The organism is Undibacterium sp. GW821-FHT11B02, from assembly GCF_058808955.1.
Map to the genome: position 1 here is coordinate 57,672 of NZ_JBXASD010000015.1, position 57,085 is coordinate 114,756.

The following is a 57,085-nucleotide window of genomic DNA, read 5'->3' on the forward strand; positions in this document are numbered from 1 at the left end:
AACAGGGCCAGATAAGTCCGGCCCCAGCCATGACGGTTACCGCCCAGCGGAATATACAGATAATCCCGCAACCAACTGGACAAGGAAATATGCCAGCGTCGCCAAAAGTCGGAAAAGCTGGTGGCGGTATAGGGATAATTGAAATTTTCCGGGAAATAAAACCCCATGCTTTTTGCCAGGCCGATGGCACATAGCGAGTAACCACAGAAATCAAAATAAATCTGCCCAGAGAAACTGAAGATCGCGCACCAGGTTTCCAGAACGCCATATTGTTCAGGATGCGCATAGACTTCATTCACCAGCGGTGCAAACAGCGTGTCCGCCAATACCAGCTTGCAAAACAGGCCCAGCAAGAACAGGCAAAAGCCCCAGCCGACCTGCTGCTGGTCCGGCAGTACCGGCTTTTCCAGCTGCGGCATAAGGATATTTGCCTTGAGGATGGGGCCTGCCACCAGATGCGGGAAGAAACTGACAAACAGGGCATAGTCCTTAAGACTATAACGCGAGGTCAGTACCCCGCGATACACATCAACCGTGTAAGACAGCGAGGCAAAGGTGTAAAACGATATCCCTATGGGCAGGATAATGGAATGGTCGGCATGCACAAATTGCCCCCCAAAGGCTGCAGATAGATCTGCATACATATCCAGCAAAAAATTACCGTATTTGAAATAACTGAGCATGCCCAGATTACTGATAAGGCTGATCAGCAACAACAGACGACGCCGCACTGTTGAGCTAGAAGCGGCAATCCGATTGGCCAGCAACCAGTCCACCAGCGTGGACAGCATCAACAGTATCACGTATGGCGGATTCCAGGCGGCATAAAAGACATAGCTTGCCACCAGCAACAGGCTCTTCCTGGCTGCCCATCCGGGCAATAGCCAGAACAGGCCATACACCGGGATAAAAAACAACAGGAAGGTAAATGAGTTGAACAACATCAGGGGCAGGAGTAGTCGGGGGATTTATTCTTAAGCTGGACAGTATAAATTACTGCTGCGCAAGTACCCACGAATACTTTAAGGGCTTCACACACATCTGGCAGAAACTGCACAAAATTTATGCAACTGACAGCAGTCCGCACACGTTATTCAAATTTATTCTATAGTAGTTAAGTAAACAAATCAGGACTTACGCAAAATTGTCCCAGCAAGGGTCGGTGACGAAGCCAGTACTTTAGTACGGCAAGGAGCAGCTACCCAGCTGGGACGGTTTTGCGTAAGTCCTACAAACAATAACAGGTCTGCCCTCCTGCAGCACCTGTCAACCCTTAACTGATGGAGATCTGCACAATGACTTCGTTGAATATCAACAGCAAAGATCATCAGCTCGATGCTGACCCTTCTACCCCCGTATTATGGGCACTGCGCGATTCCCTTGGTCTGACTGGCACCAAGTTCGGCTGCGGCGCGGCCTTGTGTGGTGCCTGTACTGTGCATTTGAATGGCCAGGCCATACGTTCCTGCGTTACTCCCATATCTGCTGTTTCCGGTCAAAAAATCACCACCATCGAAGCCATGAGCCAGGACAAGGTCGGCAAGGCTGTGCAGGCGGCCTGGGTGAAACACGACGTGGCCCAATGCGGTTACTGCCAAAGTGGCCAGATCATGAGTGCAACCGCCTTGCTTAAAACCAACAAAAAACCGTCGGATGCCGATATCGATGCCGCCATGGCAGGCAATATCTGTCGTTGCGGTACTTATGTACGGATACGCGCTGCGATTCACGACGCCGCATCCACTTTGGCTTAATTCAGGAGAACACTATGCATTTTGATTCCCGTTTGGCCGAGATGCCTAAACATTTGCAATCCCTGATGCAACAGGCGTCTGCAGAAGACAAACCGGAGGCAACCGGCTTCAGCAGGCGCAGTTTCCTCAAAATGGCCACTGCCAGCGGCTTTGCCCTGGGTTGCTACCCCATGCTGGCTACCGCACAAGATACCGCAGCAAAAGCCCCGGCAGGCTTGAAACCTACCGAACAGCCCGGTGCGTTCGTGCAGATAGCCAAAGATGGCACCGTCACCGTCACCATCAATCGACTGGAATTTGGTCAGGGTGTGCAGACCGCCCTGCCTCTGATACTGGCAGAAGAACTGGATGCCGACTGGTCGAAAGTCAAATACGCAAATGGCAATAATCACCCCGCCTATGTCGATCCGGCATTTGGCATGCATTTGACGGGCGGCTCAAATTCCATCGCCCATTCCTACACCCAGTACCGTGAACTGGGTGCACGTACCCGTGCCATGCTGGTGCAAGCTGCAGCAACGCAATGGAATGTCGATACATCGGCCCTGCGTACAGAAAACGGTTTCGTTATTGGGCCAGGTGGCAAGAAACTGGGCTATGGCGAACTGGCTGAAGCAGCAATGAAATTGCCGGTACCAGAAAAAGTCACGCTGAAAGACCCTAAAAGCTTCCGTCTGATAGGCAAACCCACAGGTCGCCTGGACGCCAAAGCAAAATCTACCGGCACCCAGGACTTCGGCATTGATACCCACTTGCCCGGCATGCTGACTGCCGTTGTCGCCCGCCCACCAGTATTTGGTGCCAAGCTCAAGTCTGTCGATGACACGGCAGCCAAGGCCATCAAGGGCGTCAAAGCCGTGTTGCGTGTGCCGGTTGATCGTGGTGGTGAAGGCGTTGCCATCATCGCCACCGGTTACTGGCCAGCCAAGCAAGGGCGTGATGCCCTGAAGCTGGAATGGGATCTGGCCAGCGTGGAAAAAGTCGATAGCGTGAAACAACTGGCCAGCTACAAGGAAATGGCCAAACAGCAAGGCGCATTGAAGTACAACGACGATGTATCCAAAATCGCGACCGCCCCCCATAAACTGAATGCAGAATTCAGCTTCCCTTACCTGGCTCATACGCCGATGGAGCCCTTGAACTGCACAGTCGCAATAAAAGGCGACAAGGCAGAATTGTGGATGGGAACACAAATGCCCGGTCTTGACGGTTTTGCTGCATCAACCGCTTTGGGCCTGAAGCCAGAGAATATTGCTGTACATACCCAGATGGCAGGTGGCGGCTTTGGCCGTCGCGCCATTCCTACCAGTGATTATGTGGTGGAAGCCTGTGTCGTTGCCAAAGCAGCTGTGGCTGCTGGGCTGGATGCGCCAGTACGCACACTGTGGAGCCGTGAAGACGATGTCAAGGGTGGCTACTACCGCCCCATGCATGTACACAGGGCAGATATCGGCTTTGATGCGCAGGGTAATATACTGGGCTGGGACCATGTCATCGTTGGCCAGTCCATCGTCAGTGGTACCCCGTTTGAAGGCATGATGGTCAAGAATGGCGTCGATGCGACCGCTGTGGAAGGTATGAAAGAGCCGTATGAAATACCGATGCGCCTGTCCGTCCATCACCCGAAAATCAACGTCCCTGTCTTGTGGTGGCGCAGTGTGGGCTCTACCCATACCGCCTTTGTGATGGAAACCCTGCTCGATGAAATTGCCGAAACCACCAAGCAAGACCCGGTTGCCTATCGCCTGAAGCTGATGGGTGACAAACATCCACGTCATAAGGCGGCCCTGCAACTGGCGGTGGAAAAATCCGGCTATGGCAAGAAAAAACTGCCTGCCGGCCATGCCTATGGGGTTGCCGTGCATGAAGCCTTCTCTTCCATCGTTGCCTATGTGGTGGAAGCATCCATGAAAAATGGTCAGCCGAAACTGCACAAGGTCACGGCTGGTGTGCATTGCAACCTGGCTGTGAATCCCAAAACAGTGGAAGCGCAGGTACAGGGGGCGGCACTGATGGGCTTGTCGATGTGCCTGCCAGGTGCGGCCATCACGCTCAAGGATGGTGTGGTCGAACAAAGTAACTTCAGTGATTTTGTGGTGCCACGCATTACTGACATGCCACAAGTCGCAGTGTACATTGTACCTAGTGCGGATGCCCCTACCGGTATGGGTGAACCCGGCTTGCCGGCACTGGCACCGGCATTTGCCAATGCCATAGCCAGAGCGGGTGGCAAGCGCTGGCGTGAATTGCCGTTCAAGGCAGCTTGATCCAGTAGCGAAAAGCGGTACCTGATCTATAGGTACCGCTTTTTTTATTTCCCCATCCTGCAATGACTTTAACAACTAGCGGTTATTCCGGCACACCATTGGCGAAGAAACTGGGTATCCAGGCGGGTAGCCAGGTCTATGTCAAACACGCGCCTGATAATTACATGGATTTGCTGGCAGACTTGCCGTCCGATGTCCGCTTTGAAAAAAAGCTGAGCGAGGCAACCGATATCGTTCACCTGTTTACCAACCAGAGAGCGGTGCTGATCAAAGAGTTGGCCGTCTATAAATCACGGCTGCGCAGTGATGCTGCAATCTGGGTATCCTGGCCGAAAAAATCATCCAAAGTAGCCACCGACATTACCGAAGGCACGATAAGAGAAGTGGCCCTTCCGCTTGGTTACGTCGACATCAAGGTCTGCGCCGTCAGTGATATATGGTCAGGTTTGAAATTGGTGGTACGCAAAGAGTTGAGGCTGGATTGGCCAGCCTCATAGTGTCGTCATATTGCTTCCTGCTTAATTCGACTCCTTGATCAAACGTGCAGAATTTTTCTGTATTGGCCGCGCATTCATCGGATACAGACGGCTGAATATCATCAACTGGTCGGGTGAGATTTCTATCGGCTCTTTCATGACCAGCCACAATACCCCTTCGCTGCAAGGCGGTGTCGTCAATGAGCCCATATAAGTGTAGTAATCACGCTTGACCGGCAGGATGTCGTTCATATCCATGGTGGTCAAAGCCTGCACCGGTTCATTTTTTTCCAGAGGCAGATTGTTCCATACATGCTGCACCAGGCTGTGCGCCTTGCCGCGCTCTATCAGCACGGCCACGACAGCCAGTTTGCCATCAGCATCTTTATGGACCAGATGAGCCACCATTTCAAAGCTCTTGCCATTGACGCGTTCTTCGGAAGGCTTGTGGAAATGGAATTGCACCAGTTCGTAATTATGTCCCAACACATTGATATAGTTACCAGCCCCTATATTCACCTGTATGGTATGGCCATTGTCGAGCACAGAAAAACGACTGGGTTTGTAATCAAAGGCAATAGGATCAAGATCGACCTTGATGCCATCGCGGATATCGATCGGTGACTGTCTTTCGCCTATATCACATTTGGCATTGGCAGGATTCAACTTGCCCCAGTTAAGGGGGCCACCTTCACCCTGATAACTCCAGTGTATTTCAGCATGGCTGGTCGCCATATTGTCGGCAGAAGCAGCGCCATTGGTGGCATTCGTGGCATTCGCGCCATGTTCATTCTTGACTTTGGTGGTTTCCGGTCTGCGCACTGGTGGCGCATAAGGAGCCCGCGCAACAGCTCTGGGGGCAGCGCGACCGGCATCATCTTTTTCTTTGCGGATCACGCTCAGACGTTCGGCAATGCGTGCCGCCAGTTCATCAGCGGCCAGGGCTTCCTTGGCACGGACTGCTGCTTCCTTGGCAGATTCCTTGTTTTCCTTGGTGCTGGTTTTGCGTTCTTCCTTGGCTGACGCCGACGCAGAACTGGAAGCAGATGCTGACGCCTCTTCTTTTGCGGATGCCGGTTTGATCGGCTTGGATGGCGGGTCGTTCGCATGAACGGCCGCAGCCATCAGCATGGTAGCAAGCAGGGCAAGATAGCGGCGCATAATTGGAATAGGTAACGGGAATAAAAACAGGCAGATACCCTTGTTACGGCAATTCTCTTTGCAAACTTGAATTCCTGCTGGCAATTTGTGGTTTTTGTGTCGTCAGGCTGCCGCTGCCACACCTTCAACGATGAACAAACGGCCTATGGAATTAGCCTGGCGAATTGCCTTGGCCTTGCCATATTCAACCGAGTCATACCAGAGCTGAGCCTGAGCCAGGGACGGAAATTCGACAAGCACGGTGCGCCAGCCTTCATGGTGCTGATCGTCTCCGCCTTCTTTTTGCAGACGGGTACCGCCACGTACCAAAAACTTGCCGCCGTATTGGTCTACGCTGGCGGTAGACAGTACCCTATACTCGGCATAAGGTTCAGGGTTGGTAACCTGAATTTCGGCGACGACATATGCTTTACTCATACAACTCCTGATAAAAAATAGTAAAAATTTATTAAAGCGACAGGATACGGGCTTTAGCTGCCGTATATTCAGATTTCAGCCGTGCCACGACTTCCGCCACGGTCAGGACATCATTCATCAGCCCCACCCCTTGGCCAGCACCCCAGATATCACGCCAGGCCTTGGCCTTGCTGCCTCCACCAGAACCAAAATTCATCTGGCTCTTGTCAGCCACTGGCAAATTATCCGGGTCCAGGCCGGCAGCAATGATGGATTTCTTGAGGTAATTGCCATGGACACCGGTGAACAGGTTGGTGTAAACAATGTCTGCCGCTGCCGAATCAAGGATAGCCTGACGATAGGCTTCATCCACATTCGATTCAACAGTAGCCAGCCAGCGCGAGCCTATATAGGCAAAATCGGCTCCCATGGCCTGTGCTGCCAATACGGCATCACCAGTCGCAATCGAACCGGACAAGGCAATTGGGCCATCAAAGAATTGCCTGACTTCGCCTACCAGAGCAAACGGTGACAAACCACCGGCATGACCACCGGCACCGGCTGCCACCAGGATCAAGCCATCGACCCCGGCTTCCAGCGCTTTTTGTGCATGCCGTATCGAAATCACATCATGCATGACGATGCCGCCATAACTATGGATGGCATCCAGCATTTCTGGTGGTGGAGCACGCAGTGAAGAAATGATGATGGGAATCTGATGCTTGACGCAGACTTCGACATCATGTGCCAGCCTGTCATTCGATTGATGGACAATCTGGTTGACGGCGATAGGGCCGATCAGGGCATCTGGGTGGGCTTCCTGATGCGCTGCCAGCTCGGCCTGTAATTCTGTCAACCAGACATCCAGCATCTCTGCTGGCCTGGCGTTCAGGGCCGGGAAAGAACCAACAATGCCAGCCTTGCATTGCGCCGCCACCAGTTTAGGGCTACTGGCAATGAACAGGGGTGAGCCGATGACGGGCAAGGTCAGGTGTTGCAAAACTGCAGGTAATTTTGACACTGAGCGTGACGCTGAATGCAATACTGGTGAGTCGAGAGCCATAGTCGGTATCCTCTAACGGTAAGCATATACAGCTAGTTTGCTGCACATATCCAGTATGATTTTACCGTGCTAATAAAATTCCTGTGGAGACACCATGACTTACCAATGTTTTGACTTCGGTATCAGCAATAAAATCGCCCACCTGCGTCTGAACCGACCAACCACGCTGAATACCATGCACCCGGTATTTTTTCGTGAACTGACAGAGATTTTGCAAAACCTGCAAAGTCAGGCAAACGCCCGCGTGCTCATCATTTCTTCTACTGGCAAGCATTTCACCGCTGGCATGGCACTGGATGTATTCGCCGGTGGCGGCATCACACTGGATGATGCCAGCGCCGTTGGCCGTGCCAATATCGCCCTGGCGCTGAAAGACATGCATCACGCCTTCAACCTGATCGAATCGTTGCGCATGCCCGTCATTGCTGCCATCCATGGCGGTTGCATAGGTGGCGGTGTTGACATGATCTGCGCCAGCGATATACGCCTGGCCAGCAGCGATGCCTTTTTCTGCATACAGGAAATCAATATAGGTATGACTGCCGACCTCGGCACCCTGCAACGCCTGCCCAAACTGATCCCCGAAGGCATAGTTCACGAAATGGCCTACACTGGCCGCCGCCTGCCCGCGCAACGCGCCCTGGCAGTTGGCCTGCTCAATGAAGTATTTGAAAGTCAGGAAAAAATGCTGGAAGCCGCCCAGCAAATGGCCACCGAAATCGCAGAAAAACCTCCCGTCGCCATCTGGGGCAGCAAACAGGCCATCCACTACGCCCGCGACCACAGCACCCATGACGCCCTGCAACAAATGGGTTGGCTGCAATCCGGTATCTGGCAAAGCAGCAACCTGATGGAAGCTTTCATGGCGAAACAACAGGGAAGGCCGACAGAGTATGCGGACCTGGCACCGGTTAGTTCGTTTTCTGAGGCTGCTTATCATTTGAAGTGAATGGCAGTTTCATCAGAATTGATTCATCGCCTATGTTGGGCTGATGAAGCGTAGCCCAACCTACGTCACTGCTTATAATTTGAAATAGGTGTAACTGTGGTTTGATCAAACACGAAGCAGGCAATGTGGCTATAAGTCGTATTGATGTTGCTTTTGACGTTGGGGTTGCTTGTGACTTTTGCAGTTCCCATGTGTCGACGCCTTTGATGCAATGTAGCCGCCGGTCTACCACCGGCCTGCACGCGTCAATCGACGTAATGTTGGTATTGAAATCAGAGATGAGTAAATCAGCTATCGATATGCGACAGACGCCGCTAGAGCGCCCACCCGGTGAGATAACGTCAACAAATATTGAAAGGACAGGACCAAAGCTTAAGAAAGAACTACGTTGATCGCAGGCCCAGTGTTGGGCTGGTGAAGCGTAGCCCAACCTACATCACTGCCATTTGATTAAAATTGGCGATCAATTGAGGGCGAAAGACCATGAGCATACGCATAGTCCAGCTAGGCACAGAGCGCGCAGCCGATGAAGGCTTGCGCATAGGCACGGTAAGACGGCCACCGCGCGGTGTTCCCAAGGCTGAATTTGCCAGCCGTAATTATTACGATGTCTGGTTCCCGAACCTGTCACCGAGTGCGGATTTGATGGCCAAGGGCAAAACGGTCAACACAGCTGCAGAATGGACCAGCTTCACCCGCAGCTTCAAGGCAGAAATGAATGAAGCCGATGCCAGCAAGGTACTTGACTTGCTGGTGGCAATGTCAAAGACGACGAATTTTTCTGTCGGTTGTTATTGTGAAGATGAAAGCCGCTGCCATCGCTCAATACTCAGGCAATTATTGGTCGAGCGTGGTGCAGATATTCTGTAGTCAGTTGCAGGGCGTGTTTCCCTAACGGGTGCTGATCAGCATATCGCCTTCGAGGCGGGCAGCGCCAGCCGTGACCAATTCGTTTGCCATTTGCGGTATCAACAAATCTGTTTCCAGACCCAATAATCTGGCAGAAGAAGTTACCAGTCTTGTACTGCCCAATTGGGATACTGTGGCGCTCAGGCTAAGCCGCTGGGACTCCAGCAAGAGAAAAGCCAACAAGACTTTGGCCGCATTGCGGGCATTGCGCCGGGGATCGGCACTTAGATAATCCAGGCGTGATTCTGCCCGTTCCAGCGCGGCATCCACATTACTGAAGGCAGCACCATGGCCGGGGATGACGATGCGCGGATGCAATTCACGTATGACTTGCAGTATGGCAGCCTGTTCGGCAAAACCTGATTCCCCCTCAAGCTCAGGAAAGATCACGCCAAAACCGTTTTCCCACAGGGCATCAGCAGAGATTAGTATGCCTTCCTGCGGGCAATACAGAATCATGGAATGGGGATCATGTCCGGGCGCAGCCAACACTTGCCAGTCCATGCCGCCAAGTTGCAGGCTGTCGCCATGCTGTATGGCTGCATCGAAACCGAAACGTTCACATTGCTGACCAGTGGCGGCATAACTAAGGGCGGCTTCATCCCATATTGCTACGGCTGCTGTCTCCGCGATGGGTATCAGGGTGCGGCAGCCATAGTGGCGCTGCAGCAGGGCATTGCCACCACAATGATCAGAATGCAAATGGGTATTCACCAGCAAATCCAGCTTGCGCTCACCCAGGGCTTGCTGCACCAACGCCAGGGTCTGTGGCGCATGGGTCAGGTAGCCACTGTCCACCAAAGCAGTTTGCTGCGCATCAACGAACAGGATGTTGTTCGAGGATAACCAGCCGCGTTCAAAGACTTGTATACTGGCAGGCAAATGAATCATGTTTTCTCCGTTGCCTTGCGTTGCAAGCCATACGGCATATTGCGCGCTGCCAGCATGTCGGGCGAATTGAAGAAGCCATCTCCATTCAAGTAGGCTTGCAGCATGTCGGTGCTGTCCATTCCCCAGAAACAGCGACCATCCACCACTGTTGTTGGCACACCGAAGACATTGGCTGCAATGGCCTTTTCACCATTGAATCTGAGCATCTGTTTTATCTCGGGAGCATCCAGCCTGTCTGGCGTTACCTTTAATTCTTCCAGCAGTGCTTGCCAGTGCCCAGTCTGGGTAGGAAGATGTCCATCCCGCCAAACAAAGCGAAACAGGCGGTGCACGACGGGGGCAGTACAGCCAAGAACCAGGCACAGGCGCAATAAGGGCAGAGGGTTGAAAGGATGTTCGGGCAACATGCGCAGGCTGATGCCATGTTTGTGGGCAAGCCAGACGCAATGTTCGAAAGTCCATTGCCGTTTGGGTGGAATTTCTGCTGGCCCCTTGTTGTCCCAGTGATTGAGCAGGCTGGCAAACAGGACCGGGTGGTAGTGCAGGTTTTCTGTCATCTGCGCGCGTACCAGCAGCTCGTGCTGCAGGTACGCGAAGGGCGATATAAAATCAAAATACCAGTCCAGCTGTTTCATGACGTCTCCTTTGCCTGCTGACTCAACCCCAAATACAGGAACTGCCAGGGTCCGCAGGATTTATTGTCAGGGCAACATTCTTTGCTGTATCAAATCCCAGATTTCCAGTTTTTTATGGTTATCTGCCTTGCTCCAGCAAATGATTTCATCAATGTTGCGGTAGCAGCCGCTACAGAGAGCAGTCTTTTCATCCATGCGGCATATATTTACACACGGCGAAGGCACAGTGGCACCAGGCTTCATGACAAACTGGGCCGGATCAAATTCATACAGGATATTCATGCACGCAAGGCCACGTCTGCAACAGGCGCACCTGTCATGTTTTTCAATTGTTCCGGTGTGAGCCTGAACACGGCATGTGGATGACCGGCAGCCGCCCAGACATTGGGGTATTGCAGCAAATCCTGATCAATCAGCATCACGGTTTTTTCCAGATGGCCGATGGGGCAAACTCCACCGATGGCATAACCTATTTTTTCTTTGACAAAACGGGCATCGGCTTTGCCCAAGGGGCCAACCAGAGCCGCTACCTTATTTTCATCCACACGATTGATGCCGCTGGCCACGACCATGACGGCAGCATTATCCTGCAGACGACGGAAAACAATGGATTTGGCAATCTCGGCAACTTCACAACCCAGCCCGGCAGCAGCCTCGGCGGAAGTTTTGCCGGTTTCCGGCAACATGACTATGGTTTGGTCGTGGCCCAGGCTTTCCAGCAGGCGGGCGACACGCAAGGCAGTTTCTGGCAATTCGGGATGCTTGGACATGACGCTGCAAAAAAGAAGTCAAAAACGGTTTATATCACAAGCCTTGAACCCGTGCTGTCAGTCAGGTGACAAAGCCATGGGCAGGTATGCCACTGCATCAGACATACCATGCAGAAAGCAGATCTATATACTCAAGCGGCACATCAAAATATTTCATGCCAGCGCGGTATTCGCTGCCACTGAGCAGAGAATAGATACAGGTTGCCTTACACACCACCTGGGTGCGCTGAGACGCATCACGCAGGCTGGGGACTTCCATCATCATCTGGTAAGTTTGCTTTTCCTTCAACAGGACACTGCACTGCATCTGCATACCATGGACAGAAAAATTGACAATTTTGGCCGGAACAATTTTACCGGGGACCACCTGGATGGCACCGCGCCAAGTTACATTGGAGCGCGGATTGCTGCGAATTTCACTCATACAAGTACGTAAAAGAAATGCAAAGACATATAGTCCGAAAAGTTAACGTCAAGAAACATGTATTGTACCGATTTCTATCGGCCTCCACCAAGACTGATCAGAACTATTTGCTGCTCTCCAGCCATTTGATAACACCCTCAGCGGCATATTTACCGCTGGCCATGCATGCCGTTAGTAAATAGCCACCCGTGGGCGCTTCCCAATCCAGCATTTCTCCGGCAAAAAACAAGCCTGGAACTTGCCGCGTCATCAGCCCTGCATCCAGTTCTTCAAAGCACACACCACCGGCACTGCTGATTGCTTCATCAATGGGACGTGCCGCCTTGAGTCGCAACGGTAAACACTTTATAGCCTGCGCCAATACATGAATCTGTGCAAAATCAGATTTTTGCAAGCACTCATGCAAAAGGCTCGTTTTTAATGCATCCAGTTTCAAGCGGCTTTTCATATGGCTGGACAGGGAACGTGAACCACGCGGGTGCTGCAATTCAGTAATCACTTTTTGCAATGGCGTATCCGGCAACAGATCCAGCTCAAGCACGGCTGTTCCAGTACCAGATATCTGCTCACGCAAGGCGGTTGACAGGGCATAAATCAGGCTGCCTTCAACACCTCCTGCCGTAATGACAAACTGGCCTTTGCGCATGGGCAAGCCACTCCCCTGCACCTTGGCGGCAACGGTCAGCAAGGGGTGGCCAGCAAAGTGCTCCTGGAAAAAAGCAGTCCAGCCGACGTCGAAACCGCAATTGGCTGGCACTAAATCGGCTATTGCAATACCACGTTGACGTAGCGTATCTACCCAAGCGCCATCGGAACCAAGGCGGGCCCAGCTGCCACCGCCCAGGGCCAGGATCACGGCGCGTGCTGGCCTGCTGACCTCGCCGTCCGGGGTGGAAAATGCCCATGTCTGTTCGTCACGCCATCCCAGCCAGCGATGACGCATGTGAAAACGCACGCCTTGCAGGCGCAATCTATGCAACCAGGCACGCAGCAGTGGCGCTGCCTTCATATCCATCGGGAAAACCCGGCCAGAGCTGCCGACATAGGTTTCTATGCCCAGGTCAGCAGCCCAGTTTCGTAGCGCAGCGGCATCAAACTGTTTAATAATGGGTTGCAGGACATCTTCACGCGCGCCATAACGTGTCATGAAAGAGACAGAATTTTCCGAGTGGGTCAAATTCATTCCGCCCTTGCCTGCCATTAAAAACTTGCGCCCTACCGAGGGCATGGCATCATACAGACTGACGGCCAGCCCCTGACTGGCCAGGGTTTCTGCAGCCATCAAGCCAGCAGGCCCGCCACCAATAACGATCACCTCTTCCGTGTTGTCATTTTGTGAATTATTTGAGTGCTTTTGCATAAGTTTGCGTCATAATATGATTTCGTGTCATTTGTACCAGTTCCTGCGCATGGTCTGATGACGTGAATGCGGGATTGTCGCATTGATCGCTAGTTCCTGAAGTACCTGTCTGATATGACTGCCGTGCCACCCATGCACCCATACCTGTCTATGGTTAATCTGGATCGTACTACGCTTGATCTTGTCGTTGTTTGCATCAGTGTGATTTCCATGCTGGTCATGCTGGCTGTCTGGCGTATCAATCGCGGCATACCAGGCACCGGAGTCTGGGCGCTTGCAGCGTCGGTCACTGCGCCCGCCTTCCTGGTGATGCGGCTCATTGGCATCACTGATGTCCCCAAAGCGCTGATTATTGCCATTAATAATTCCCTGGCACTCACCACCATCCTGCTGATGCTGGAAGGCACCTTGCGCTTTCGCGGTTACGCATCGCTCCAGCGCTGGCGTCTGGGCCTGGTGCTGATCCCGTTATTCATCCTGCTGGCATTCATCAACCGGGACGACATGATACGCCGTTACCTGTTCCATGACGCCATTGCCGCGACATTAATGCTGGCAAATGCCTTCATACTCATCAGAAAAACTCGCGACCTCGAATTGCTGGCTGCGGGAATAGGAGCATTATCCATGTCCGCTATGGCGGCAGCCTTCATGCTTCGCTGGTATCTGGCCTTCGGTGCCAGCGACAATACGCAACTTGCCAGTCACCCGTTGCTGAATGTGGTGTATCTGGTGTTGGTCTTATGTCTGCTGAGCTGGACATATGGTGTCAGCGCCTGCTGCAATTTGCGGGCGCAAAACAGCATATTGCAAATGGCGCGCGAAGACGTACTTACCGGCCTGCCCAACCGCAGGCATGTCGATGAAATACTTGACCGTGCCATCGCCATGAGCGCCCGCAACCAGCAAGGTTTCGGTTTTATCCTGATAGATTTGAATCACTTCAAATCTGTCAATGACCGGTATGGTCATCAGACCGGGGATCAATTGCTGAAAGAAGTGGCGAAACGCCTGAAAAATTTTTGCCGCCATGCCGACTTTGTTGGTCGCATCGGTGGGGACGAATTTGTCGCCATCACCTTTGGGGTGAACCAGGAATCCCAGCTAGACAGCACTTTACTACGACTGAAAAAAATGCTGGTCGGCCCCTGCACCATACAGGGCCATACCGTGAATATTGAGGCGGCTCTTGGTTCGGCCATGTTCCCAACTGATGGGCGTACGGCAGACCGGCTGATGCAGATTGCCGATCAACGCATGTATCTGGACAAATCCGTCCCGGACAACATACTGGAAGCAGTCACGCAACGAACAGGCTTGCGGTAAATATCATCCGTACAAAATAAAACAGGCCGGAATATTTCTCCAGCCTGCTTTTCAAAACCCAATCCCCGTCAAACAATAACAGGCTTATTTGGACCAGTAATGCAGGTAATGATTGCGGAAATCATTACCTGGTTCGAAAGTATTTTTCTGCCCGCCATCGTAGGCAATATTCTGTGCTGTCACCAGATGCGCGGATGAACTGACAAATCCGCTGGGCTCGGCACCGGAGAAAGCGCGATTAAGTTCATCCACCAATTGCCACGCATGCATGGACAGCGGTTCTGGCACCGTGCTGGTTTGCAAGCTGTTGGCACGAATACGTTTATAGGCAGTGGGTGAACCATCACCAGCGGACACACCAACCAGTTTATTGTTGGCGATTAAAGCAGCCGTCGCCGGTACTTCCAGCAAATCAAAATAAAAGTCATTGACACCGATGGCATGTGTCCACTTGCTGCCAAAACGTTTGACGAGATTTTCTACCACCCCTTTCATTTTGAGGTGTGCATCAATCAGCGGCACATCTTCCACACTGAGCAATTTGCAGCCTTCACATTGCTTGATGGTTTCGACAATGGCACTGGATTTAGCCAGTAAATAAGGGTTGGTGGAATCGGTGAAAACCACGATGCCAGCCTTGTTGTTTGAATCTACCACGGTATACAAGGCAGCAACTTGCGCGACTTCTTTCGGGTTGGTGGCAATATTCGTGAACAGGCCGTCAGTCGGACCACTCTTGACAGAGGCATGCCAGCCCACCACTGGTACCTTGGCTTTGGCTGCGGCGGCCATACCCTTGGCCTGGGTACCAACATCCACACCCGCCATGATGATGCCTTCCGCCTTCATATCCAGGGCCTGAGCAACGATGGCAGACCCCTGGTTACAGCGACCGCGACAATCGATAGGCAGGGTTTCCCAACCGGCACTGGCGCTGGCTTCGCGCACACCTGCAAATATACCGGCAGTGCCAGGATCGCTCATGTCTGCTGCGATGAAAATAATCTTCTTTTTCTTTTGTAACCGGGGACCGTCGGCCGGACCTTCCCAATGGTTCTTCAAGGATGCCGCTCGTGCCACTTTGGCATTCGCCTTACTAAGAAACTGCATGGGATTTTCCTGGGCAAAAGCACCAGAAACAAAGCTGAACATAACAAACAACGCGGTCAAGCACTTACTTTGAGTAGCAGTCATGATTCTCGGCTGGTCAGGTTGAAATTGGGTCTGTATCGACAAACACAGAACTTATTCTTGGTTTTTGAAACAAATTCTTACATATTCGCAATGATTATTGCAGAAAAATGCACCAAGTAAATAGAGTTTTGGTAACAAGCCACCAGCGATGAATTTTAATTAAACAAACGTCATATTTTCAAAATATAATTCTCCAATTGGAAATATTTCCCATCGAAAATATCATTCCTTAAGGCAAGAATATTTGCTCTACGCCAATAAACAACACTAAAATGGTTTTCATCGACAGCTTTGAATGAATTCCTGCCCGTTTTCTCAGCACCTTGTTCACGATCTTACTGCGCGGGCGTGATCGGGGCTCATGCGCTGCTCTTCACCCCGCTGACGCCCGCTCGCTACAGATCGTGAACAGGTTTTAGTCCCAACGTACTTCGCCTGAGCCCAGACGTTCAACATTGCGCTTGACCGGATTGCCAAAAACGTGAACATCACCACTGCCCATCAGCTTCAACCTGGCTTCCTGACTGGCAAATACTTTGGCATCGGACGACCCCATGGAATTAAGAATGACCTGCCCACTTTTCAGCGAGACCGCGTTCAAATCTCCTGAACCAGTCAGCTTGGCATTGAATGATTTGGTTTGCCCCTTGATGACGCTATCGCCCGAACCATTGACGCTGAGTTCAATGGTCTCGCTATTACCAAGGTTCAGATTCAGGTTGCCGCTGCCATGTATCCCGGCACTGACTTGCTGGAAATCGCCATCAAAACTGACATCGCCTGAACCATTCAGCGAGATATCCATTTTATTGCCGCGAAAACCTTTGACCATCGCATCACCACTACCAGAGATTTGCAGTTTTTCCAGATTCGGCAAACTCAGTTCCACTTTCGTTTGCTCTGTCTTGCCGATGGAAATATAGATGCCACGGGTACCGATATGCAGCGTATTACCTTCAACGGTGGTGGTGACACGGGAAACCAGTTTGGCATCACCCTTGACCAGCATTTCCGGCGTACTCGCCTGTTTCAGTATCAGGTCAACTGGCCCATGCATGACGACATTCACGACCCCGGCATTGACGGGTCGCACTTCACTGGCAGACGAACCACCACTGGCCATGGCAACATTGGCTGCATGGGCTTTGATGAATATGACCGATGTGGCTGTCAATACGACGGACAGAGCCAACATGCCTATGCCGGTACGAATAATGTTTTTCATCTTGTTCTCCTGATGTTGAAGCAATACTTCAGTATGCTGTATTAAAAACCTAGCAATGTACTCATGCCGGGTGGACCAAATGCAACTGCAACAGATTCCAGCGCAGATAATTCTTGAAGCCGATAAAGGTATATTTGGTCATGAACATGCTCAGCATCAGTAACAGCACTGAGGCGATGATCATGCCAATACCCAGCAGGGCCTTGCCGCCATGAAAACGATTCCCCACTTCGATATGCAATTCTTTTTCGTCAGATCCCACTGCCGTAGCGGGGGCACTGTCAGTTACACCATGCGTGCTGTCGATTTTGATGGCGTCGGCAGCTTCTGCTGGTTTGCCTTCGTTTACGGCTTTTTCACCATCGATCAAAATGCCTGATCCGGTGATATCCACCCGCACATTCTCATGTTGCAGATCGCCCATGACTTTGTGATGACCGTGCCTGATCATATGATGACTGTGGTAAGGAACATCAATACTGAACTGTTCAACGCCCGACAAACTGAAAGCAGTCACGCCTATGCCAGCCACATACAAGCTCATGGCAACGACATAGCTGGAACATAAGAGACTGAAATACACAAGGGCGGGGATAAACAGGAAAAAATTAAAGACCATCAAACCAATCAAAGCGACCAGCCAGCCGGCGATATTGCCAATGGTGAAATTGTTTTTCAGCACCTGATAGCGACTGCTGGTTTTTTTGCGGGCGGCGACCAATTCCGGCTTGGGTAGACTGGCGACGACCTCTTCTTCCGATTTACCAGATGCCGCAGCATCGGCAAAGATGGCTTCATATTCCCGGACGGTTTCTTGTATTACCATCGCTGGCAAACCGGCAAGTGCCTGGCGGAGTGCTTGCAGGTATTCAGTCTTGTTCATGGATTTCTCCCTGTTTTTGCGTATTTTGAGAATAAACAATACCAAGGAGCAAAACCATCGCCATGCGACAGTGCGCAAATTCGGGGTGATGAAATGCAAAAGTCAGGGACAGGCAGCAGCCACTATCGGACGTTTTTGCGTGTGTGAGGATGAAGCACCCCACGAATAAGGCGTGTTTTATATTTTCAACATGCCTTATTTGATGTGCCTGGCAAGATGATGACTAAGCCATCTTGTCAGTCTTTGTGTATTTTCACTCAGCATGTGCAAGCCCAGGCGGCTGCGACGCCATAAAATATCTTCTGCCGTGCGTGCCCATTCGTGTCGTACCAGATATTCCACTTCGGCAACATAAAGACCCGGAAACAGCATGTCCCCCATGTCTGACAATGATTGCCGGTTCTTGAGCAAGACATGGATGCGCGTACCATAAGCATGCGCAAACCTTTCAGTCAGATGGGGAGGCAACCACGCATATTGCTGCTGGCAATGCTGAATGAACAAAGGAAAATCAAGTACTGCCTTATTTTGTGGCAGCGGCCCCAGGATGTCACCGCCCGGCAGACAGGCATGTTGCGTCCAGTCCGCGTTGGCATTGTTGAGCAAGGGAGCCAGTTGCTGCAACGCTTCTTCTGCAAGCTTGCGGTAAGTGGTGATTTTGCCACCATACACATTTAACAGGGGTGGGCCATTGGTATCGATTTCCAGCCGGTAATCGCGGGTCAGTGCCGTCGCTTTTTCCTTGCCTCCAATATGCTCCTCTTCCACCAGCGGCCGCACACCGGAATACGACCAGACCACGTCAGCGGGAGTAATCAATTGAGTAAAATACTGCCCGGCCAGGTCACAAAGGTAACTGATTTCCGGATCGGTAATGGCAACCTGATCAAGAGAGCCGGTGTAGTCCAGATCGGTAGTTCCTATCAGGGTAAAATTTTGCTCATAAGGAATGGCAAATACAATACGGCCATCCTGGTGCTGGAAAATATAGGCATAAGGATGATGAAACAGACGCCGCACAACGATGTGGCTGCCCTTGATCAATCTCAGAGTCTTTGCGCCCCCCTGATGCAGCAGTTGATGAAGCACATTCACTGCCCACGGCCCGGTGGCATTCACCAGACTGCGACTCTTGACCTTGATCAGGCTGCCATCGGCTTGCTGCAATCGCACCAGCCAGTGCTGATCTTCTCTTTGGGTAGAAATGCATGTGGTGCGGGTCAGTATGCGAGCCCCTTTTTCTGCCGCATCCATCGCATTGAGCACCACCAGACGTGCATCATTCACCCAGGCATCGGAATAAGCAAACCCGCGCCTGAAGTCTGCGTGCAAGGGCTTGCCGGTAATATGCGTGCGTAGATCCAGGCTTTCAGCGCCTGGCAGCAACTCCCGCTTGGCAAGGTGATCATACAAAAACAGGCCAGCCCGTATCATCCAGGCAGGTCTCTGGCCACGCGCATGTGGCATGACAAAGCGTAAGGGGCTGATGATATGCGGTGCTGACCGCATCAACACTTCTCGTTCCAGCAGCGCCTTACGCACCAGACCAAATTCATAATATTCGAGATAGCGCAGGCCACCGTGTATCAGCTTGGTTGATGCCGACGAGGTATGTGCGGCCAGATCGTCTTTTTCACATAAGAGCACACTCAGGCCGCGCCCGGCAGCATCGCGCGCTATGCCAACACCGTTGATACCACCGCCTATCACCAGCACATCCACTTCAGCCACGTGTTCTGTCATCTGCACTGTCATCTACGGTACGCCATTCATTTCTTGATCAGGTGATTCGGCAGCCAGCCTATGCCTTGCGCATGCAGGCTTTGTATGTAAAGCCGGTCTGCGGTTTCGGTAACGCCTGTCGTTTCTGGGTATTGGCCGGACGGATCTTGTAAATCTGCGAGTATTTTTCCGGCTTCATTAAAAGCCAGCACATGGCCATAGGCCGGAGGTACCGGCCACAGGGCACGTGGCAAACGCAGGGTGATGCTGCGCAGCCAGGGTTTCTCAGCCATATTGTCTATCGCTGCACCACGTGGCTTGACCAGCCCCAGCCAGACACGTCCATCAAGCCCGCGCATGAGATTATCAGGATACCCCGGCAAATCGCGCAACAGTATGCTGGCCAGTTTCTTATCCGGCTTGCGTTTCAGGTTTAACTGGCTGGCATGGATGGAAATTTTCCAGATGCGGTACTCACCAGTCTCGGCAATGATGAGCTGCTGTTCATCCTCGCTAAGTACCAGACCGTTGGCAAAGCACATTCCTTCTGCAATGACGCGTGTCTGTTTGCTGGCCGGATCATATTCCAGTACCCGTCCAGTGGAAGAGTGCTCAAGGATATCGAGCACGCTGGCATGAAAGGTGCCACCATATTCGCGCGCGCCAAAACGTTGTGAGGCATCAGTAAAATACATCTTGCCGGATTTGGCGACGACAACCGCATTGGCATAGAGAATCGGGCTATCACCAACCTTATCAGTCAGTACCGTGATTTGCCGGTCGGGGGCAATCGACAACAGACCGCGAAAGGCATCTGCGGCAATCATGTTGCCCACTGCGTCAAACATGAATCCCAGAATCCTGCCATCTGTATTTACCCAGACCTCGCGCTGGCTACCATCCGGCAGCATGCGCAAAATGGCACCTGAAGTCACGGCGGCATACAAATGCCCGTCCGGTCCCATGGCGATATGTTCCGGCCCGGTTTCATTGCCAATATCAATGGTTTTCAAGGCGGCCAGTTTTTCATTGCGCGCATGGGGTGGAGAGTAGCCAGTAAACGGCGTCGCTTGCCAGGCAACCGGATTGATAGGCACCGGAGCCAGCAACAAATATACTACCGCCACCGCCAGCAAGCTCAGTATGATCAGGATGATACGAATTATCCATTTCTTCAACTTCATCTCCTCATAGATGCAGGACAGCCAGATGCCGTACACAAACACGGCATGACATTATCACAGCACGTATTTTGCACTGTCTGGATAATCATTTGATATTTTTTTTCAAATGCCAGTGCGATGGGTTTGATAGTAATGGGGCAGTTAAGCCTGATTGAAGCAAATGAAGGTTGCTTCGAATAAGTCTTGCTCAATTAAGACCACGCGTCGCGTCATAGGTACGTAACCAGGTCATTTGCAGCACACGGGCATCATTGCTGGCGCGGTGGCGGGAAATATTCAAATCTTCCTGCACCTGCTTTTTTGTGGTGTGCCACAGGCTTTCCTGCAGCGGGGAGATAATTTCACGCATATCAGCCAGGCGAAAACTCGGCACCCTGTCGGCAGCATCGAACAACAGTGCCATCCATACGTAGTCCTGAGTCCAGCCATCGGTATAGACGGTTTGTCCTGCCAGTTGCAGATTCAATTGTTCCGTGACCAGATTGGGGGTTTTGCCTCTTTCTATCAGGGTTTCACGCGGAATGCGGTGTATATGTGCGGCACACAAATCCCAGTGCTGCCAATCGGATTCGGGACGGATGAGGCTGCACCAGCCTTCCCCATGGCGGCGCGAAAAGCCGACCTCAATAGGGTAACTGCCTTTGCCGAAGCCCGACGCTTCGAAATCAATCACGATAGGCACAGTCATCATTGCAGGTGCTCCACAGTCTGGGAAAATTGATGCAGGTTTCGATACATGCAAACAGGACGCAGGCAATATCTGATTCTGAGATGCACCAGCAGCTTCTGGACAGACATGATGGTCTCCCGTGAAGACAGCAGCTTTTGCGCCAGCCTGAGTTCATTTTTCTATGAATCAATTAATGGTGCAAGGTTTTGCTAAAAAATCAGGGGATTTTTAAAGATGTTTGACGAATAAGCAGCAAATTGCTGACAGTCCTGCCATCACTCACCGCCCCGTTCACAAGGCGCATGCCAAATTATGCAAATACTGGTAAGCTCAGCGGCTTGTTGTGATTCATGTCAAAGGAAACCCATGCGCTTCTTACGCCTTTTGTTGATTACTCTCGGTTTTATTGCCAGCACGGCACAGGCAACGCCTGCAGCACCCAAAAACGGGGCAGAATTCATTACCCTGTCCGCACCCCAGCCAGTGCTGTCCAGCGGCAAGAAAATCGAAGTCATAGAATTTTTCATGTACCACTGCCCCGCCTGTAATGCGCTAGAACCTACTCTGCTTGACTGGGTTAAAAAACAGGGTGACAACATCCTGTTCCGCCGCATGCATTTGCCACTGACAGGTGAAAAAGATCCTGAAGCACATTTGTTCCTGACGCTGGAAGCGATGAATCTGGAAACTGCCATGCATGCCAAGGTATTGACTGCCTGGCATGTTGAACATCGTCGCCTGAGCAGTGATGCGGAAAATATTGACTGGGCCGTCAAGAATGGTATCGACAAAGCCAAGTTTGTGAATTTCTATAACTCTTTCGCGGTCATCACCAAATTGACCAACCTGTCGAAGCAGGTCGCCACTTATAAAGTGGACAGCACACCGACTTTTGTAGTTGGTGGCCGCTACCTGACCAATCCTTCCATGATAGCCGAGGCAAACAGCAATTTGCCACGTGAGCAGTTACATCAGGCGACCATGCAGGTGTTAGATATTCTGATTGAAAAATCAAAGAAATAAGCTATTGATTGCAGCAGGTCGCCCTTTCCCAAGGGGCCTGCTGTCATGTCTGCGACTGCATCTTCTGTCGCATCCCCTGCCAGCACAACCACAATCAACGGTGCAGCCTGGCTGCCACTTCCTTGTCAACTACGGTTTTACCTATAGGTGCCAGTGCTATGGCGGCCAGTTTCAGGTGTTGGATACCGAATGGGATGCCAATAATGATGACGAAACAAAACAAAGCTGAAAACAAGTGGGCTATCGCCAGCCAGACGCCAGCGAAAATGAACCAGATGATGTTGCCTATAGCCCCCAACACCCCGGTACCAATATCTTCCTGCTTTGTCACGTCCTGACGATTAACTACTTCTTTGCCGAACGGCATAAAAGTCAATTGCCCGATAACAAAGCAGGCCCGGCCCCACGGTATGCCAATGATGCTGATAAAAGCCACCACGCCGACCAGCCACCAGGCCAGCCCGGTGATAAAGCCTCCACATAACAGCCACAGGATATTTCCGATCAGACTCATCGCTTACCTTCCAGTTTATTCATACCGCAAACAATCCACCGGCAATAAACGTGAAGCGCGGCGGGCCGGGTAAAAACCAAAGAAAATACCAACAAAACTGGCAAAACCACAGGCAACAACCATGGCTTCCAGACCGACGATCACCTCAAGTTTTCCGGTAGAAGTAATGGCAGCAGCACCAGCCATTGCCAACAAAATGCCTATGATGCCGCCGACCAGGCAAATGACGACTGCTTCCGTCAAAAACTGTAGCAACACGTCACGCGGCTTGGCACCAATCGCCATGCGTATACCTATCTCGCGCGTGCGCTCGGTCACCGAAACCAGCATGATATTCATGATGCCTATGCCACCGACAATAAGAGAGATGGCACCAATCGCACCCAGCATGGCTGCCAGACCAGCGCTGATCTTGGCCCCGGTTTCGGCGATGGAGGCCAGGTTATCGATGCGGAAATCATCTTCCTGTCCGGACTTGATATGGTGGCGGTCACGCAACATGTCCTTGATATCCTCCTCGGCATCCTTCAGTTGTTTTTCGCTCTTGCCCTGAACCACGACATAATGCACATTGCGTGGGAAAGGACTGCGCATCAGGGTGGCCCTGGCAGATGTGATGGGGACCAAGACCATCTCACCCAGATCACCGCCATCAAACATGCGCCCCTCGCCCTGCAGGACGCCGACCACCTGGAAAGGCACATTGTCTATACGCACAAACTGGCCTACGGGATTTTCTTTGTAAAAGAACTGATCCGCCAGTTTCTTGCCTATGATGACCATACGTGCTGCACCACGGATGTCGGAATCACTGAATTCATTACCCTGATCCACTTTCCAGTTACGCACCTTGAACATTTCCGGCGTGATACCCAGCACCGCATTATTGGAATTGTCATTCCCCACCGTGAGCTGGAAAAAACCCTGCAAGGCTGGTGCAGCGCCATTCAGGCTGCTGATTTCATTGAGCGCCAATGCATCTTCAACCGACAGCGACGGGGCAGTACCGGTACGCGCACGGACGCCCTGTGTACGGTTGGCACCGGGGGAGATAATCATCAGATTACTGCCCAGTACTTCCAGTTCCTTGGCAATGAATTTTTTGGCACTTTCGCCAACCGCCAGCATCATTACGACCGAGGTAATACCAATGATGATACCCAACATAGTCAGCGCCGTGCGCAGTCTGTTGGCATTCATGGAACGGAAGGCTTCTATAAAGACCTGGAAGAAATTCATTTTGTCTCCACCCGTGCTTCTGAATATTCAGCATGTGAAGCCGCGAGTTGACGTAAACCTTCTGCTGCGGGGCCATCGTACAAGACATGGCCATCCTTGAGTCGCACCAGGCGCTTGCTATACGCCGCAATATCTGGCTCATGCGTGACCAGCAAGATGGTGATGCCACGCTCGGTATTCAATTGCTGCAATGAACGCATGATGTCTTCGCTGGTCTGGGTATCAAGATTACCGGTAGGTTCGTCCGCCAAAATCAGTGGCGGGTCAGCCACCAGGGCACGGGCAATGGCGACACGCTGCTGCTGTCCACCTGATAGCTGATTGGGCATGCGTTTCGCAAATTCTTTTAAACCAACACGCTCCAGCTCGACCAGCGCTTTCTTATGCGCCTTGTCACGTCCGACACCTGCATATATCAAAGGCAAGGCGACATTCTCTGCCACACTCATGCGCTTGATAAGGTTAAAACTCTGGAAGACGAAACCTATGGTGCGATTGCGTATGGTCGCCAGTGCCGATCGGGACAGGCTCAACGTATCCACGCCATTTAACAGGTAAGAACCACTGGTAGCCTGATCCAGGCAGCCAAGTATATTCATCAGCGTCGACTTGCCAGAGCCAGACTGACCCATGACGGCCAGAAAGTCACCACGCGGCACTTGCACATCAATCCCATGCAAGACCTTGGTTTCGACACCGCCAGAGAAATAGCTCTTGGAAACCTTGCTTATGGTTATCAGCTTATCACTCATCAGCGTGCCCCGGCTTTGTCCAGTGCGCGTGTAATGACTTTATCGCCCGGCTTCAAATCACCGGAAATCACTTCTGTGAAACGGAAATTTGACAAGCCAATTTTGACATCAACTGCCTTAGCCTGGTTTTTATCATCCAATTTATATAACTTGAAAGTACGGGTCAGATCTTTTTTGGTGCGGAAAGCCACGTCATCATCGCCATCTGGAGCTGGCAGATTGCTGCTGGCAGACGCCGGAACAGAAGCCGATGCACTGCCATTTTTTTCATTGTCCTTGAGTGCCTTGGCTTCTTTGGCTTGTTCTTCTTCTGTTGGCTTGTAACGCAGGGCCGCAGTCGGGATACGCACCACATTTTCACGGCTGCCAACTACCAGGCGGACCTGTGCTGTCATACCGGGTTTTAGCAATTCATCCTTGTTGTCCACATCCAGTACGACGTTATAAGTTACGACGTTTTGCTGAACATTGGCAGCCAGGCGGAATTGCCGTAACCTGGCTTCAAATTCACGGTCAGGATAGGCATCGACAACAAAACGGGCAGGCAAACCATCTTTCAGTAAACCGACATCGGCTTCCGACACATTGGTATCAATTTGCATCTTGGTCAGGTCACGCGCAATCTGGAACAGGTTTGGTGTCTGGAAAGATGCGGCCACCGTTTGCCCCATGTCGATGGTGCGCTTGATGATGACACCATCGATGGGGGAACGAATGACGCTGTTGTTAAGATCGGCCAGGACTCTGTCGAGCTGAGCCTTGGCTAGTTTGATATTGGCATCGGCCACTTCTACTTCGCGCTTGGCCTGATCCATAGAGGTGGCAGAAATATAATTTTGTGTGACCAGCTTTTGATTCCTGTCCAGCGTAGCCTGGGCCAGGCGCTTGGACGCTTCGGCGGAAGCCAGGCTGGCTTCGCTTTGCTTGATCTGGGCATTAAAGATGGTCGGGTCAAGCTTTAACAGTATCTGGCCCTGCTTCACTCTGTCATTGAAATCAGCCTTTAATTCGACCACGGTACCTGATACCTGAGAACCAACGTTGATCAGGGCCACGGGATTGAGTGTGCCGCTCGCGGTCACCGTCTGGGTAATATTACCTTTGTCAGTGATGGACGTTTTATATTTGGGTTCTTCTTCCTTGGACTTGCCTTTTTCTTTTTGGTAATACATGGCAGCGGCACTCGCCACGACCAACAGGGCAATGACCACAAAAATGCGCTTCTTTGTAAATACAGGCATAGTAAGACCAATCTCAAGTTATCAGCTAAGCGATAGACCGGCAATCAAATATTTCGTTCAATGCGAAACAGCCAGGCCAAAGCAGGAGCCAGCAGTGCTGTACATAGGGGTATCCATAACCAACTTGTGAATTGCATTCCCACATAAATACAGCCTGCCCAGCTAAAGGAACTCAGTGCTTCCAGCAGCCCGGCTATCCATTGTGCATGGCCACGACGATTAAACTGGGCGCGTGGAGCAGGCTTGGATTGCCACAGGTTGATCAGGGCGGAACTAAGCATGGCCAGCACCACGCAAAGCGCCACTGCCAGCCCCAACAGTACATGCTGCACACTAAGCCAAATCAGGACTGGTGTCATCAATACCATTACTGGCAACAGAGCAGCAATCAACTTGCTGACAACTATGGTCAGCGGTTTGACTGGGGCAGCACGTAACAGGTCGGGCGCATCTTCAGCGGATACAATGACCCAGATCAATGAACCCGCCAGCGAAGCCGCCAGAAAAATCATACCCGATGCCACCCCTGGCAAAATCGAATTGCCCTTGAAAACAACTAAAAACAGGGGCAACATGTACAGCAGTTGCAACAACACTTGAGAGATCAGTTGCGGATCGCGGGCGATCAAACGCCATTCTTTCAGGATGATGGTCATGCGCAGACTGCGCCCAAAACCCGCCCGCCACGATTTGCTGTTAGTCCCTTTCTGGAGCGGCTTGCGCGAATTGCCAACGGATTGCTGCACACCCCGCACAAAGAATTGATGGGTAAACCGGGCTGTCAGCCAAAAGCTGGCCAGGCTGATCAGGCCGAACACCAAAATAGCAGATGGCGAACCCAGTAAGGCACGCGCCGGTGTCCATACCGGACTTTGCGCATCCAGCGGGCCGCCCGGTTGAAACAAGGGTGTCAGGTAAGCCTGCACATCCTGACGTACTTCTTTACCCAAATTGCCAAACAGTTGTGACAGGATGAAAATAGAGGCCCCGGTGAGTGCCCCCAATATCTGCCCGACCGTCCGGGTACGGCGTACACCGATGCTTTTCACCAGCCCCAGGGTCAGTAACATCGACAGCGCCGCCGCGATCATGGCCATGCCCAGTATGCCTGGATATATCCCCAGCCAGGCCCACTGACCAATCAGCGCACCTACGTTAGCAACTGGTGCCAGCAACAGCAAAAACCATATCACTATGCCAAAAGTCACCCCTGCCAGCCTGACACTAAAGATAGTGCGCGACGATAATGGTGAAGACAGCAACAAATCCAGATCACCGCGTTCAAACAAGGCCCTGACACTGCGCGTCAACCCCAGTGACAGCATCATGCTAAAAATCACCATCATCAGCAAACCGGTAATGATCAGAATGAACGGTGGAATTTCTTTGCCCAGAGGTGGTATTTTTCGCAATATAAACCAGACGCCGACATGCGCCATCAAGGCTATAAATACAATCAGGCAAATACCAAACACGGACATGCCACGGGCTGCTTTGCGCCCCGGCCTGCTTTGGCCCATGTCATAAAAAGCCAGACGAATTTCATGCCATAGCAGCCAGGCTGCTGTGCCCGGCTGGAATGTAAAGCCGCGCACCATTATGCTGGCTCCGTCAATTGCAGGAAGACCTCTTCAAGTGTGCCTGCACTATGGCTGGTCCGGGTACGCAATTCGTCCAGCGTGCCTTCGGCGATCAGTTTGCCATTCTGGATAATGCCTATGCGTTCTGCCAGTCTCTCAGCCACATCCAGGATATGGGTGGTCAGTATCACGGTACCACCCTGCTTCACATGCGCCAGCAAGACATCCTTGACCTGGCGTGCCGCTGCTGCATCGAGGCCGGTCAGCGGTTCGTCAAGGATGATCAGTTCCGGCTGATGAATCAGGGCACCAGCCAATGCCAGCTTTTGCTTCATGCCACGCGAAAAGCCTTCGGTCAGCTCGTCCGTATGCTGCAACAAGTCCAGCCATTCCAGCAATTCACGCGCCCGGGTTTCTGCCACGTCAGCAGAGACACCCCACAAGCCAGCCACAAATGCCAGATACTCAAGAGGTTTGAGCTTGTTATACAACATGGGATCATCCGGCAGATAGGCCAGCTTGCTCTTGGCCAGCGCCGCATTGGTCGCCAGGTCATTGCCCAGGATACGGATGCTGCCACTGTCGGGCAAGATCAATCCAGCCACCATACGCAAGGTCGTAGTTTTCCCTGCGCCATTGGGACCTAACAAGGCATACAGCTCGCCTCGACGCACCTGCAGATTCAGATTTTCTACGGCGGGACGACCGAAGTTCTTACTCAGGTCGCGCAACTCCAGGGCTATGTCTGTCATTTTGGGAAATGTTGTCTAAAAATTTAGCCATTGTATTCCTAAATGAACAAAAATAAGTGCCGTATACGCAAACAACACGCTGGCATATTATTGCCTGCGTGTTACGAAAAAGTCAGGAGTAGCGATGAAATCAACTGAAAACCGGCACATGCGGATCAACACCACCAAAACGGATTTCTGGATGCCGCTTGCTGACCAGTTCCTTGATTTCTGTCACCCGCTTGAAAGGTACGTCCACCATCAGCAAGACACGACCATTTTCTATCTCTGCCAGGAAAGGTTTCAGACGTGAACTGGGAATGGCGGTTGCCGCCCTGGCAGATGCCCAGGAACCAAACATGGCGCCGCCAAAAGCTGAAATCACCACTGAGACGATACGCATTTCCATCCCTTCGGGTGGAAAGATCAGCCACAAGCCGCCAGCCAGCAAACCAGCTATACCGCCTATCAGCATGCCGACTTCAGCACCGTGTATCAAATCGGTTTTCTGGAAAGAATTTGCCTCTGGCATATCGGCTGGCAGCATGCCTTCTCTGGCATAAAAATGCATATGTCGCTCGTCCACCCGCGCCAGCAACAGTTCATCCAGCATAGACCTGGCGCTGCCTACGTCGGGTAACATGAAGTACAGTCTGCGTCTCATGACAACCTCCTGGAGTAAATATCCAATGAGGCAGTTGCGATGGCTACACGGTGACCGGAAATTGGTCAGGGGATAAGACAGCAAGCATCGTCATTCCATACTGGGAAAAACGACAGGATGCGCAACTGCCCTACCTTCCTTTATAGACAATTTCAGGCAAAATTCAAATGGCAAATCAGGCCGGATTGTTAAACATTTACGTCGCCCGATTCTGCGCACATCAACAAAAAATTCACTTGACCTTCCTTTCCACAAACTCAATACTGTGACTCACGGTAAAGGCATGACTAGAACTCATTTCATCAATAGGGGTGAAATGCGTTTGCCTCATAACGAGGGCTGGCAAGGGTAAAACAGGGGTTTCGTACAGCATGCTGCACGCCTGCGTACGATGTGCGCTTACCAGCGCACATGCGCCCTGCAAGGGGACGAGGCGATCAATAGCGGGAGTCCAACGCGCGTTATGAGGCAAACCCTCCGGGAGCTGGCCGCATTGACACTTCGCGGGCGCATTGCAGCGCGAGGTTGTTACGTCGCGCTTGCTAAGGCACCAGCCTTTGCTGCGCAGGGTAAACACTTTACGCCTTGCACTTCATCCCGAATCGCCTTGCTCGCACTCATCCCTATTGATGAAATGAGTTCTATATGCCAAGCTGAGCAAGGTGAAGGCAATAACAGGATTGACGTAAAGACGCTCCAATAAGAGTTAATTGGTGTTTCCGACAACATGTTGTCGGCCAAGACAACGGACCGCTCTTGCAAGGGAGGTTTCCTTGTCATTAGCCTTACCAGAACAATCTTGCGTAAGTCCTGAATAAGAAGCTGTGGGTATCATCATCTCTCTCACGAAATTGAAATGAAAAAAATCATCTGCCTGTTCGCGGCCCTGTTATGTCTGCATTGTCAGGCTCAGTCAACTGCGGCTGAACCCATCAAATGGATCACTGCTGAATTACCTCCTTTTGTCTGGCTGGAGCACAATGTGCCGCGTGGCTATGCCTATGAATTGGTGGTGGCCATGTCGACCCAACTTGGGCGCAAACCCGATGTGACTTTCTATCCGTGGTCGAGAGTAGTCAACATGGGCAAAGAAGGGAAATCCTATGGCTTGTTCCCGTTAGCCAGAACACCTGATCGCGAAGCCAGTTTCAAGTGGCTCATACCGTTGAGCAAGGTCAGCTACAGTTTTTTTGGTTATCGCAAAGGGAAAATTGATATAGAAAAAACCAATATTGAACAATTGCGCGGCATGCGTATAGGTATCATGCGTGGTTCATCATTAGAAAAAGACTTGCAAGAGAAAAATTTTCGTTACATCGTGTATGAAAAAAATTATCAGGATTTGCTAAAAATGCTGTCACTGGGCGGTATCGATGCCATTTATGCTGGCTACCCCATGCTGACTGCAATAATAGAACTATATGGATTTGACTTCGACGACTTCAAAACCGGCATCACCCTTGGTTCAGCCGAATTATATCTGGCCAGTTCCCTGGATTTGCCTGAAAAAGAAGAAGTAGCCTGGAAAAATGCCTACGAAAGCCTGCAAAAAGACGGCACGGTCATGAAGCTGAAGCATAAGTATTTTCCCTTGGATTAAGACTGGTTTAGCTCATCACGCACACCCTGTAAAATCAGCCATGCATCCATGATTAACCCGATACATGGCCCGGTTAATCACCCGCCCATTGGTGTACACAGTTCAACCAGACTACCATCCGGGCAACGCAGGTAAGACACTACCTGGCCCCAGGGTTTCTGCACAGGTGCAGCAAGCTCTTTGGCACCGGCAGCAATCGCCTGTGCATGGGCCTGCGCCACATCAGCCGTGGTAAAGGCGATTTCCATGCCCAATGGCTGGGCAGAATTATGGGCTTCCACATGACCACAGGAATAATTCATTTCCCCCATGGCATGGGCAGCAAATGCCAGTGTCGTGGCACCGGTATCAAGCTCACCGTACATGCCCGATTCATGCAAAAACCGGGTGGCAAAGCCAAAGGCTTTGTCAAAGAAAGCAAGTGATGCTGCCACATCGGGTACATAGATAATGGTGTAAGCAAAGTTCATAAGAATTGACTCCTGATTTCTAAATCCTGAAATACCCCTTAACCCAATGTTGGGGGCATCATTTTTTACTCTTTAATACCCCACTGCGATAACATCCAGGCTGAATTGAAAGCCCCTTCACGTATCGCATCATACCGGCCAGAAGCACCGCCATGCCCGGCTGCCATATTGATTTTCAACAGCAGCGGATTTTTATCTGTCTTATAGTCGCGCAGTTTAGCGACATACTTGGCCGGTTCCCAGTACATGACCTGGCTGTCATTCAAACTCGTCGTCACCAGCATGGCCGGGTAAGCCTTGTGGGCGATATTGTCGTACGGTGAATAACTGCGCATGTAGTCGTACGCTGGCTTTTCATTCGGATTGCCCCATTCCAGGTATTCACCTGTGGTCAAAGGCAGGCTGGCATCCATCATGGTGTTCATCACATCCACAAAGGGTACTGCAGCATGCACAGCATGGAATAAATCCGGGCGCATGTTCACCACCGCTCCCATCAACAAGCCACCGGCACTGCCGCCCTGAATGATGAGCCGGTCAGGGCTGGTCCATTTTTGTTTGACCAGGTAATCAGCGCTGTCGATGAAATCATAAAAAGTATTTTTCTTTTTCATCAGCATGCCATCTTCATGCCAGTGTTCGCCCATGTCACGACCACCACGGATATGCGCCTGTACATAGATGACACCACGGTCCAGCAAACTCAAACGGCTGATGGCAAATGTGGCCTCGGTTGAATAACCGTAGCTGCCATACGAATACAACAACAAAGGCGCGCTGCCATCCAATTTCACCCCTTTTTTATACACGGCCCACAACGGTACCTTGACGCCATCTCTGGCCGTCATCCATAGCCGGCGGCTTTCATATTTGCTGGCATCATAACCCCCGACAATTTCCTGCTGCTTGAGTACATACCGCTGCCCTGTCGCCATATCCACATCCAGCACAGTAGGCGGTGTCACTGGTGACTGGTAAGACATGCGGAAACGCGTGGAAGAAAATTCTGGCGTGCCAGCACCGGTTGCCAGATACACAGGATCGTCAAACTTCACCGTCTTCCATTGCTTGCTGTTGAAGTCATAGATACGGGCACGATTCAGAGCCTGGGTCTTTTCGGTGACGACCATGAAATCCTTGAAGAGGTCAGCGGCAAACACCAGTACACCGGGATCATGCTTCACCACTTCCTGCCAGTGTTTACTGTCCGGTGTTGCCAGCGGCGCACGCACTACGCGGAAATTCTTGGCGTCTTTATTAGTGGTGATATACAGCTCGCCATTGCGGTGCTCCACACTATACCGATGACCTTTTTCACGTCCAAGCACAGAACGGAAGATAGCGTCAGGTGTACTGGCTGGCAACAGCATGACTTCGGCCGTATCAGTCGCCTGGCTGGTCAGCACGATGAATTGGCGGTCGCGGGTAGTTCCCACCGCGAGCGAGAACTGCTCCACTGCCTCATGCATGATTTCTACCGGTGCCTTGCCCAGCTCCATGCGGAACAGGCGGTCAGACCGCTTGGTGACCGGGTCTTCCTGCACAAAGAACAGGGTCTTGTTGGCGGCAGCCCATGCCAGCGAAGTCACGCGCTCTACCGTATCAGCCAGCAACTGGCCGGTTTTCAGATTCTTGATGCGCAGCTGGTATTGGCGGTAGCCAACGGTGTCTGTCACATAAGCCAGCAATTGTTCGTCCGGGCTGACCAGGCTGCCACCGACGGCAAAGAACTTCAGTCCCTTGGCCATCTCATTCTGGTCCAGCAGGATTTCTTCATCAGCCTTGTCGTCGTAGGCCATGGTGGCATCCGCATGCCGGCGGCACGACAGCGGATACTGCTTGCCAGCTTCTGTACGCGAATAGTAATAATAATTACCGCGACGTACAGGCACAGACAGATCAACTTCCTTCATGCGCCCCTTGATCTCACCATACAACTTGTCTGCCAGCGGCTTGATATCCGCACTCATGGCCTCGGTATAGGCGTTCTCCGCATTCAGATAAGAAATCACGTCAGGGTTTTCTTTTTTCTGCAGCCAGCGATAATCATCGTTTACCACTTCACCATGACGCGTTTCCTGCCACGGCAATTTGGCGGCAACGGGAGGAGCCGGGGATGCGGTAGACACCGTATCCTCAGCCGCTACCAGACCAGATGTCGCCAGACCAAGCACGCTGGCAGACATGAGTACAGAGATTTTTTTGAAGATCACATCAACTCCTGTGAGGATGGGTGAATGGGGTATTCTAAAGCGATGCAAACAAAACAAGGGATCTTTTGGCGCATTAATGCAGCGCAGGGTTTCCCTGGTTTGAAATCAGCAAGTCATAAGACTGTTTTACCCTTAAGAAAGTTTCCACCTGAAATTTGAGCAGCCTCGTATGCCATTTTCAATTTTCGGCTATGCTTGCTCGATATTTTTTGCAAACGTGATTGCAAAGACAACTGAATCTGGAAGGAATACACCGTGAGCGATCTGTTAAAACGACGTCTGGCGCTACTCGATAGCGAAGCAAATCGTCCGTTGCTTGCCCAGGGACTACGCGGTATAGAGAGAGAAACCCTGCGTGTGCACGCCGATGGCAAACTGGCTCTGACGCCGCATCCGCCGGCACTGGGCTCGGCATTGACCAATCCGCAAATTACTACGGACTATTCGGAATCCTTGCTGGAATTCATTACCCCTGCAGAGCCTGACATCGCCACAGCACTGGATGAGCTGGACAATATCCACCGCTTCGCCTACACCGTCATGGGCGATGAAATGCTGTGGCACCAGTCCATGCCCTGCGCTTTGCCGGAAGAAAAAGATATACCGATTGCCTGGTACGGCAATTCACACATAGGCATGATCAAGCATGTGTACCGGCGCGGACTGGCCTTGCGCTACGGAAAAAGTATGCAATGCATTGCTGGCATCCATTACAACTATTCGCTGTCAGAAGATTTGTGGAAGGTCTTGCAAAAGGCTGAACAAACACCTGGCACATCCATGTATGTGCAATCAGAAAATTATATTGCCCTGATACGCAATTTCCACCGCTATAGCTGGTTATTGATGTACCTGTTCGGTGCATCACCGGCTTTGTCCACACCTTTCCTGCGCGGCCGCCCGCATCAACTGGAAACCCTGTCGGAAGATACACTGTACCTGCCCTATGCCACCAGCTTGCGCATGAGTGACCTGGGTTACCAAAACAACGCCCAGGCTGGTCTGGTGCCGCCCTACAACACCTTGCTGGAATACATGCGCAGTTTGTCGTTGGCGGTACGCCAACCCTATCCTGCATATGAAAAAATGGGTACGCGGCAAAATGGGGAATGGGTACAGATCAATACCAATGTATTGCAAATCGAAAATGAGTTTTACGCCACCATCAGGCCAAAACGCGTGATCAGGACTGGTGAACGGCCGGTAGAAGCGCTGTGTGCACGCGGCGTACAATATGTAGAAGTGCGTTGCATGGATGTGAACCCCTTCGATCCGCTGGGCATTAGCCTGGAAACTTCGCGCTTCCTTGATGCCTTCCTGCTATTCTGCGCGATGGATGAAAGCCCATCGACGAACCAGGCAGAGGGAGAAGAAAATGTTGCCAATTTTGCGCTCACTGTCAAACAAGGCCGCCGCCCCGGCTTGATGTTGTCACGCCATGGGCAAGCCATATCACTGCAAGACTGGAGCATGGAATTACTGGACAAAATCGCACCGGTAGTCACCCTGCTGGATGCCCAGCGTGGTGATGACAGCCACGCAAAAACCCTGCATGTCCAGAGAGAAAAATTGCAGCACCCGGAACTGACGCCATCAGCCAAAGTACTGACCGCAATACGTGCGGCAAATAACTCGTTCACCCAGTTTGCCTTGCAGCAAAGCAAGCTGCAGGCAGAAGAATTCCGTTCCCGTCCACCAGCTGCTGATCAATTGGCCATCTACACCAACATGGCAGAGCAATCACTGGCAGAACAGGCCTCAATGGAAAAATCACAAACCGGCAGTTTTGACCAATTCATCAATGATTATCGCTCACGCACTTCAAGCGAAATTTGCTGCGATACCTTTAACGAAGCCTCTCTGACTCAAAGTATAAAGGTACAGGTAGCACCAGCAAATTAATGCCTTTGCCCAGTAAGGGCAAAGGCAGACGCTTTACACCTTACCCCATTAGTCATTAGCCACCGGTCCCGGTGGCTATTTCTTTTCCGTCCCCTTGGTCCGTAAGTCTTCACGCTGTTTTTCATATTGCTCGTAGGTCGTCTTGTTTTGTTGAAGACAAGTCTTGCGCTCATTCCAGTCCACGAGCTTTTCACATTGGTGCTGGGCAGTATCTTGCTGCATGTCATAGACGACAGCACAGCCGCTCAAACCCAGTTGACTACAGGGTATCAGGGTAAGCAACAGAGATTTTTTTAATATATTATGCATATTGAAAATAGGGGGAAATTGTAAGATACGTACAGTTGTGTAGCATACTGCACATAATAGACCCTTGTTAAATGAATTTAGTTCCAACACCCTCCTTCAGACTGAATCACAGACCAGTTGCCCCAAAGCCGGAACATGATCGTTTGGCCTGCTGCATTGCCAAGCCTCTACCACAAACCGAAGCAGCGCTACTTCATCTAATCCTACAAATGCGGAAGTCCATGTCCTATATGGAAGTACTCATGGCGAATGCTAGTATGGTTTGCAAGTCGATAGCCGATATATCTGCTAACCGACGTAGCGCAATCAGGATTCATCGATGCTCTGGAGAAATCGTAATGAACACATGCCTATTCAAAAGCGGGGTATTTTTTTTGCACGGAGCATTGTTTGTAAGTACAGGCCTCTTGCTAGGCAAGCAACAACTACGTGCCTGTGGTTATCAAATGCTGGCCAATGCCAGATGCCAACTGGTCATCAGTGATGCGCAAAAGGTGATCAGACAATGCATTAAACGCCAACAAACCAATCTCACTCCGCTTTCCCGACCCTGATCCTCTGCCGTCTTGAGCAAACTGGTCTGTCACGACTTTGTTACCGTCTGGCCAACAGACCTATCTTCAGGACGCAGCACGGTCGGCAGCACTCATCGCATGTGTGGCAGACGGAGCACCGCATTATTCCCATTTTCCATGAGCAACAACAAGTCATGATGACTACTTGCCCACATATTTTATCCAGGTGCTATGCTGTAAGCGTAAACGCGTGGCTTATGCTGCCTATATGATGCTGTATTGAAACAAGTTAGTGTAGGTTTTTGCATTTCATCTGAAGGAAAAAAATGATACGTATCGCCGTCTGTGACGACCATCAAATTGTGCGGGCAGGCTTCAGGCAGATATTTTCAGAAGTCAGTGATTTTGAAGTAGTTGCCGAGGCCACGACCGGACGTGAAGCCCTTGAAATTGCCAGGAAAGATGCCTGCGATGTCATGCTGCTGGATATCAGCATGCCTGATCAAAGCGGTATCGACACCTTGCGTACCATCAAACAGGGTCAGCCCGAGTTACCTATTCTGATTTTAAGTGGTTATCCTGCACAGCAATATGCAGTCAATCTCTTACGCATGGGCGCAAATGGGTATCTGAACAAGGAATGTGATGCAGATGAACTCATCAAGGCTATACGCACAGTGTCAACCGGACGTCGTTATGTGAGTGCGGACGTGGGTGAAATTCTGGCGCAGGGTTTTGACCATAATGCAGAAACTGCCATGCATACCGAGCTGTCTGATCGTGAATTCCAGGTATTTCTAAGACTGGCAAAAGGCGAATGTGTATCCGACATTGCCCTTACCCTGTCGCTCAGCGTGAAAACCATCAGTACCTATCGTACCCGTGTGATGGAAAAAATGAATCTGCAATCAAATTGCGATTTAACCTATTACGCAATGAAGAATAATTTGCTCGAATAAACAAATGATCTCTTTTGAACAGGCGTCGTGTTGCCGGGTATCAAGATAGCAAGATTTAATGAACCAGAGCCTGGATGTGGTCGACCAGATTATCCATTTCGCGGGATTTATCAAAAAAGCCTTCCGCCCCTAACGACATAGTGCGGGTTTTTAAGGCATTGCTGGGATTGCTGGTAAATACCAGGCGTGATCCATATTGACGACCATCATCTTTCAGTCCGGACAATACGGCCAGGCCACTGCCTTCACGCAAGCCTATGTCCACAATGGCGACGTCCCATTCGATAGAGCGCAATTGAATTAAAGCCTCTTTTTCACTTTCTGCGAAACCGATGACTTCTATATTTTCAGTCTGTTGCAAAACCTCAATCAGCACTGAACGAATCCTTTGCGCATCTTCAATTAAAAATACTTTCAATTTTTTCTTGTCGTCCATTTTGTTCCAAACTTTTGGAAACTGAAACTCACTGTGATAAGGCCACCAGATCTGTTATGAAGTGTCAATGCAATTCATTTTAAGGAGACTACAGTTAATTGGCAATAAGCTTTCACGGAATAGTTTGTAGGAAAAAACCTACTTCATGAATTTTCAGGGGCGTAGAAAATCTCTTTAAATTTGCGACACATTATTTATCAATTGAGGTATTGTTTTTCATAGTCGGCAAAAGAATCAGATTTTCCAGCTTAAAAGGAAAAAATGAATGAAAGCTCATATCGCTGACTTTCATTTTTTCCAGTCAATACGTAATGAATCCGGCCATTTCTTGAGGAAATTTTCTTGAAAAAAAACACATCTACGTCGATACCCCTGTACATCACGTTTTTATTTATGATCTGCCTCTTCATTTTGATTGGCAATGCGTATTCGGCTTACCAGAATCTGGAAAAACTCAAGGCTAACAATGACTGGGTGGAACATAACTGGAGTGTCAAAGACAAACTCAAGAACATCAACCTGCTTATCATGGATTCCGAAAGCAGCCTGCGTGGCTATTTCATGTCTGGTAACGAAGTCTATGTTCGCCCTTGGGAAATAGCCAAAAGCAAGCTGGCAAATGACTTCAAGGAACTGGACAAATTGTTGCAAGACAACTCTGCGCAGGTCAAGAACCTGGCGGAATTACGCAGGCTCTACGACAGCAAAGCCAAGGTATTTGAGCACGGCATTTCAACGTATAGACAATTTGGCCTGACTGGTATCACTGAACTCGCCAAAGTTGAAGAAGGCCGGGATGTTATGGATGAAATCAGACTGCTCGATATCATCATGGAAAAGGAAGAGAACGAAGTATTGGCAGCCAGGCGCCAGGTTTTTTATACCGAATATAAGGATGCGATCTTCTTCGGTACGGCAACCAATGCCATTGCACTTTTGGTCCTGATTTTGTTTTACCGACTGATCTATCGTAGTTTCTACAATCAACGTGGAATAGAAAATGCGTTGAAGATTGCCAACGATAATCTGGAAACCACGGTGCTGAAACGAACCGAGCAATTATCTGTTTTGTCGCGCCACTTATTAAATGTTTCGGAAAAAGAGAAAGCCAAACTGGCCCGCGAGCTACACGATGAAATGGGATCGAATTTAACGGCGATCAGCATGGATATTTCTATCGTCACGGAAAAACTCAAGGACAAAGAACCTGAGCTGGCAAAGCAATTGCAAAGAACCAAACTTGCCCTGCTTGACACCGTTGATATGAAGCGGCGCATCGTGGAAGATTTGCGTCCCAGCATGCTGGATAACCTTGGCTTGTCTGCCTCCATACAACACTATTACGAAGAAGTAACGGCAATGGCCGGGTTATCTTATGTGGCGGATATTGCAGAAGATTTCGACACCATAGATCCAGCCTGGTCGATTGCCCTGTTCCGCATTGCCCAGGAATCGCTGAATAACGTCATCAAGTATGCACAAGCTACTGAGGTCAGGATCAGCCTGAAACGCACGGAGCAAGGATTGTGGCTGCAGATTCTTGATAATGGCATAGGTATCCCAACAGATGCCATCAGCAAGCCAAAAACCCACGGCATATTAGGCATGCGCGAACGTGCTTTGCTGTTGGGTGGAAGTTTTTCTGTCAAGCCCGGCCCAGACAACCACGGTACGGTAATAGAAACTTTTATCCCCTTTAAAACATAAAACCTCCACTGTCATGACAGCGGAGGTTTGCGTTGTTGCAAACTGCGAATTTTGCAGCCAGATTAACGCAGCATGCCAGTAGTCAGTATCTGATCAAATTCCTGCTTGGACACGCGATAGCACTCACCCGCATGCATTTCCAACCCTTCGCGATCGAGCACAGTAATATTGCCGCGCTTGTACTGGATCAAGCCTTCATGCTGTAATTTCCCTGCTGCTTCAGTAACACTTTCACGACGCACACCCAACATGTTTGCAATCATTTCCTGGGTTACTTTTAATTCATTGCCGTACAGGCGATCCAGCCTGTCGAGCAACCAGCGCGACAATTGCTGGTCGATAGAATAATGACGCCCACAGACCGAATTTTGCGCCATCTGAGCGAACAGGGCCTGGGTATAGCGCATCAGTATTTGCTGTAATTTTCCGCCTCTGGCATGCGCGTCCTTCAACACCTGGGCCTTTAATTTATAAGCACCACCAGCACATTGCACCATGGCTGTACCCAGGGCGCGCTCACCCATCAGTACAGAAATGCCGAGCAAACCTTCGTGCCCGGTCACGCCAATTTCAGTGACATCCCCATCTGCCAACACATACAGCAAAGCAACCACAGCGGTAGTCGGGAAATACACATGAGATAATTTGGCACCATACTCGTAAAGTTCTTTATCAAATGGCAATTCAACCAGTTCCAGATGTGGCATGAGGAATGCAAGTTCATCTTCAGGCAGCGCACCCAGGATGTCGTTTTGTATAATGTCATCATGCAGTCCAAGACCTGCCCTTGCTCCAACTACAGGTGCGTAGTCCACTGAATATCTGCGATGCAGTCCCCCGCCAGAAACCAGCGATGGATGTGCTGCCATTGAAACCCCTGTTTGCGTGCTATTCATCGTTGCTCCTTTTTTCAAAGACATCCAATGTCGTGCCTTACCTGCCATAGTTCCGGTGCACAGCATTATTTTCTTGATCGCGACATCAGCTATTTTTGGTGCCTTGCCTGACGTCCATCAATCTGACTACACTTTAGTTTTTTATCCTTAAAGTAGGCATCAGACAGTCTGGTAAGCATTTGTACGCTGACCACGCGGTTATATGTGGGAATAGTCCTACAAGAGCGACTCCGTTTTCTGGATATCTGATATCGTCAGGCTAAAGTACGTTATCGCACTGACTGATGTAGACACATAATTTACGATTATTCATACGAACAACTATAGAGAACGATCATGAATATATGTAAGCAAACCACTATTGTCTTGACCGTTGTTGCCTCTGCCCTGCTCGGTGCATGTGGTAGTTCACCATCGACGGCAACGGCATATCCAGCCTCACAGACAGCCTACAGCAACTACGGCGTGATTGAATCGATACAGATCGTGCAAGTGTCGAGCGAAAATAGAGGGCCTGGTGCCGGTGCCATAGTTGGCGGTGTTGTCGGTGGAATTTTAGGCAACCAGGTCGGTGGTGGTAGAGGTAATACAGCTGCCACTGCTGCTGGCGTCGTTGGTGGTGCCATCGTCGGGAATAATATAGAAAATAACAACCGCAACCAGCAAGTACGCGAAGCCTATCAAATCAGCGTACGCCTGGATAACGGGGTATATCAAACCATCGTACAAGACAATATTGCCGACCTGCGTGTGGGCAATCGCGTGTATGTGAAAGATAACTACGTATATCGGAATTAAGCGTTATGAATGTGTGCCAGGCGGCTGTGACACGGCTCATGCCAGCAACCCGAGTAGACATTCCCTTCGGGGAATGTCTACTGGTCGCCATGCCGCTTATTCGCTCAATAACTCGGCAACGGTTTGCATGCCGTCTATGTGCTCGGATATGACTTTCACAATCACAATAATCGGTACGCCCAGCAACAAGCCCCACGCACCCCACAACCAGCCCCAAAACAAGAGCGAGATAAAGACGGCTGCAGCATTCATGCGGGTAATGCGCCCTGTCATCCAGGTAGTAACCACAGTGCCCACCAGTGCCGCAATTGCGATAGAGATACCCGCCACCAGCAAAGCCATCGAGATAGTACCAAACTGCACATAGGCAATCAGACAGACTGCAAGGGCCATCAATAGCGAACCAAAATAAGGGATGACATGCAGCAGGCCACTGGCCACGGCCCAGGCCCCGGCATTTTCTAAGCCAATGAGATGAAAAGCGATCCAGCTCAGCAAAGTCAGCAAGCCGTTGGTGATCAATAACATGAACATATATTGCTGTACCGAGGTATTGATCTTGCCCAGAATTTGTACGGTAACGCGCTTCTGCGTCAGCGAGGGGCCGGTGATCTTGACCAGTTTTCGCTTGAATTTGTCACCAGATAGCAGAAGGAAAAAAATAAGAAACACCGTCATGATTGCCTGCCCCAGCAAATCCATAATCCCAAGTGAGCCTGCCAATAGCAATTCACGCAGTTTCAGTACTGGTGGATCACTGACCACCGCTTTCTTCAGACTGGATTGCACGCCTGTTGTCGCCTGGCTGGTTGCCTTTTCTATTTCAGTGGCTGCCATCTGCATTTTTTGCATCAGGCCGCTCCGGCCTATTTGCAACTCGCTCATTTCACTGGAAAACTTGCGTGTTGCCACCGGCAGTTGATCAAGAATGGAGTCAAATTCAGTATGCAATGAACTGATCTGTGTACCGATGATAGTCAGTATGCTGATCATCACCACTGTGGTGGCGATCACACGAGGTATGCGCAGACGTTGCAAGGTATCGACCAGAGGAGACAGCGTGTAGGCAACGAAAATGCCAAAAACCAGTGGTATGAAAAACCGCTGCGCTGCACTCAGGGCAAAAACGAAAGCAACGGCTGCCAATATGGTCAAGGCAAGGCCACGGGCGTTGACATGAATACCAGGGAAGAATTGAGCCTGTGTATCAACAGGGGTCACTGCTTTACCATCAGGAAGCACGGTATCAGCAATTTTCCTGTCGTTACTGCCATCCGTTTCAGAGGGAATATCTGGTATAGGCACGTCCATCGCTCTGCTCCATCTGTCTGAATTATTGTGACTATTTTGAATAAGCGACTTGGGTCATGCAATCTGAAAAATGCAGGGCTTTTGCATCACTTGTGTTGCACAAAGCCCGGGAAGTGTCAGGTGCTCAGTGCGGTTGACCGTGCTTGAATATTTCGATGATATTGCCCAAGGCCGCTTGCATGCTACCTTCTACTTGTTTGGCCGCACCCTTGACTTGCTGCTTCTTGCTACCGGCTAGCTTGCCTCCTTCCTGTTGAACTTTGCCAGCCACTTTTTTTGCAGCACCTTTGACTTGATCCGAATTCATCATAAGACTCCTGTTTAATTGTTTCTATCTGGGACTTAAGAAAAATTGTCACAGCAAGACGCAACGACGAAGACAGTACGAATAGTACGGCAAGGAGTTGCAACGCAGCTGGGGCGGTTTTGCGTAAGTCCTACTATCAAAAAGATTTCTGTACTTCTTTCAATGAAGACAAATGTGCCATTTTCAAATGTCACAAAACAATTGATTGAAGCAGAACCAATTTATACAGATACCAAAATTGTTTCTGTACGTTGACGAACACAGGAAAAATAAAACCGGGATCGGGCCCGGCTGTGTCGGTGATCGACGGGAGAAGCATCCGCTTGAATAGTGAGGTAATAGTGAGGTGTTAGTGCAGAAATGAAGACCAGTGCTGGTCAAAATGAATTGACATCCGGGCTTGCCCCGTAGCGGTAAGGAGCAAGCTCAGATGTCGGTAATTTCAAGAATGCCGAAGCAGTATTGGCAAAAAATTACGCTTGTGTGCAGACCGATTTGAGCGTGTTGATCTATTCATCTTTAAAAATATTACCCAGTCCACCCAGTACCGATCCTTGCTCGCCACCTTTGCTACCGCCGATTTTCGACGCCCCGACGATACGATTTGCCAGGCGGGCCAATGGTAAGGATTGCAGCCACACCTTACCGGGGCCGCGTAAATGGGCAAAGAATATACCTTCACCTCCAAACAGGGCTGTCTTGATGCCGCCGACAAACTTGATATCAAAATCGACTTCCTGGGTAAATGCCACTACACAGCCTGTGTCCACACGCATGGTTTCGCCGGGGCGCAAGGTCTTTTCTATGATGGCACCACCAGCATGGATGAAGGCCAGGCCATCACCTTCAAGCTTTTGCAGGATGAAGCCTTCGCCACCAAAGAAACCTGCCCCCAGGCGCTTTTGGAAGGCAATACCCAGTGACACGCCTTTGGCAGCACACAGGAAGGCATCTTTCTGGCACAGCAGGGTGCCACCCATCTGATTCAGATGCATGGGAATGATTTTGCCTGGATAAGCGGCGCTAAAAGCAACTTTCCTCTTGCCCACGCCACCGTTCATGAAAACCGTGGTGAACAGGGTTTCGCCTGTCACCAGACGCTTGCCTGCCCCCAGCAATTTACCGAAGATGCCTGTCTGTCCGGCAGAACCATCACCAAAGATGGTTTCCATCTGTATGTCATCTTCCATGTAAAACATGGTGCCGGCTTCACCTATGGCTGCTTCACCAGGGTCCAGTTCGACTTCGACGAATTGCATATCGTCACCAAAAATTTCGTAGTCTATGACATCCATGGCCATGATAATTTTCCCATTGAATAAAAATTAGTCCGCAACCCCGCGCGGCAGTGATGGGCATTCTATGAAATTTTTGAGCGATAGGGTAGATGTTGGAGGCGGTAATCGTTTATGAAAATTACCGCTGCAGCTTGTATGTCAGCTTATATGTCATCAGCCAGAAGCGTATCGGCATACACGACGTTCGCGTATTCACCCTGCAGATTAGTGAGTGCGTTCAAATGAACATCTTCAGCTGTCTGCGGCTTGCCATGCAAATCCAGTCTGTCAAAACTGAAACAGGCATCTGCCACTACCACGGTAGTAAACCCCAGGTTACCGGCACTGCGGGCAGTAGCCTCAACTGAATTATTGGTGCTGACACCGACAATCACCAGGTCTTTGATGCCACGCACATGCAGCCAACGCTCCAGGCCGGTATTCACGAAGGCATCAGTCACATTTTTCTCAACCACATGTTCGCTGGCCAGTGGCATGAAACTGTCCTGGAATTCATTACCTGGCTGTCCAGGCCAGAAGACAGAAGCAGGGGAACGCGACATGTGCCTGACATGCACCACCGGACCATTTTCTGCACGCCATGCTGCCAGCAACTGTTTTATATTGCCTTCTGCATCCGGGTTATTTCTGCGTCCGGCTTTTGGGTCAGCCATGCCACGCTGCATGTCGATGATGATAAGAGCCGTGTTTTGTTTTTTCATATCGCCTTTAATTCTTCGTTTTATTCATGTAGCCGCTGTTCAATGCGCATACCCAATCTTCGCGTCCGCGCGACGCCGCAAGGTCAGCCATTTTCTGATAAGCATACGGGACAGAGATCATGCATGCTGTCCATGCCTGCTGACGCTTTTCAATGATGGCATAGCGTGCATCCGGCGAACCTGATTCAATCACATGTGCGTAAGGATAATCGTCTTCATAAGCGGGATGACCTACACTGCCAGGATTAACAATAAGCTGCCCACGCGCATTACGCACACTGCGGGCAACATGACTATGGCCACATAAGATCACTGCTGCATTGAGCTGTCCCAACCTTGCTTCCACTTCTTCTGCAGTCGCATTTCTGTCTGCTGTCTGCAGCAAGGTCACCACATCACTATCTGGGGTACCGTGACAGAGCAAGACTTCTTCATTCAGATACTGCATGGGCAGAAGTGTGGATATCCAATTTTTTTGCTCTGCCGTGATTTGCTGATGTGCATATACATCACCCGCACCAGAACGCTCATTTAACTCAAGAATCTGCCGCTCATGATTGCCCGCCAGATGTGTCCACCCCTGCTGCGCCATCAGGAAACCAGCAGTTTCTCTTGGTAGCAAGGGGCCAGAGAGACTATCCCCCAGATTCACTACCTGATCAACACTACGCAGGCGCAGATCAGCAGTCACTGCTTCCAGTGCGGGCAGATTGCCATGGATATCAGAAATCACCGCGATGCGCATAATGAACTACCTGTTAAATCTGCTTATGAAAGATCGTTGTTCCACAATATGCCCCGTCAGGCATCAAGGCATAGTTAGGCACACTGCCTACCCGTTGCCAGCCAGCCCGTTCATACAGACGTTCGGCATCACCACCGGTGACGGTATCAAGCACCAACACCGTCTTGCCTTGCGCCTTGGCGACTTCATCAAGCGCTACCATCAGCGCTTGTGCAACCCCCTGGCGACGCGCCTTTCTGTGCACCAGCATCTTGGCAACATCGGCCCTGTGCGGCTGATTGTCTGGCATGGCAGTGATCAATTGTACCGTACCCAGAATTTCGCCGTTACTGTCCCTGGCGACCAGCAAGACGCGCTCATTGCGTGCTACCCCATCTGCCACACTCTGCCAAAATTGCAACGCCCGTTCGCGTGGCAAGGGCCACATGAAACTGACGGACGCGCCACCGGCAACACAGTCAATCAATACGTCAGCCAGAGCAGGCACACTGGCCTGCGCTTCTATGGCGTCAAGAATGTGTATATGCACTTGATCAGACATTGTTTACTCCTTGCAAAGCGCAACCAGATAGTGCGCCTGGACAGCGCCTGGGTTATGAAAAATAATGGGTTTATCCAGTTTCATGGACAGGCAATCGCCGGTATGTAAATCCCAGGCTTGCTCGCCTACATGGATACGCATCTCGCCTGCCAGTATCCAGACTTGCTGCTGGATATCCACATCGCGATGAAAACTGTCATAGCGCACGGTTTGCCCAACCGGGAATTCCACTTCCACCAGTTGTATGGGCGAAGGCAGGCCAGGTGACAGATTGCGGCGCATATAACCGGAGGCAGGGTCAGTCCAGAATGTCTGTTCCGCCAGGCGCGATACTGGTGAAGCGACTGCAGCAGGCGTACTGTCTTCAAACAGCGAAGCCAGTGATACACCCAAGCCTACTGCCAGCTTGTCGAGCACTGCCGCCGTTGGGCTACTTTCTGCACGCTCTATCAGGGAAATATTCGAACGGCTGACGCCGCTGCGCTTGGCCAGCGCATCCAGCGATAGCTTTTGTTGATCACGTAACTCACGCACCCTGAGGGCAATAATCGTATTGATATCCATAATTTCCATTATATAGGATATTAAAATCCTGTAAACTGGAAATTATTTCTATTGCCCGATCTCTACGCCAGGCATCCAGATCAGGCTTGCGTCAGATGCCTGATAGCTGCCACCAGCTTGTCGAGGTCTTCCAGGCTGGTATACAGATGCGGCGTCACCCTGACAATGTCATGGCCATCCAGATCACGTGTGACAGTGAATATCTTGTGCTCACGCATCAGATAATCGACGATGGCGTGACCAGAATTGCCAGCGATACCAAAACCGGCAATGGCGCAGGAACGTTGCGGATCGGTCGGCGTCATGATGCGTACATCAGGCAGGCCGCGCACCTGGTTCACCCAATATTGCGTCAGGTAACGCAGGCGCGCTTCCTTGTTGGCAGAACCGATGGAGTCATGAAACTTGAGCGCATCCAGCACCGTCAATACATTGGCTGGCGGCACCGTACCCACTTGCGTGAATTTGAATATTTCATCAGCAGCAAACTTGGCATTGCCGAACAGTGGGGCGATATCCGCCACCCTGTGCTTGCGTATGTACAGCATACCCACGCCCAGCGGCACACCCAGCCACTTGTGCAGATTCACTGCCACAAAGTCGGCACCCAGTTCTGTCATGCGATAGTTAAGATGCGCAAAGGAATGCGCAGCATCGACCATGACATCTACTCCATGGCGTCTGGCCATGGCGGTGATTTTGGCAACCGGCATGATCTGCCCTGTCCTGTGCACCATGTGGGTGACCAGTATCAGCTTGGTTTTTGGCGTAATCGCCTGTTCATACTGTGCCACGATTTCTTCATCACTGACTGGGTCAAACGGCAACTGCAAATGCCGCAGCTGTATCTGCTTGCGTTTTTCCAGCATCAGCAGGGTGTCAATGACAAGATCGTAATCATGCGTGGCGAGTATGACTTCATCGCCGGCCTGCAAAGGATAACCCTGCAGCAAAATATTCATGCCCTCGATCAGATTACGGGTTAATACCAGTTCACCGTCATCCACACCGCAAAAATCCTTCAGCGCCTGCATGACCTGCACAAACAGCGGCGCATAACGCACCCGCAAGAAATACGAAGTCTCGGCATTCACCTGCGCCTGATATCGAGAGAATGCTTCAAACACAGGCCGTGCCTGCACGCCGAAATAACCGTTCTCCAGATTGATGAAGTCTGGTGAAACGGTGTATTGCGAACTGACATCTGACCAATAGGCCTCATCGTCGGCAGCGATGTTCTTCAATTGACTAGCCAAAAGCAACTCCTTTAATTTTTTCAAACCTTCTGCCGCAGTAAAATCCAAGCTGCAACTAGGCATTCTATATGCAGAGGCCAAGGTGAGCGAAAAGTTCCCTGCATGGCCGGATATCATAAAGTGTTGGTCATAATTGCCCAGTTTAACGCCAAGGCCCCATCTTTCTTGCATTCTGCGTATAGCTCCTCTAGCATGGCGTGGTTAACTTTTAAGCACTTGCTCATGTCTGCCTTGCCTGAATTGAATGAACTGGAACGCATTATTGCCCTTGGCCGTGGACAGCTGGAGGTGGAGGTTTTGTGTGAGATAGCGGTCAGGCAGAAGCAATTCCCCGTTTATAAACTGGCGCTGGGCAATCCCGATACCAGCGCACCAGCCATCGGTTTTTTTGGTGGCATACACGGGCTGGAACGTATAGGCACGCAGGTTTTGCTGTCTTTTTTGCGCGGTCTGCTGACACGCCTGTCCTGGGATAAGAGCCTGCAACATATGTTGCAGGATGTGCGCCTGGTATTCATGCCGCTGATTAATCCTGGTGGCATGTGGCAATCTACGCGTTGCAACCCCAGTGGTGTTGACCTGATGCGCAATGCGCCGGTGGAAGCGCAAGACAAGGTGCCTTTTCTGCTAGGTGGCCATCGATATAGTCCACGCCTGCCCTGGTATCGCGGTGCGGCTGGTGCAGACATGGAAGCAGAAAACCTGGCGCTATGCCGCACCGTGCAGCAAGAATTGCTGTCGCGCCCTTTCAGTATGGCGATCGATTGTCATTCCGGGTTTGGCTTGCGTGACCGCGTCTGGTTCCCGCATGCGCACAGCGTACACCCTATCGACCATCTGGCCGACATTCTGGCACTGGAAGAATTATTCGAGCAAACCCATCCCAATCATTCTTACCTGTTCGAGCCGCAGAGCCTGCAATACCGCACCCATGGTGATGTCTGGGATTATCTGTACCTGCAGGCACAACAGGACAGCAGCAAAACCTTTTTGCCGCTGACGCTGGAAATGGGGTCGTGGTTATGGGTGAAGAAAAACCCGCGCCAGTTATTTTCACGGCATGGCATGTTCAACCCCGTAGCTCTGCACAGGCTGAGCCGTGTCTTGCGGCGGCATAATTCCTGGCTGGATTTTCTGATGCGGGCAACTTGTGGCCATGCACAATGGCTGGCCAAGGGGCCAACCCGCCTGCGCCTGCAAGAGCGGGCCGTGGCGCGCTGGTACAGGCCATGACGACCTGGGTGCTATTGCGTGGCCTGATGCGCGAAAGCAGACACTGGGGAGATTTTCCTGCACGCTTTCAGCAAGCAACAGCTGCTGAACAGGTGTTATGCCTGGATTTTCCTGGTAATGGCCAATTGCATGCAGAGCATAGTCTTAGCAGCGTAGAGGCTATGGCTGATTACTGCCACCAGCAGTTACACACACAAGGGATATCAAAACCTGTGCAAATACTGGCAGTTTCACTGGGAGCCATGGTTGCCCTGGCCTGGGCAAACAGATATCCGGAAGACTTGCAGCGCATGGTGCTGATCAATACCAGTGTGGCGCCGCATAACCCTTTTTACCACAGGCTGCGGCCAGCAAATTACCCAGCCCTGATTACCACCATGTTATTCGGCTCGCGCACGCAACGTGAGCAACTAATCTTGCGTATCACCAGTAATCTGCATACGGAAGAACAGGGTAAAGCCATCGTGGCGCGCTGGGCTGCCTATTCGCAGGACAAGCCCATCAGCGTTGGCAATATCCTGCGGCAACTGCTGGCTGCCATGCGCTTTCGTGCGCCGCCATATTCAGGCAAAGTTCCGCTACTGTTACTCGCGGGTGAACATGACAGGCTGGTCAATGTTGCCTGTTCACGCAAGCTGGCACAACAATGGCAGTGTCCCCTGCATCTGCATCCTGCTGCTGGCCATGATTTAACGCTCGACGATGCTGCCTGGGTAATACAACAAGTACTGACATGGCAGGCAGATGCTAATTCTGCGCCAACTCTGCGATCAGAAAATCAATGAATACCCTGACCCGTAAAGGCAGGTGACGATCACGCGGATACAAGACAGAAAATGGCCGCGTTCGTCCACTGAATTCCTGTAACACCTCCACCAGCCGCCCTGTCCGCAAATCGTCTTCCACCATGAAGCGCGACGCCTGCAACAAACCTGCACCATGTTTTGCCAGAGTAATGATGCCCAGCAAGTCTTCTGAACAGGTGAGGCTACCTTTGGTTAGCCAGTCTACGTCCTCACCATCGCGTTTGAATATCCAGACAATGTTTTGTCCTGCGCTGGGCAAGACAAATTGCAGGCATTCATGCTGATCCAGGTCTTCAAGTTTTGTCGGTACGCCAACACGCTGCAAATATTCTGGCGTAGCGCAGACCACAACTTCCGTGTCTTCCAGACGGCGCGCAATCATGCCAGAATCTGGCGGGATGCGGCCACGTATCACCAGATCAAAGCCGTCGGCAGTAAAGTCAACATTACGGTTGCTCAATTGCAAATCCAGTCTGACCAGCGGATATAACTGACGGAACTTTGCCAGCAGGGGCAGCACCCGATAATGTCCATACGGTGTCGGCATGCTGATGCGTACCAGACCGGCGGGTTGCATTTGCTGGCCGGACACTTCACGCTCGGCCTCTACCAGTTGATTCAGGGCCTGGCGGCATTGCACAAAGTAGGCACGCCCGGCTTCGGTCAGGCGCAATTGCCGTGTGGTGCGTACAAACAGGCGCACGCCTATGCGTTCTTCCAGCCTGGCTATGGAACGGCTGACCGCCGCTGGCGTTAACCCCGCTGTATTGGCTGCATCCTTAAAGCTCTCTAGCTCGGCTGCCAGGCAAAACAATTCTATGCTGCCTAGCAACACATCTGCAAAATGTCGATTCACATTACACCATGTAATTTATAAAGTAACTTTTATCTAGTTTATCAACTATTTCGTTTGGCATAGTATGCCGCTATGCCCTGCCACCATGGCAGAGCCGCTTGTCAACCGCTCGTCAATCTTTTATCGGAAGCCCAAAGCCATGAAACTCTATTTCTCTCCCGGCGCCTGTTCTTTGTCCCCGCATATCATCCTGCGTGAAGCAGGTCTCGAATTTAAATTGCAGAAAGTTGATACCTCTACCCACAAAACTGCCGATGGCAAGGATTTTTACAGCATCAATTCCAAAGGCCAGGTACCAACCATGGAACTGGACGACGGCCAGATACTGACCGAAGGTTCCATCATTGCCCAATACGTTGTCGAACGCGCAGAAGACCGCAGCTTGCTGCCAGCTGCCGGTATAGCGCGATACCGCGTGCTCGAATGGCAGAACTACATCACGTCAGAATTGCACAAATCTTTCACTCCGCTGTTTAACCCCGCCATCAATGCCGACGCCAAAGCTGTGATCGCTGCATCACTTCGCAAGAAATTTGCCTGGGTCAATAGCCGCCTGGAAGGCAGCACCTACCTGACAGGGAATACCTTCACCGTGGCCGACGCCTACCTGTTTGCCGTCAGCGGCTGGGCCAAACACGTGAATCTGGATATCAGCGACTTTGCCTACTTGCAAAATTTCATCGCCACTGTCAAAGCCAGACCCCATGTGCAAGCAGCGTTGAAAGCAGAGGGCCTGCCCGCCTGACACCAGCACACTGTCTGTAACAAGAAGCCGGCTGCCAGCAGCCGGCTTTTTTCCATCACACTCAAGAGATAAAAATGCAAACCGCCTACCCTGACATCATCGCCACCTTGCATCAGTATTTTGACGGCTTGTATCGAAGTAATACCAGCATCCTGGCCAAAGTATTCCACCCGGAAGCCCATTATTTCTGCGCCACTGATGGCAATCTGCTGCATTTGAACATGCAGCAATATTTCCCCATCGTCGACAAACGCCCTTCCCCCGCCAGTAACAACGAAACGCGCCGTGACCGTATCATTTCCATAGAAATGGCTGGGCCCGTGACCGCCTTTGCACGTGTGGAATGTGCCATTGCAAACAAATTTTTCACTGATTTTTTAACTTTGACTAACCTTGATGGCAGGTGGCAGATTGTCAGTAAGGTGTTTCATTTTGAGTTGACGGATACTTGAAAAAAATCTGAAACAATTTAAATCACGTATTGACATGCCACGGACGCCACTGGATTCCGGCTAACATCACGCCGGAATGACGTCAACAAGATTGCTGTTGCATTAGTCTCGCATTGATCATCTTTCGGCTTGATAAATTCGTCCTCAGGATTTTTTATCCGATAAGTTGTACACTATGCCACACCTTGAGTCCGCAACAATACTCTGTGGCAAGCCCCGCATAAACGGCGGCGAATTGGAAAGGTATTACCAAGCATCAAGAACAGACCCATCCGGCCTGCCGATTGAATTTCCTGCTCCGACGACCATGCCAGAATCAAACAGTTTGATCAGCCCCGCGACAACAGGACGAACGACGCCGTCACATATCATCCGTGAACTGGAAACCGGCTTGCTGGCTGACGCCGCGTACACATCGCCCAAGTATTTTTATGATACCGTTGGCTCGGTATTGTTTGAAGCCATTTGTGTACTGCCTGAGTATTATCCTACCCGCACCGAAGCCGAAATTTTCACCCGCCACATGGCCGACATGGCCCATGTCATTGGTGCTGGCGGCAGTCTGATCGATTTGGGGGCAGGTAATTGCGCCAAGGCAGCCCGCCTGTTCCCGGTATTGCATCCCGACCAGTATGTTCCCATTGATATTTCCGTCCATCATCTGCAAGACGCTGTCACACGTCTGCAGCAACGTTTCCCCCACATAGAAATGACCGCATTGGGGCTGGACCTGGCGCAAGACTGGAAGCTGCCGGCAGAAGTACGCGATGAAAAACGGCTGTTTTTTTACCCTGGCTCATCAATAGGTAATTTTGAACCGCATCAGGCCCTGGCTTTCCTGCGCCATTTACGTGCAGCCTGTGATGCTGATGGCGGCATCTTGATCGGGGTCGACCTGATCAAGGACAAGGCCTTGCTGGATGATGCCTATGCCGATACCCTGGGTGTTACGGCAGCCTTCAACCTCAATTTGCTGCGCCATATCAATCATTTATTGCACAGTGATTTTGATGTGCGCCAGTGGCGGCATGAGGCATATTTCAATACCGTTAAATCGCGTATAGAAATGCATTTGCGGGCCAGGGAAAATATCCGCGTCAGTTGGCCAGGCGGGTATAGGAATTTTATCAAGGATGAACACATCCATACCGAAAACAGTTATAAATACAGTATAGACAGCTTTGTGAACTTGCTGACGGAAGCAGGTTTTTCACATGTCAATCACTGGACTGATGCAAATGAATGGTTTGCCGTGATTTATGCCAAAGCTACGTGAGCCTGACCAGGAAAGCCATCCTATGCAGCATGCGGACATCATTGATCGCTGGCAGCAGGTGCGTCAACGCTCGCTTGCCATCGCTGCGCCTTTGTCAGCAGAAGATTGCATGGCCCAATCCATGCCCGATGCCAGCCCCATCAAATGGCATCTGGCACATACCACGTGGTTTTTTGAAACGTTCATCCTGGAACAGTTTGAAGAACAGTTTCAGGCTTTTCACCAGGACTTTCGTGTCCTGTTCAATTCCTATTACAACGGCGTAGGAGAAAAACATCCGCGCCCACAGCGTGGCTTGCTGACCCGTCCGCCTTTGGAAACAGTGCTGGCGTACAGACAGCATGTCGATGCACGCATCAGACGCTGTTGCGATAGCATCAAAAGTCCGCAATTCTTCCAGTTACTGGAACTGGGGCTGCAGCATGAACAGCAGCATCAGGAATTGATGCTCACAGACATCAAGCACCTGCTGTCCTGTAATCCACTTTACCCAGCCCTGTATGCCAGTCCGGCCAATCTGAACCAGTCTGCGACAGCGTGTGCAGCACTGAGCTGGCAAAACTATGATGCCTGTCTGTGCGAAATCGGTTACAAGGGTGCGGCCTTTTCCTTTGATAATGAAGGTCCGCGTCACCGCCAATTTCTCGAACCTTTCCAGCTTGCCACACGCTTGACCAGCAATGCTGAATACCTGGCTTTCATGGAAGATGGTGGTTACCGCAATCCGGCCCTGTGGCTGGCCGAAGGCTGGGATTGGGTACGCCAGCATGACCTGCAACATCCACTGTACTGGCATGCTGGTCAACAACAAAACTGGCAGGTATTTACCCTGCATGGGCTGCAGCCTTTGCAGGCACAACAAGCTGTCAGCCACCTGTCCTATTTCGAGGCCAGCGCCTATGCAGTCTGGGCAAATGCGCGCCTGCCCACCGAGGCCGAATGGGAATATGCAGCCAGCCGGCATGAAGAAGAAAGTCAGCTGAGCCAGTTATTTGATTCTTGCTGGCAATGGACCAGCAGCAGTTACAGTCCCTATCCCGGCTTTGCCCCTGCTACCGGTGCCATTGGAGAATACAATGGGAAATTCATGGTCAATCAATATGTTTTACGCGGTGCTTCCGCCTTTACACCAAAGGGACATAGCCGGATCAGCTATCGCAATTTTTTCCCTGCAACGGCGCGTTGGCAGTTGACCGGCCTGCGTCTGGCACGTTCATTGTTTGAAAATGAGGAGTAATCATCATGCCCACCGCAACATGGAAAGACACTGTCATCGCCCAGGCCAATGATGCCGAGATCGTGAAGGTCGAAGGCAATATCTATTTCCCCATGCATAGCGTGCATCAGGAGTATTTGCGCGAAAGTGAAAAACACACAGTCTGTGGCTGGAAAGGCACCGCCAGTTACTATGATGTAGTCGTCAACGGCCACGTCTATACTGACGCGGCCTGGACTTATCCCGCACCCAAGGAAGAGGCTAAACAGATCGCCGGTTTTATCGCCTTTTGGCGCGGAGTAGTCGTCCTACCCTGAACAGCAATACACCCGTGCAGAGTTTTTTTCCATCACATCCATTTCAAGGGAAAGCTGGAATATGTGGCTCCACCCCGCCATAACGAAAACCTGGATGTTTGGTAGCAATCATTTCTTCGGTCTGTGCCACTTTGCTCAGCGGCACATCTACAATCAGCAAGACTTTCCCTGTTTCAATTTCTTCAGCAAAAGGTTTCAGGCGCGAATTGGGTATGGCCGCAGCAGCCATGCCCGACACCCATGAACCGAACAGGGCACCACCGAGACCCGCTACCAATAAGGCAATGGTGCGCATCTCCAGCCCTTCTAGCGGGAAAATCAGCAGCAGGCCACCTGCCAGCAAACCAGTCGCTGCGCCGATGACCATGCCGAGTTCCATGCCGTGAATGAGATCGGTTTTCTGGAAAAAATTGGCTTCCGGCATGTCATGGGGCAAACTGTCTTTTGCCATGAAATGGATATATTTCTCCTCTATCCGCGCCAGCAATAACTCATCAAGCATGGCTCTGGCAGCAGGGATAGTGGGAAGCATGAAATAAAGACGACGACGCATAATGACCTCCAGTAATTTCAAAGGAGGCGTCAAACAGGAATTATTGGCATAAGGCAAAACAGGACGCTGAGCCTCCTGTTTAGTTATAGCAAAGACAGGCGAAATATCAAAGTATATCGTCTCGATACCTGCCCATTCTGCTATTCATTTACTGCAATAGTTCAGCCCAGGCGTTTCGCCGCCAGTGCATTGCCGGCGCGGCTGACCGCCTTGCGCCCCAGATGGGCAGAAATAAATTGCCCGGCATCAACTACTGCATTCAAATCTATGTCCGTTTGTATTCCCAGACCCTGCATAAGGAACAACACATCTTCGGTAGCTACATTACCAGTCGCCCCTTTGGCATATGGACAACCACCGAGGCCAGCGACAGATGAATGGAAAATCGAAATGCCGACTTCCAGGCTGGCATAGATATTCGCCAGCGCCTGCCCATAGGTGTCATGGAAATGGCCCGACAAGGCAGTGATAGGGAAATCTTCAGCTGCACGCTGCATGACAGTTTGCACCTGCCGGGCTGTACCCACACCGATGGTGTCGGCAATATCGATTTCGTCGCAACCCAGGTCGCGCATGCGTTTGACCACATCAGACACGCTATCGACGGCCACTTCACCCTGATAAGGGCAGCCGAAAGAACAACTGATGCTGCCGCGCAGACGCAGCTTGTGCTGCTTGGCCGCTTGTGCCACATCGCGGAAACGCTCTATCGATTCAGCAATCGAACAATTGATATTTTTTTGCGCAAAGGCTTCCGAGGCAGAACTGAAAATCACCACTTCATCAGCACCAGCGGCCAGTGCAGCTTCAAAACCTTTCATGTTCGGTGTCAGCACAGAATAGATGACACCAGGCTTGCGCGCAATGCCAGCCATGACTTCCGCTGACGTCGCCATTTGCGGTACCCATTTGGGTGATACAAAGGATGCCGCTTCTATATTTGCAAAACCGGCTGCCGTCAGGCGATTGACCAACTCAATCTTGACGTCAGCAGGTATGCTTTCTTTTTCATTTTGCAAACCGTCACGCGGGCCGACTTCAACGATTTTGACTTGCTGTGGCAATGATGTGTTCATCTGTATTTTCCTTTAAGTACCAGCAACCATTCCTGCTGGCAAGCTTGCGTCTCACTCGCTTTGCTGAAATGAGCTCTATAACCACATTTTACCCGCAGACCAGTTATTTGCCCCACCACCTGGCAATAATTAAATGACATGCAACAGCGACACGCCCATTTTCTCAAAATAAGGGTCCAGCTTTTCTGCCAGATGCGGCAAATTATAGCTTGGCACTTGCGGATACAGATGGTGTTCGAGGTGATAAGACAGGTTACATAGCAAGGCAGGAATAATCTTACCGCGCAGGCTTCTGGCCTGCCCCAAAACGGCATTGCTGGGTTTGAAGTGAGGCAACCAGGCAGTGGTGATGGGGTACACGCAACTCCCCAGCCACATGAACACAAAATAAATCAACGGTGCCATCGTTCTTGAAGCCAAAGCGATAGCCATGATCAGAAACAGGACAGGAATAAAAAGCTCAACCAGCATCCAGCGTCTTTGCAACCTGCTTTTGCTCAGCCCATACGCATGTCGCCAGTGCTTTACCAGATACAGCGGACCGATTGCCAGCGCTTGCAGAAAATTCATGTGGGCGGGGCTACCTTCAAAATCATCCTCTTCCAGACAATGACTGTGATGATGCAGATGTGCCTGGCGGAAAGCATGGCTACTTTCCAGCAATAAAAGGCTCATGCCAAACAGCACCCATTCCGTGGCGCGCGGTTTGAATCCCGCAGCCCCATGCAGGACATCATGGGTAAAAGTGACTGATACCAGAAAATGAACCAGGAAAATCAGAGGCAAAAGCACATACAGATGCTGGATGTAGATCGCCACAAAACCTGCCAGTGTCAACAAGGGTAATAATGGCCATATCGTCCTTTGTATTCTGCTTACTGCCAACAAATTGCCACCCAAATTGCTCAGGCTGGGCAAACCAGCTTCGCGACGATTGAGATGGCCGCTGCGATGTTCTGGACGCGCTATTGGGGCGACTGGATATGGATCACTGGTGGCAGTCGCGGGGTGATACAGGCTGATA

Annotated in this window: 58 protein-coding genes (2 of these 58 only partly in view); 19 read left to right on the top strand and 39 right to left on the bottom strand. The window is 51.0% G+C overall.

The window, feature by feature from the left end:
• A protein-coding gene (locus tag AC1RVX_RS25765; protein ID WP_493219437.1) for an MBOAT family O-acyltransferase crosses the window boundary here: on the bottom strand, positions 1 to 944 show its 5' portion. 460 nt of this gene lie to the left of the window's left edge; only the first 944 of its 1,404 coding nucleotides appear in the window; its start codon is at positions 942 to 944; its stop codon lies beyond the left edge, outside the window.
• A 351-nt stretch (positions 945 to 1,295) separates the two neighbouring features.
• Between AC1RVX_RS25765 and AC1RVX_RS25770 the strand changes: the two genes are divergently transcribed.
• From AC1RVX_RS25770 to AC1RVX_RS25780, 3 genes are all read left to right on the top strand, one after another.
• On the top strand, positions 1,296 to 1,754 hold the full coding sequence (locus AC1RVX_RS25770; protein ID WP_493219438.1) for a (2Fe-2S)-binding protein: 459 nt from the start codon (positions 1,296 to 1,298) through the stop codon (positions 1,752 to 1,754).
• Between the two features lie 14 nt (positions 1,755 to 1,768).
• The gene (locus AC1RVX_RS25775) at positions 1,769 to 4,021 is read left to right on the top strand and encodes a xanthine dehydrogenase family protein molybdopterin-binding subunit (RefSeq protein WP_493219439.1); all 2,253 of its coding nucleotides are present in this window, start codon (positions 1,769 to 1,771) and stop codon (positions 4,019 to 4,021) included.
• Between the two features lie 62 nt (positions 4,022 to 4,083).
• Entirely contained in the window at positions 4,084 to 4,518 is a 435-nt protein-coding gene (locus AC1RVX_RS25780) for a DUF3052 domain-containing protein (RefSeq protein ID WP_493219440.1), read from the top strand.
• Positions 4,519 to 4,539: 21 nt separating this feature from the next.
• Here the strand turns inward: AC1RVX_RS25780 and AC1RVX_RS25785 are convergent, their stop codons facing one another.
• The 3 genes from AC1RVX_RS25785 to AC1RVX_RS25795 form a co-directional block, all read right to left on the bottom strand.
• Entirely contained in the window at positions 4,540 to 5,658 is a 1,119-nt protein-coding gene (locus AC1RVX_RS25785; RefSeq protein ID WP_493219441.1) for a carbonic anhydrase, read from the bottom strand.
• A 102-nt stretch (positions 5,659 to 5,760) separates the two neighbouring features.
• Complete coding sequence (locus AC1RVX_RS25790) at positions 5,761 to 6,075, bottom strand: DUF1330 domain-containing protein (RefSeq protein ID WP_493219442.1); 315 nt, start codon at positions 6,073 to 6,075, stop codon at positions 5,761 to 5,763.
• A 31-nt stretch (positions 6,076 to 6,106) separates the two neighbouring features.
• Complete coding sequence (locus AC1RVX_RS25795) at positions 6,107 to 7,117, bottom strand: NAD(P)H-dependent flavin oxidoreductase (protein ID WP_493219443.1); 1,011 nt, start codon at positions 7,115 to 7,117, stop codon at positions 6,107 to 6,109.
• A 94-nt stretch (positions 7,118 to 7,211) separates the two neighbouring features.
• On the opposite strand from AC1RVX_RS25795, the gene AC1RVX_RS25800 reads away from it, so the two are divergent.
• Both AC1RVX_RS25800 and AC1RVX_RS25805 read left to right on the top strand, forming a co-directional pair.
• Positions 7,212 to 8,066: an enoyl-CoA hydratase-related protein gene (locus tag AC1RVX_RS25800; RefSeq protein WP_493219444.1), complete on the top strand. Its 855-nt coding sequence runs from the start codon at positions 7,212 to 7,214 to the stop codon at positions 8,064 to 8,066.
• Between the two features lie 483 nt (positions 8,067 to 8,549).
• Entirely contained in the window at positions 8,550 to 8,936 is a 387-nt protein-coding gene (locus AC1RVX_RS25805) for a DUF488 domain-containing protein (RefSeq protein WP_493219445.1), read from the top strand.
• 21 nt (positions 8,937 to 8,957) lie between these two features.
• On the opposite strand, the gene AC1RVX_RS25810 is transcribed toward AC1RVX_RS25805, so the two are convergent.
• The 6 genes from AC1RVX_RS25810 to AC1RVX_RS25835 form a co-directional block, all read right to left on the bottom strand.
• A complete protein-coding gene (locus AC1RVX_RS25810; protein ID WP_493219446.1) occupies positions 8,958 to 9,866 on the bottom strand; it encodes an MBL fold metallo-hydrolase in 909 nt (302 codons plus the stop codon).
• On the bottom strand, positions 9,863 to 10,501 hold the full coding sequence (locus AC1RVX_RS25815; protein WP_493219447.1) for a 2-hydroxychromene-2-carboxylate isomerase: 639 nt from the start codon (positions 10,499 to 10,501) through the stop codon (positions 9,863 to 9,865). The genes AC1RVX_RS25810 and AC1RVX_RS25815 overlap by 4 nt, the downstream gene beginning before the upstream one ends.
• Before the next feature lie 66 nt (positions 10,502 to 10,567).
• Complete coding sequence (locus AC1RVX_RS25820; protein WP_493219448.1) at positions 10,568 to 10,783, bottom strand: DUF1289 domain-containing protein; 216 nt, start codon at positions 10,781 to 10,783, stop codon at positions 10,568 to 10,570.
• The gene (locus AC1RVX_RS25825; RefSeq protein ID WP_493219449.1) at positions 10,780 to 11,271 is read right to left on the bottom strand and encodes a YbaK/EbsC family protein; all 492 of its coding nucleotides are present in this window, start codon (positions 11,269 to 11,271) and stop codon (positions 10,780 to 10,782) included. Before AC1RVX_RS25825 ends, AC1RVX_RS25820 begins: the two co-directional genes overlap by 4 nt.
• A 97-nt stretch (positions 11,272 to 11,368) precedes the next feature.
• Positions 11,369 to 11,695 carry a hypothetical protein gene (locus AC1RVX_RS25830; protein ID WP_493219450.1) on the bottom strand — a complete coding sequence of 109 codons (327 nt, stop codon included), beginning with the start codon at positions 11,693 to 11,695 and terminating at the stop codon, positions 11,369 to 11,371.
• Positions 11,696 to 11,798: 103 nt separating this feature from the next.
• Positions 11,799 to 13,055 (bottom strand): TIGR03862 family flavoprotein, encoded by a 1,257-nt coding sequence (locus tag AC1RVX_RS25835; RefSeq protein ID WP_493219451.1) that lies wholly within the window; start codon positions 13,053 to 13,055, stop codon positions 11,799 to 11,801.
• Positions 13,056 to 13,169: 114 nt separating this feature from the next.
• On the opposite strand from AC1RVX_RS25835, the gene AC1RVX_RS25840 reads away from it, so the two are divergent.
• Positions 13,170 to 14,381, top strand: a complete 1,212-nt coding sequence (locus AC1RVX_RS25840; RefSeq protein ID WP_493219452.1) for a GGDEF domain-containing protein — start codon at positions 13,170 to 13,172, stop codon at positions 14,379 to 14,381.
• Positions 14,382 to 14,465: 84 nt separating this feature from the next.
• On the opposite strand, the gene AC1RVX_RS25845 is transcribed toward AC1RVX_RS25840, so the two are convergent.
• The 6 genes from AC1RVX_RS25845 to AC1RVX_RS25870 all read right to left on the bottom strand — a co-directional run bounded on the left by AC1RVX_RS25845 (position 14,466) and on the right by AC1RVX_RS25870 (position 21,280).
• Positions 14,466 to 15,491, bottom strand: coding sequence for a substrate-binding domain-containing protein (locus AC1RVX_RS25845; protein WP_493219453.1), 1,026 nt, complete (start codon positions 15,489 to 15,491; stop codon positions 14,466 to 14,468).
• Between the two features lie 499 nt (positions 15,492 to 15,990).
• Positions 15,991 to 16,800, bottom strand: a complete 810-nt coding sequence (locus AC1RVX_RS25850) for a head GIN domain-containing protein (protein WP_493219454.1) — start codon at positions 16,798 to 16,800, stop codon at positions 15,991 to 15,993.
• Positions 16,801 to 16,861: 61 nt separating this feature from the next.
• A complete protein-coding gene (locus AC1RVX_RS25855; RefSeq protein ID WP_493219455.1) occupies positions 16,862 to 17,683 on the bottom strand; it encodes a DUF1700 domain-containing protein in 822 nt (273 codons plus the stop codon).
• Between the two features lie 195 nt (positions 17,684 to 17,878).
• On the bottom strand, positions 17,879 to 19,426 hold the full coding sequence (gene glpD, locus AC1RVX_RS25860; protein WP_493219456.1) for a glycerol-3-phosphate dehydrogenase: 1,548 nt from the start codon (positions 19,424 to 19,426) through the stop codon (positions 17,879 to 17,881).
• Positions 19,427 to 19,452: 26 nt separating this feature from the next.
• Positions 19,453 to 20,583, bottom strand: coding sequence for an SMP-30/gluconolactonase/LRE family protein (locus tag AC1RVX_RS25865; protein WP_493219457.1), 1,131 nt, complete (start codon positions 20,581 to 20,583; stop codon positions 19,453 to 19,455).
• A 193-nt stretch (positions 20,584 to 20,776) separates the two neighbouring features.
• Entirely contained in the window at positions 20,777 to 21,280 is a 504-nt protein-coding gene (locus AC1RVX_RS25870; RefSeq protein WP_493219458.1) for a hypothetical protein, read from the bottom strand.
• Positions 21,281 to 21,625: 345 nt separating this feature from the next.
• Here AC1RVX_RS25870 and AC1RVX_RS25875 point away from each other — a divergent pair, with 345 nt between their 5' ends.
• Positions 21,626 to 22,282, top strand: coding sequence for a thiol:disulfide interchange protein DsbA/DsbL (locus tag AC1RVX_RS25875; protein ID WP_493219459.1), 657 nt, complete (start codon positions 21,626 to 21,628; stop codon positions 22,280 to 22,282).
• A 94-nt stretch (positions 22,283 to 22,376) separates the two neighbouring features.
• Here the strand turns inward: AC1RVX_RS25875 and AC1RVX_RS25880 are convergent, their stop codons facing one another.
• From AC1RVX_RS25880 to AC1RVX_RS25910, 7 genes are all read right to left on the bottom strand, one after another.
• Positions 22,377 to 22,796 (bottom strand): YccF domain-containing protein, encoded by a 420-nt coding sequence (locus AC1RVX_RS25880; protein WP_493219460.1) that lies wholly within the window; start codon positions 22,794 to 22,796, stop codon positions 22,377 to 22,379.
• A gap of 15 nt (positions 22,797 to 22,811) precedes the next feature.
• Positions 22,812 to 24,035 carry an ABC transporter permease gene (locus AC1RVX_RS25885; protein ID WP_493219461.1) on the bottom strand — a complete coding sequence of 408 codons (1,224 nt, stop codon included), beginning with the start codon at positions 24,033 to 24,035 and terminating at the stop codon, positions 22,812 to 22,814.
• Positions 24,032 to 24,787: an ABC transporter ATP-binding protein gene (locus AC1RVX_RS25890; protein WP_493219462.1), complete on the bottom strand. Its 756-nt coding sequence runs from the start codon at positions 24,785 to 24,787 to the stop codon at positions 24,032 to 24,034. The genes AC1RVX_RS25885 and AC1RVX_RS25890 overlap by 4 nt, the downstream gene beginning before the upstream one ends.
• Positions 24,787 to 26,028, bottom strand: coding sequence for an efflux RND transporter periplasmic adaptor subunit (locus AC1RVX_RS25895; protein ID WP_493219463.1), 1,242 nt, complete (start codon positions 26,026 to 26,028; stop codon positions 24,787 to 24,789). The genes AC1RVX_RS25890 and AC1RVX_RS25895 overlap by 1 nt, the downstream gene beginning before the upstream one ends.
• 44 nt (positions 26,029 to 26,072) lie before the next feature.
• Positions 26,073 to 27,626 (bottom strand): putative ABC transporter permease subunit, encoded by a 1,554-nt coding sequence (locus AC1RVX_RS25900; RefSeq protein ID WP_493219464.1) that lies wholly within the window; start codon positions 27,624 to 27,626, stop codon positions 26,073 to 26,075.
• Positions 27,626 to 28,360, bottom strand: a complete 735-nt coding sequence (locus tag AC1RVX_RS25905; RefSeq protein WP_493219465.1) for an ABC transporter ATP-binding protein — start codon at positions 28,358 to 28,360, stop codon at positions 27,626 to 27,628. Before AC1RVX_RS25905 ends, AC1RVX_RS25900 begins: the two co-directional genes overlap by 1 nt.
• A 130-nt stretch (positions 28,361 to 28,490) precedes the next feature.
• On the bottom strand, positions 28,491 to 29,003 hold the full coding sequence (locus tag AC1RVX_RS25910; RefSeq protein WP_493219466.1) for a DUF1269 domain-containing protein: 513 nt from the start codon (positions 29,001 to 29,003) through the stop codon (positions 28,491 to 28,493).
• 856 nt (positions 29,004 to 29,859) lie between these two features.
• On the opposite strand from AC1RVX_RS25910, the gene AC1RVX_RS25915 reads away from it, so the two are divergent.
• A complete protein-coding gene (locus AC1RVX_RS25915; protein WP_493219467.1) occupies positions 29,860 to 30,603 on the top strand; it encodes a substrate-binding periplasmic protein in 744 nt (247 codons plus the stop codon).
• A 77-nt stretch (positions 30,604 to 30,680) separates the two neighbouring features.
• Here the strand turns inward: AC1RVX_RS25915 and AC1RVX_RS25920 are convergent, their stop codons facing one another.
• Positions 30,681 to 31,073, bottom strand: a complete 393-nt coding sequence (locus AC1RVX_RS25920; RefSeq protein ID WP_493219468.1) for a VOC family protein — start codon at positions 31,071 to 31,073, stop codon at positions 30,681 to 30,683.
• A gap of 65 nt (positions 31,074 to 31,138) precedes the next feature.
• Positions 31,139 to 33,286 carry a S9 family peptidase gene (locus AC1RVX_RS25925; protein WP_493219469.1) on the bottom strand — a complete coding sequence of 716 codons (2,148 nt, stop codon included), beginning with the start codon at positions 33,284 to 33,286 and terminating at the stop codon, positions 31,139 to 31,141.
• A 255-nt stretch (positions 33,287 to 33,541) separates the two neighbouring features.
• Between AC1RVX_RS25925 and gshA the strand changes: the two genes are divergently transcribed.
• Positions 33,542 to 35,188, top strand: coding sequence for a glutamate--cysteine ligase (gshA, locus tag AC1RVX_RS25930; protein WP_493219470.1), 1,647 nt, complete (start codon positions 33,542 to 33,544; stop codon positions 35,186 to 35,188).
• 1,150 nt (positions 35,189 to 36,338) lie between these two features.
• Positions 36,339 to 36,971 carry a response regulator gene (locus tag AC1RVX_RS25935; RefSeq protein ID WP_493219471.1) on the top strand — a complete coding sequence of 211 codons (633 nt, stop codon included), beginning with the start codon at positions 36,339 to 36,341 and terminating at the stop codon, positions 36,969 to 36,971.
• 55 nt (positions 36,972 to 37,026) lie between these two features.
• Here the strand turns inward: AC1RVX_RS25935 and AC1RVX_RS25940 are convergent, their stop codons facing one another.
• Entirely contained in the window at positions 37,027 to 37,407 is a 381-nt protein-coding gene (locus tag AC1RVX_RS25940) for a response regulator (RefSeq protein ID WP_493219472.1), read from the bottom strand.
• Positions 37,408 to 37,749: 342 nt separating this feature from the next.
• Between AC1RVX_RS25940 and AC1RVX_RS25945 the strand changes: the two genes are divergently transcribed.
• The gene (locus AC1RVX_RS25945) at positions 37,750 to 39,114 is read left to right on the top strand and encodes a sensor histidine kinase (protein WP_493219473.1); all 1,365 of its coding nucleotides are present in this window, start codon (positions 37,750 to 37,752) and stop codon (positions 39,112 to 39,114) included.
• Between the two features lie 62 nt (positions 39,115 to 39,176).
• Here AC1RVX_RS25945 and AC1RVX_RS25950 read toward each other — a convergent pair whose 3' ends face one another.
• Entirely contained in the window at positions 39,177 to 40,010 is an 834-nt protein-coding gene (locus AC1RVX_RS25950; RefSeq protein WP_493219474.1) for a Crp/Fnr family transcriptional regulator, read from the bottom strand.
• A gap of 336 nt (positions 40,011 to 40,346) precedes the next feature.
• On the opposite strand from AC1RVX_RS25950, the gene AC1RVX_RS25955 reads away from it, so the two are divergent.
• The gene (locus AC1RVX_RS25955) at positions 40,347 to 40,808 is read left to right on the top strand and encodes an outer membrane lipoprotein (RefSeq protein WP_493219475.1); all 462 of its coding nucleotides are present in this window, start codon (positions 40,347 to 40,349) and stop codon (positions 40,806 to 40,808) included.
• Between the two features lie 96 nt (positions 40,809 to 40,904).
• On the opposite strand, the gene AC1RVX_RS25960 is transcribed toward AC1RVX_RS25955, so the two are convergent.
• The 8 genes from AC1RVX_RS25960 to AC1RVX_RS25995 all read right to left on the bottom strand — a co-directional run bounded on the left by AC1RVX_RS25960 (position 40,905) and on the right by AC1RVX_RS25995 (position 47,531).
• The gene (locus AC1RVX_RS25960; protein ID WP_493219476.1) at positions 40,905 to 42,119 is read right to left on the bottom strand and encodes an AI-2E family transporter; all 1,215 of its coding nucleotides are present in this window, start codon (positions 42,117 to 42,119) and stop codon (positions 40,905 to 40,907) included.
• A gap of 124 nt (positions 42,120 to 42,243) precedes the next feature.
• Positions 42,244 to 42,429: a CsbD family protein gene (locus tag AC1RVX_RS25965; protein ID WP_493219477.1), complete on the bottom strand. Its 186-nt coding sequence runs from the start codon at positions 42,427 to 42,429 to the stop codon at positions 42,244 to 42,246.
• Between the two features lie 506 nt (positions 42,430 to 42,935).
• Positions 42,936 to 43,727, bottom strand: coding sequence for a TIGR00266 family protein (locus AC1RVX_RS25970; protein WP_493219478.1), 792 nt, complete (start codon positions 43,725 to 43,727; stop codon positions 42,936 to 42,938).
• A 140-nt stretch (positions 43,728 to 43,867) separates the two neighbouring features.
• On the bottom strand, positions 43,868 to 44,425 hold the full coding sequence (locus tag AC1RVX_RS25975; protein ID WP_493219479.1) for a cysteine hydrolase family protein: 558 nt from the start codon (positions 44,423 to 44,425) through the stop codon (positions 43,868 to 43,870).
• Between the two features lie 7 nt (positions 44,426 to 44,432).
• A complete protein-coding gene (locus AC1RVX_RS25980; protein ID WP_493219480.1) occupies positions 44,433 to 45,170 on the bottom strand; it encodes a metallophosphoesterase family protein in 738 nt (245 codons plus the stop codon).
• A gap of 13 nt (positions 45,171 to 45,183) precedes the next feature.
• Entirely contained in the window at positions 45,184 to 45,711 is a 528-nt protein-coding gene (locus AC1RVX_RS25985; protein ID WP_493219481.1) for a GNAT family N-acetyltransferase, read from the bottom strand.
• Positions 45,712 to 45,714: 3 nt separating this feature from the next.
• Positions 45,715 to 46,275, bottom strand: a complete 561-nt coding sequence (locus tag AC1RVX_RS25990) for a helix-turn-helix domain-containing protein (RefSeq protein WP_493219482.1) — start codon at positions 46,273 to 46,275, stop codon at positions 45,715 to 45,717.
• 80 nt (positions 46,276 to 46,355) lie between these two features.
• Entirely contained in the window at positions 46,356 to 47,531 is a 1,176-nt protein-coding gene (locus tag AC1RVX_RS25995; protein WP_493219483.1) for an aminotransferase class V-fold PLP-dependent enzyme, read from the bottom strand.
• Between the two features lie 222 nt (positions 47,532 to 47,753).
• On the opposite strand from AC1RVX_RS25995, the gene AC1RVX_RS26000 reads away from it, so the two are divergent.
• Both AC1RVX_RS26000 and AC1RVX_RS26005 read left to right on the top strand, forming a co-directional pair.
• A complete protein-coding gene (locus tag AC1RVX_RS26000; RefSeq protein WP_493219484.1) occupies positions 47,754 to 48,764 on the top strand; it encodes a M14 family zinc carboxypeptidase in 1,011 nt (336 codons plus the stop codon).
• Positions 48,695 to 49,549, top strand: a complete 855-nt coding sequence (locus AC1RVX_RS26005) for an alpha/beta fold hydrolase (RefSeq protein WP_493219485.1) — start codon at positions 48,695 to 48,697, stop codon at positions 49,547 to 49,549. Before AC1RVX_RS26000 ends, AC1RVX_RS26005 begins: the two co-directional genes overlap by 70 nt.
• Here AC1RVX_RS26005 and AC1RVX_RS26010 read toward each other — a convergent pair.
• Positions 49,512 to 50,426 (bottom strand): LysR family transcriptional regulator, encoded by a 915-nt coding sequence (locus AC1RVX_RS26010; protein ID WP_493219486.1) that lies wholly within the window; start codon positions 50,424 to 50,426, stop codon positions 49,512 to 49,514. The genes AC1RVX_RS26005 and AC1RVX_RS26010 overlap by 38 nt on opposite strands.
• Before the next feature lie 139 nt (positions 50,427 to 50,565).
• Here AC1RVX_RS26010 and gstA point away from each other — a divergent pair, with 139 nt between their 5' ends.
• The 5 genes from gstA (at position 50,566) to AC1RVX_RS26035 (ending at position 54,432) form a co-directional block, all read left to right on the top strand.
• Positions 50,566 to 51,171 carry a glutathione transferase GstA gene (gstA, locus tag AC1RVX_RS26015; protein WP_493219487.1) on the top strand — a complete coding sequence of 202 codons (606 nt, stop codon included), beginning with the start codon at positions 50,566 to 50,568 and terminating at the stop codon, positions 51,169 to 51,171.
• 74 nt (positions 51,172 to 51,245) lie between these two features.
• Positions 51,246 to 51,623: a nuclear transport factor 2 family protein gene (locus AC1RVX_RS26020; RefSeq protein ID WP_493219488.1), complete on the top strand. Its 378-nt coding sequence runs from the start codon at positions 51,246 to 51,248 to the stop codon at positions 51,621 to 51,623.
• 307 nt (positions 51,624 to 51,930) lie between these two features.
• Entirely contained in the window at positions 51,931 to 52,899 is a 969-nt protein-coding gene (egtD, locus tag AC1RVX_RS26025; RefSeq protein ID WP_493219489.1) for an L-histidine N(alpha)-methyltransferase, read from the top strand.
• Positions 52,883 to 54,136, top strand: coding sequence for an ergothioneine biosynthesis protein EgtB (gene egtB, locus AC1RVX_RS26030; RefSeq protein WP_493219490.1), 1,254 nt, complete (start codon positions 52,883 to 52,885; stop codon positions 54,134 to 54,136). The genes egtD and egtB overlap by 17 nt, the downstream gene beginning before the upstream one ends.
• 5 nt (positions 54,137 to 54,141) lie before the next feature.
• The gene (locus AC1RVX_RS26035) at positions 54,142 to 54,432 is read left to right on the top strand and encodes a DUF427 domain-containing protein (protein WP_493219491.1); all 291 of its coding nucleotides are present in this window, start codon (positions 54,142 to 54,144) and stop codon (positions 54,430 to 54,432) included.
• Between the two features lie 43 nt (positions 54,433 to 54,475).
• On the opposite strand, the gene AC1RVX_RS26040 is transcribed toward AC1RVX_RS26035, so the two are convergent.
• The 3 genes from AC1RVX_RS26040 to AC1RVX_RS26050 form a co-directional block, all read right to left on the bottom strand.
• A complete protein-coding gene (locus tag AC1RVX_RS26040) occupies positions 54,476 to 54,985 on the bottom strand; it encodes a DUF1269 domain-containing protein (protein WP_493219492.1) in 510 nt (169 codons plus the stop codon).
• A gap of 161 nt (positions 54,986 to 55,146) precedes the next feature.
• Complete coding sequence (locus tag AC1RVX_RS26045; protein ID WP_493219493.1) at positions 55,147 to 56,061, bottom strand: hydroxymethylglutaryl-CoA lyase; 915 nt, start codon at positions 56,059 to 56,061, stop codon at positions 55,147 to 55,149.
• A 129-nt stretch (positions 56,062 to 56,190) separates the two neighbouring features.
• Positions 56,191 to 57,085, bottom strand: partial view of a fatty acid desaturase family protein gene (locus AC1RVX_RS26050; protein ID WP_493219494.1) — the 3' portion only. 8 nt of this gene lie beyond the right edge of the window; 895 of the gene's 903 nt are visible here — the last part of the coding sequence; its start codon lies beyond the right edge, outside the window; it ends in the stop codon at positions 56,191 to 56,193.

Bases quoted from the DNA above. Each gene is read 5' to 3' on its own strand.
- AC1RVX_RS26045 (WP_493219493.1), bottom strand. From the start codon at position 56,061: ATGAACACATCATTGCCACAGCAAGTCAAAATCGTTGAAGTCGGCCCG.
- AC1RVX_RS25980 (WP_493219480.1), bottom strand. From the start codon at position 45,170: ATGCGCATCGCGGTGATTTCTGATATCCATGGCAATCTGCCCGCACTG.
- AC1RVX_RS25880 (WP_493219460.1), bottom strand. From the start codon at position 22,796: ATGAGTCTGATCGGAAATATCCTGTGGCTGTTATGTGGAGGCTTTATC.
- AC1RVX_RS26000 (WP_493219484.1), top strand. From the start codon at position 47,754: ATGTCTGCCTTGCCTGAATTGAATGAACTGGAACGCATTATTGCCCTT.
- AC1RVX_RS25875 (WP_493219459.1), top strand. From the start codon at position 21,626: ATGCGCTTCTTACGCCTTTTGTTGATTACTCTCGGTTTTATTGCCAGC.
- AC1RVX_RS25935 (WP_493219471.1), top strand. From the start codon at position 36,339: ATGATACGTATCGCCGTCTGTGACGACCATCAAATTGTGCGGGCAGGC.
- AC1RVX_RS25855 (WP_493219455.1), bottom strand. From the start codon at position 17,683: ATGAACAAGACTGAATACCTGCAAGCACTCCGCCAGGCACTTGCCGGT.
- AC1RVX_RS25885 (WP_493219461.1), bottom strand. From the start codon at position 24,035: ATGAATTTCTTCCAGGTCTTTATAGAAGCCTTCCGTTCCATGAATGCC.
- AC1RVX_RS25910 (WP_493219466.1), bottom strand. From the start codon at position 29,003: ATGAGACGCAGACTGTACTTCATGTTACCCGACGTAGGCAGCGCCAGG.
- AC1RVX_RS25870 (WP_493219458.1), bottom strand. From the start codon at position 21,280: ATGATGACTGTGCCTATCGTGATTGATTTCGAAGCGTCGGGCTTCGGC.
- AC1RVX_RS25915 (WP_493219467.1), top strand. From the start codon at position 29,860: ATGAAAAAAATCATCTGCCTGTTCGCGGCCCTGTTATGTCTGCATTGT.
- AC1RVX_RS25840 (WP_493219452.1), top strand. From the start codon at position 13,170: ATGACTGCCGTGCCACCCATGCACCCATACCTGTCTATGGTTAATCTG.
- AC1RVX_RS25965 (WP_493219477.1), bottom strand. From the start codon at position 42,429: ATGATGAATTCGGATCAAGTCAAAGGTGCTGCAAAAAAAGTGGCTGGC.
- AC1RVX_RS25805 (WP_493219445.1), top strand. From the start codon at position 8,550: ATGAGCATACGCATAGTCCAGCTAGGCACAGAGCGCGCAGCCGATGAA.
- AC1RVX_RS25950 (WP_493219474.1), bottom strand. From the start codon at position 40,010: ATGAATAGCACGCAAACAGGGGTTTCAATGGCAGCACATCCATCGCTG.
- egtB (WP_493219490.1), top strand. From the start codon at position 52,883: ATGCCAAAGCTACGTGAGCCTGACCAGGAAAGCCATCCTATGCAGCAT.
- AC1RVX_RS25775 (WP_493219439.1), top strand. From the start codon at position 1,769: ATGCATTTTGATTCCCGTTTGGCCGAGATGCCTAAACATTTGCAATCC.
- AC1RVX_RS25810 (WP_493219446.1), bottom strand. From the start codon at position 9,866: ATGATTCATTTGCCTGCCAGTATACAAGTCTTTGAACGCGGCTGGTTA.
- AC1RVX_RS25890 (WP_493219462.1), bottom strand. From the start codon at position 24,787: ATGAGTGATAAGCTGATAACCATAAGCAAGGTTTCCAAGAGCTATTTC.
- AC1RVX_RS25850 (WP_493219454.1), bottom strand. From the start codon at position 16,800: ATGAAAAACATTATTCGTACCGGCATAGGCATGTTGGCTCTGTCCGTC.
- AC1RVX_RS25985 (WP_493219481.1), bottom strand. From the start codon at position 45,711: ATGTCTGATCAAGTGCATATACACATTCTTGACGCCATAGAAGCGCAG.
- AC1RVX_RS25970 (WP_493219478.1), bottom strand. From the start codon at position 43,727: ATGGCCATGGATGTCATAGACTACGAAATTTTTGGTGACGATATGCAA.
- AC1RVX_RS25790 (WP_493219442.1), bottom strand. From the start codon at position 6,075: ATGAGTAAAGCATATGTCGTCGCCGAAATTCAGGTTACCAACCCTGAA.
- AC1RVX_RS26035 (WP_493219491.1), top strand. From the start codon at position 54,142: ATGCCCACCGCAACATGGAAAGACACTGTCATCGCCCAGGCCAATGAT.
- AC1RVX_RS25800 (WP_493219444.1), top strand. From the start codon at position 7,212: ATGACTTACCAATGTTTTGACTTCGGTATCAGCAATAAAATCGCCCAC.
- AC1RVX_RS26005 (WP_493219485.1), top strand. From the start codon at position 48,695: ATGGCTGGCCAAGGGGCCAACCCGCCTGCGCCTGCAAGAGCGGGCCGT.
- AC1RVX_RS25780 (WP_493219440.1), top strand. From the start codon at position 4,084: ATGACTTTAACAACTAGCGGTTATTCCGGCACACCATTGGCGAAGAAA.
- gstA (WP_493219487.1), top strand. From the start codon at position 50,566: ATGAAACTCTATTTCTCTCCCGGCGCCTGTTCTTTGTCCCCGCATATC.
- AC1RVX_RS26020 (WP_493219488.1), top strand. From the start codon at position 51,246: ATGCAAACCGCCTACCCTGACATCATCGCCACCTTGCATCAGTATTTT.
- egtD (WP_493219489.1), top strand. From the start codon at position 51,931: ATGCCAGAATCAAACAGTTTGATCAGCCCCGCGACAACAGGACGAACG.
- AC1RVX_RS25835 (WP_493219451.1), bottom strand. From the start codon at position 13,055: ATGCAAAAGCACTCAAATAATTCACAAAATGACAACACGGAAGAGGTG.
- AC1RVX_RS25830 (WP_493219450.1), bottom strand. From the start codon at position 11,695: ATGAGTGAAATTCGCAGCAATCCGCGCTCCAATGTAACTTGGCGCGGT.
- AC1RVX_RS25905 (WP_493219465.1), bottom strand. From the start codon at position 28,360: ATGACAGACATAGCCCTGGAGTTGCGCGACCTGAGTAAGAACTTCGGT.
- AC1RVX_RS25820 (WP_493219448.1), bottom strand. From the start codon at position 10,783: ATGAATATCCTGTATGAATTTGATCCGGCCCAGTTTGTCATGAAGCCT.
- AC1RVX_RS25815 (WP_493219447.1), bottom strand. From the start codon at position 10,501: ATGAAACAGCTGGACTGGTATTTTGATTTTATATCGCCCTTCGCGTAC.
- AC1RVX_RS25900 (WP_493219464.1), bottom strand. From the start codon at position 27,626: ATGGTGCGCGGCTTTACATTCCAGCCGGGCACAGCAGCCTGGCTGCTA.
- AC1RVX_RS25770 (WP_493219438.1), top strand. From the start codon at position 1,296: ATGACTTCGTTGAATATCAACAGCAAAGATCATCAGCTCGATGCTGAC.
- AC1RVX_RS26040 (WP_493219492.1), bottom strand. From the start codon at position 54,985: ATGCGTCGTCGTCTTTATTTCATGCTTCCCACTATCCCTGCTGCCAGA.
- AC1RVX_RS25785 (WP_493219441.1), bottom strand. From the start codon at position 5,658: ATGCGCCGCTATCTTGCCCTGCTTGCTACCATGCTGATGGCTGCGGCC.
- AC1RVX_RS25940 (WP_493219472.1), bottom strand. From the start codon at position 37,407: ATGGACGACAAGAAAAAATTGAAAGTATTTTTAATTGAAGATGCGCAA.
- AC1RVX_RS25960 (WP_493219476.1), bottom strand. From the start codon at position 42,119: ATGGACGTGCCTATACCAGATATTCCCTCTGAAACGGATGGCAGTAAC.
- AC1RVX_RS25825 (WP_493219449.1), bottom strand. From the start codon at position 11,271: ATGTCCAAGCATCCCGAATTGCCAGAAACTGCCTTGCGTGTCGCCCGC.
- AC1RVX_RS25955 (WP_493219475.1), top strand. From the start codon at position 40,347: ATGAATATATGTAAGCAAACCACTATTGTCTTGACCGTTGTTGCCTCT.
- AC1RVX_RS25845 (WP_493219453.1), bottom strand. From the start codon at position 15,491: ATGCAGTTTCTTAGTAAGGCGAATGCCAAAGTGGCACGAGCGGCATCC.
- glpD (WP_493219456.1), bottom strand. From the start codon at position 19,426: ATGACAGAACACGTGGCTGAAGTGGATGTGCTGGTGATAGGCGGTGGT.
- AC1RVX_RS25895 (WP_493219463.1), bottom strand. From the start codon at position 26,028: ATGCCTGTATTTACAAAGAAGCGCATTTTTGTGGTCATTGCCCTGTTG.
- AC1RVX_RS25795 (WP_493219443.1), bottom strand. From the start codon at position 7,117: ATGGCTCTCGACTCACCAGTATTGCATTCAGCGTCACGCTCAGTGTCA.
- AC1RVX_RS25920 (WP_493219468.1), bottom strand. From the start codon at position 31,073: ATGAACTTTGCTTACACCATTATCTATGTACCCGATGTGGCAGCATCA.
- AC1RVX_RS25975 (WP_493219479.1), bottom strand. From the start codon at position 44,425: ATGAAAAAACAAAACACGGCTCTTATCATCATCGACATGCAGCGTGGC.
- AC1RVX_RS25990 (WP_493219482.1), bottom strand. From the start codon at position 46,275: ATGGATATCAATACGATTATTGCCCTCAGGGTGCGTGAGTTACGTGAT.